Raw genomic sequence first — 57671 nt, forward strand, 5'->3', positions numbered from 1 at the left:
AACTTAATATTTGTTAAAAAAATCACTTTTATGGGATAATTTACTGTCTGTCAGTCATTTTTTTTTATTTTAGCCAATGAGAATAAATGGATGTTTATTAATGAAGGTTTTGAGGCAAAATAATTAAACTGTTGATTCACTGCAAAGGAGATCATGAGTATAAAGAAAAAATTCCGGAGAGATATTGATCAGATCATTTTGACACCGGATTCTTTAAAGATTATAGTCCTTAAAATCTCTCTTTTATAAATGATTTATTCAATTTTTAGCAAGGTGTTTGATAATGTTCTGATGAGAATTTTATATAGCAGACCTGTTTTTCAGACTCTGTTTTCAGAGGAAAGAAATAACAGATTATTGTTAAGTTCTCTATATCAGTATTGTATTGAAGGGTATGTAATGGTTTTAAATGTTGAAATGAAGATGAATTTACTTTCCATAACGAGGCTTTATTTATTTCTGTCTTTGGGACTGTTTGAAAAATATGAAGCTTGCGATGGTAAAGCTTTTGACCCCCTGTTGGATACAGTGTTTTCAGGTTGTTATAAAAAACAGGAACAGAAAACAGTAATCCACAAAAAGCCCAGCTTTGAATGTAAGCCTGTAAAGACACTTGCATATGGGATTTCTAAACTTATTTATTTGATAATCAAATGTAATGTTACTTTAAGTAAACTGCTGTTCCCCATTCTTTCAGCAGTTGAGAAAAAGGTTTTTAATAGTAAAAAGTTCCTTTCGCTCTATAATAAACTGTTAAAGCAAAATTGGTTTAGACCGGAGAAAATTCTTGTCAGACCGCTTGAAGAATGGAAAAAAATGAATAACCTGAAACAAATTTATACATCAAATTAAAGCACATGAAAGAAAGACTTTATGAGATCCTTAATGAGGAAAAAGTACATGAGATTATCCCCTTTCTAAAAGAGCTTAGTATTGAAGAGAGGAAAACACTGATACCATCTATCAAGAAAATGGACCGTGAGATCAGTAAAATTGTAATGACTAAAAACTCCTACCACACGGCGGGATCTGTGAGCCAGCATTCCATTATAGATATTGCTTCATTTGTCTGCATGGACAAAAAGAATTTTGGTAAAAACTATTGGAGTCTTTTCCGTAATGCGGAACAGACCGAGCAGATACTGGAATGGGGATGTCCGGATTGGTTTTCAGACTTTATCAATGAATCGGTTGAAGCTGAATTTACAGCATTTAATTATAAAGATATTTTAGGATGGACGGAGAAAGGATATGTGCAGCCCAAACCCGAATTATTGGGACATCATCTTAGCAATTACCCGGCAGATCTTGACCATTACCCCGAAACACTTACTACTCATTTTTGGTATTTGTGTGAATTCCCTTCCAGATCTTTGCCTTTCCGTAAAGAATGGTTTCCTATCGTTCAAAAGCTTATTGCTGAGAAGAAGATTGAAAGAAAAAGATTCCTGAGAGAGTGTCTTCTGGCCTCCAACAGAAATTTTAATAAAAATGTCACGGGCTGGTTTATGGATGCATTTACCTCATTAAAACCAACGGAAGAAGAATTGTCTGACCTGCAGGATGACCTGCTTGCTGGGCTTGTTTCTTCACAGTCAAAAGCGGTGAATACAATATTATCACATCTGAAAAAAATTGTTGGAACATCTGAATTTAAGAGTGACGAATTTTCACATTACCTTCCCAATTTACTAAGCTCAGAGGTAAAAACAGTAGTGGTTTCCAGTCTGGGACTTACAGAAAAAATATTTCAGAGAAAGAATGTGGATCCGGACATGCTTGGAATGGCATTAAGTACAGCATTTGTTAGTAAAGATGATGGTATACAGTCAAAAGCAGCAAAGATTATCCTTAAATATATTCCGGCTTCAGAAAATATGATAGAGGCTCTTTCTCATTATTCAGATAATATATTGACTAATGTGCGTCCTCTCTTGATAAGATATATTGAAGAGAAACAGCCGGAACTTGAGGTGATAGATTCTGAAAAGAGACTGCTGGCTGCAGATGAAAATGCAGTGCAGGTACTTCAGAATTTTGAAGATCTGATGTTCTATCTGCCTGTGGCAATGGATGATCCATACAGTTATCATTGTGATATTGCTTTGACAGGATTTATTCAATTTGCAGGAGATGTAGATGCTGAATCTGTGAAACTGATAGAACCTGTATTTTTGAAAGCCTGTAAAACTATAGCAAAATGGGAAGTTCCTTATCTGAATGTTTTATTATGCAATGCTATTATCAATTATGGACTTGTCTTAATGGAAAAATATCCTGTTCAGCTAAAGAATCTGGAAAAAATATATCAGAAAACCAAAGAGGAGGAAGCAGCAAGAGAATCTTACTCCAATTATCAGAAAAAATTGGGTCCGATAGAAGATGTTGGAGCAGATTGTCCCGCAAGACAGGCTTTTAAGGATATTGCGATATATGCTGTTGACAAAATAAAATCAGGGGATAAGATTCCTTTGTTGTTTCCCGTTACCCATTCCCCATGCTGGATTTCTCCTGTTACTCTTGTTGAGAGGTTGGAGAGTTATCAGAATAATAATACAGAGCCTCATCATCTGGATATTCAGCTTGCCCTGCAGCGTTGTGCTTTAGATGATACCTCAAAAGCAATTGAAGAAGTAGAGAAAAGATTAAAAGGTGAATATAAAGAATTACTGCTTTTCTTCTTTGGTAAAAATGTACAGCCGGAAGGGACGTTTATACATCCCTCATGGTGGATAACAGCTGGGATTACACGTTCCCCCGAGACTTTTTTTGAGCAGTTCAAAACTCTCGGATATAATAGTATTCCTGCAGAATTCTTTTCAGGTGCTTATAAGTGGAAAACTATTGACAATAAGAAAAACTCTTATTATCCGGTGGAGTTGAATATTACGATTCCAAAATATCATCTTGAAAAAAGAAAAGAACCTTTGTTCATGGAATATTTCGTTGCCGAACAGAAAGAGCTTAATGAAATTCCAGCACTGATGCTTTGTTTCCCCAATACACCTGCAAATGCTCTGGCGAAGGTAATTAAATACTGCCTTTTCTATTCAGGAATTGCAGAAGTATATGAAAGAAGTCTTGTTTTGAATACTGCGAATACGCTTTATCAGATCAAAAAACCTCTGGATGAAATTGGCTATTTGTTTCTTGGAACTATTTTCCTGGACAGTGATAAGACGATCCGGGGAACGGCTGCTGAAATATGGCTTGAACATGTTTCTTGCCAGATGATGGATAATGCAAGGCTGGGAAGAGTGATTGGTTTACACGAAAAATTAGAATGGGCCCCGGTGAAAAGATTAACCGATCTTATGCAGCACCACATGCTTAATGTAAGTAAAAACCATAATATTGCTCTTGAGGAATTGATTTCCAGTATTTTGCTTCAAATGGAAGAACCGGTTACCAACCTGAAAAGAATTCTGGAAATCTACCATGAAGTATTGGCTTTAAACCATTCATCGGTTCATAAAGAAGTCATGGAAAAATTAAACCGCTGGAAAGAAAACTCAAGTCTTAAAAAAATAGGGAATCTTCTTCTGAAAAAATAGATTATGGAAGATACGCTTTTTTACAACTATTCAGGAGCATCCGCTTTAGTTAAGAAAGGTGCTCTTGAAGAATTATTTCTCGCCAAGTACAGTGAGATACATAAAAACACTGATGCTCCCTGTTTTTTCTGGGGAAATGTTGGGCAGCCCTTTATTTTGGCCCGATGTCTGATCACGCTTTCCAATATTGTAAAATCCAGCTTTAACCTGTCTCCTTTTCAGATGGTACTTCTTAAAGATCCCATAGTGACGGCAGGAAATGAAAGATTAAGGTTGGAAGGTTTTTCTCATTGTGCGGGAGTGTATGCAAGAGTAGATGTGCTGCCAGAGGGATTGGATGGAGAGTTTCTTGAAAACGGAACAACGAATGTGGATTTCAATCAGCCTATGATAACTGCATTAGGAAGCATTCGTCCTAATGAAAAAATTATACTTTCTGTAGGACAAAAAGAAGTGGGCCTATACAAAGAGGAAAGTAAAATAACAGAAAGAAAAGTGCCTTTGCCTGTAAAATGGATCAAAGGACTGGGAACTGTTCAGGTGTATTTATCAGAATCAGAAAAGCTTCATACCTTCAATAAAATCCAGACACAGCAATTGTTTAGAGGAATGCCGAAAGGAGTGGTGAAGTCAGACTATTATTTAATTGTGAGAGGAAATAAACCTGTTTTCTCTCCGGTACAATCTGCGGATTCTGTTTGCATAGGAGGACTTCACAGGCTTCGTCTTTTAGAACCCCTTCTTCCTTATATTGATGGTATGCAGGTTTTTGCACATGTTAATATGCAGTCTACTACATGGCAACTCAGTATGGGAAATATCCGGTTTAGTTTTTCTTTATCGAGAGAATGCTGGAGAGGTTTTTCAGGTGAAGGAGCAGTGTTGGATAGTCTGATTTCAGATGTTCCTGATGAATGGATTGATGCATTGGATAAATATGCCTATGCCAATCAGTCTTTTAATCCCCGCAGACTTGCCTTGGAAGAGCATATCAGTTTTGATAAAGTTGAAAATATTACAGGCAGGTTTGCCGCAATGGGATTACTAGGTTATGATCTTAATGACAGAGAATTTTTCTATCGTAGACTTCCTTTTAAATTAAACCGTATTATTGGACTCAATCCTCGTATAAAAAATGCTCAGAAATTGATAGAGGACGGAAAAGTAGAAATCTTAAATAATAATAAAGAAAGAACAGAAGCCAGAGTAAAAGGAACCGGTGTACATCATATAGTAATCATTCAAGAAGAAAAAGAGCGTTGCACCTGCGAATGGTTCAGTAAATATCAGGGAGAAAGAGGTCCCTGTAAACATGTATTGGCGGTAAAAAGACTGGTTAATGTTTAAATAATGCTGATGCTCATTTTATCATTTTGTTGAGCAGCACAAAGGCGCAACATCTTGCGCCACTGTGTTGTATTAGTGTCTTATTAATTACCAGTCTGCTTCATCCATTCCTCATAGCTCAGTACTCCCAGTTCCGGTCTGCCTTCACCCTCCAGAATAGAAATAAACTCAAGCTGGTTTCCATCAGGATCATTAAAATAAATAGCCAGTGCAGGCATCCATGCAAATACCATAGGCTCTGTACTTCCGTTTTTCAGAAAATTGTAAGGTTTTAAATTCTTTTTTTCTAGAAACTCCACAGAATAATTCAAAATATCCTCCTTACTGCTGGAAAAAGCAAAATGTCTGGTCTGAAGATTTTCCTTTTGCTCCCATAATCCCAGCATAAATTCCTTTTCTTCTCCCACCCATAAAAAAGCAATAGGCCTGGTTTTATCCCTATGAGCTAGCTTTAGCCCTAATACTTCCGTATAAAACAGTATCGCATTTTCCAGATTGCTTACCTGAACATGGGTTTCATATATTCCTTTAATCATAGTTCAATTTTAATAAAAGCAAAGCTAGAAAACCTTTGCCGGAAAAAGTGGTATAGACGATTCCTTTCTTGAAAATGAATAATAGAAGGAGTTTATAATTAAGAATTAGATTCTTGTTGAATATCAATATTTTTTTAATGTTAATTCAATAGAGGTAGGCTTTAGAGCCAAAACTTAAAATCTGCTACAGTTATTCAATTATTATATCGAATTTAAATCTCCTTTCAATCACCTTTCAAAAATAAAAATTAAAAAAATCAAAGAAAAAATTACTACGCAAAAAGGTTGCGTAATATCGTTTTTACTTTGCATCAGAAATCAGAGAGGAAGTATTAATCCTTTCCATGTTTAACAATAAAAACAGTAACCATGAAATTTAATTTTTTAAGAAAAGAAAATAAAGTAGTACAGAACTATGAAGGTGCAAAAGCATATGCCATGACACCTGCAGAAGAGTTGTATAGTGCTGTTGTTACAACAGGACTGTCCGATGCCAATTATGAAAAAGGAAATGACAGATTGGTGAGAATCCAGTCTCTGATCAAAAAAAATGATCCTGAATTTGTGGCAAAACTGGCCGTATATGCTAGAAAAAATATGTACTTAAGATCCATTCCATTGGTTTTAACAACCGAATTGGCAAAGCGGACTTCCGGTACAGACCTTGTAAGCAAAACAGTAGACGGAGTCGTGCAGAGAGCAGATGAAATCACAGAATTGCTGGCATATTACCAGCTTGCCAACAAAAGATCAGATATCAAAAAACTGAACAAGCTTTCAAAGCAGATTCAGAAAGGTCTGGTGAAATCATTCAATAAATTTGATGAATACCAGTTTGCAAAATATAACAGAAAAGCGGAAGTAACCCTGAAAGACGCATTATTCCTGGTACACCCGAAAGCTAAAGATGAAAATCAGCAAACAGTTTTCAACAAAATTGCCAACAATACACTGGAAACACCTTATACCTGGGAAGTGGAGCTTTCCGTTCTGGGCCAAGCGAAATTTGCAGATGATGCAGAAAGAAAACTGGCTTTCAGAAACAAGTGGGAAGAATTGATCTTCAGCAACAAACTGGGTTATATGGCAACCATGAGAAACCTGAGGAATATCCTGGAAGCTGGAGTGTCTTCTGATGCCATGAAAAAAGTATGCGCCTATCTTTCCGATGAAAGAGCAGTATCCAATTCAAAACAGCTCCCATTCCGGTTTCTGGCGGCTTACAGAGAATTAAAAAATATCGATTCTCCTTATCTGTCCTCAGTATTGGAAGCATTGGAAAATGCTGTTGTAGTGAGTGCCAGAAATATCAAAGGTTTTGGTTTTGACACTTCAGTAGTGATCGCTGCGGATGTCTCGGGTTCTATGCAGAAAGCAGTTTCTGCCAAAAGTAAAATTTTACTCTATGATATCGGTTTGCTGATGTCTATGATCCTGCAGTCACAGTGTAAAAACGTGGTGACAGGTATCTTCGGCGACCGTTGGCTAAGAGTTCCTATGCCGAAAAATGGTATTTTGAGAAACGTAGATGCATTCTACAAGCGTGAAGGCGAAGTAGGATATTCTACCAATGGCTATCTGGTGATCGAAGACCTTATCAAAAGAAGAGAGCAGGTGGATAAAGTAATGCTTTTCACGGATACTCAGCTATGGGATAGCAGAGGAAACAGAAACTCCTTTGAAGACGTGTGGAAAAAGTACAAAGCCATCGTTCCTCATGCAAAGCTGTATATTTTTGACCTTGCTGGTTATGGTACACAGCCGCTTGATATCAGGAAGGATGATGTACACCTTATTGCAGGTTGGTCTGACAAAATTTTCGATGTACTGAATGCTTTGGAAGACAAAAAATCGGCAGTGAAAATGATTCAGAAAGTAGTGCTGTAACAGGCACTGCTTTTAAAATATAGAATAAAAACAATCAATATATTCAGGAGCTTAATCCCGCTTTTCACTCTATCTTTTTCGCCAAAGCCTTCTTCAAGCCCTTCAGAAAAAGGATGCCGTTGCAATCGGGGCTAGGAATAAAAAAATTCTAAATTAAGAATGGTGAATTCTTCTTGATCATGAAGTAATAGTTCTTTGTAAAATAGATCAGAATGTATATGAAAAATAATAATAAAAAGTTGAAATTTCCAGCGATGAGGACTATAAAAATATGACATAGGAAATGGAGGCGTTAAGAAAATAAGCTATACGAACGGTAAGAAAATTCTATTGTTTGAAGTGCGACACAGAAAGTGAAACGAAGAACTAATATAACATTTGCGCAAGTTTTAGAATTTTTAGAGAGTGCAGGTTGTTTTTAGCCGGAATTTCCAGGTCTTGAACTTTTGGTTCTTTTGGTTCTTTTGCTTCAAGGCAAAACGAACAAATAGGTAAATAAAAAATAAAACTGCTAAACAACAATGGGAAATTTATTGTACAGAATTGAACAGGATCTTAAAGAAGGCAGAAAGAAAAAGGCATGCGACAGATTGAGAAATATGATCAATCAGTTTCCTGATGATCTTTCCCTCAGAAAAAAGTTAGGATATATTTACTTTGAAGCAGGATTTCTTGATGAAGCAGGTAAATTCTGGATTCTGTCTGCACCGGAGAATAATGAAATGGAAAATGCAGTAGAGATTTACATAAAGTCTTTAAGCAATTCAGGAAATGCCATTTTAAAAGACATTGTTTTCAGAGGAGATAAAAATCTGCTTGATGAATATGCGTTGAAAGTAATCACTGAACTTGAACAGAATAGTCTTACAATCACAAAACAGATTCCTGTTTTCAAAACCAAAACAAGAGAGAAAGGAAACTATTCAGAAAATAAAACAGATTTTTTAAGTAAAATCGGAATCTTTTTATTGATCGGATTCATTATTTTACTTCCGATTTTAGGTGTTTTAAAACTTTTTGAAATGATTTCATCATTATTTTCTTATTAAAAATAAAACTGCGTAAAAAGATTGCGTACTTACAATATAATTTTGCAGTGTTAATATTACTGGTGCCGTTAGAAAGACTTACTTCGATTCCAAACTGACAAAGTCTTTCACCAGATTGCCCGGTAGCTAACCAATGCCGTTCATAAGAGTTTCATCGTCAACTTTCAATTGAACATTAACTACTCTTATGATTCATTGCTTGGTTTTTAATAAAAAATAACTGCGTAAAAAGAATGCGCAGTAAGAATATAATTTGTAGAAAGAAAACTAGTAACCATGAATAATTATAAACCAGATCTAAAAGAAGCACTGTATTGAGGTTAATACTCAATACTTATGAAAAAAGCTAAAGCGTTAAGAAAGAAATTCGGATTCAATGAATATGAATTGATTAACTTCCCAAAGAAAATTTCCGGTGTACAGATTTCCAGAATCTTATATGGAAATGAAATGGGTTGTTCGCGATGTTTTCCACACGGTTTTGAAGTGGTGAATGCAACGTATAAAAAGTTCCAGCGATGCTGGAAGAAATACAGAAAAACCCAATGGAAAAATTAAAATCAGGTGTCGTTTTGGAATCATACTTCGAGTCCCCCGTCAGATGCAGGTTCAATTCCTGCCATTCCTGTTGTAAACGGAATGTAGCTCAAATGGCAGAGTAGATGGTATAGAAAAGATTCAGCCGCTTTTACCCTGATGCTATAAAAGAGTGCCGTAGAGAAGGCTTACTTCGGTATAATATTGGTTCGACTCCATAACAGATCATGAAAATGATCTTGTAAAAGTCTTTTCGAATCTAGCCTCTTTTATTTAAATCACATCACTGAAAAAAAGTAATAAAAGTCGAAATTTCCAGCGATGAGAACTATGGAAATATGACATAGGAAATGGAGGCGTTAAGAAAATAAACTATACGAACGGTAAGAAAATTCTATTGTTTGAAGCGCGACACAGAAAGTGAAGCGAAGAACTAAAATAACATTCGCGCAAGTTTTAGAATTTTTAGAGAGTGTAGGTTATTTTTAGCCGGAGTTTCCAGGTCTTGAATTTTTGGTTCTTTTGCTTCAAGGCAAAACGAACAAATAGGTAAATAAAAATTTACACTACGTAAATAGATTGCGCAGTATCAATATAATTTTGTAAAAAGAAAACTAATAACTAAAAATAAAAATCAAGTGTCGTCTTAGAATCATACTTCGAGATTGAGTAAACATTGGGTCGCAGGTTCGAATCCTGCCTTCTCCCCCGAAAAGGAGAGGTAGCTCAGCAGGTAGAGCAAATGCATGGAAGATTCTGAAAAATATTACCTTGATTTGTAAAAGAGTGCCGTAGAAAAATGTTACTTCGCTCATCACGACGGGGTCACGGGTTCGAGTCCCGTCTCTTCCACAATAAAAAACACAGTCTATATAGGAAGAGTAGCTCAGCTGGTTAGAGCACGACTGCATTATTCGTTTTTTGCCTTGTTTTTACAATATACAAGAAGTCGGAAGTGGGACGTTGAAAGATCTTTGTATATAATTTTCTATAAAGTCAGATAGATCATCAGGCTTTAATCCCTTTCTTCTGCCCACTTCCAGCTTCTTTATATTCCATTTTGAAGTGTCGTCAGGAAAAATTCATCGTAACACAATTATGGGAGGAATAGCGAAGCCGGTCACTCCGGCAAGGTTATCCGGTTCGACTCCGGCCAATGGTTAGCCCGGTTTTTTCCTTACTATTACCTTTAAAAAAATGCAGGTAGATTATTGACCGGCAATTTTCATTGTATCATCAAGCTCTTTTTCAAACATTGCTTTCCATTTGGAAAGCGTTGTTCTGCTTATTTTATATTTTCTTGACATATAACTCGTGGAATGACCATGCTTTTTTTGATACTGAAGCAGTTTCAGCATAGTCTGCCTGTCATAGGTTTTGAGTTTTTGATTTTCTCTGGATTGCTTGAACAGCTTTTCATTGAACTTAAGTACATCATCACTGGTGTGAAGCTTTTCAAGAAGTTCTTTGATTTTCGGATCTTTCAGCCTTTCAGGATATTCCATCTTTAGCATATCCTGATAAATTCTTTTGTAATTTGGGCGCATGTCTTATCTGTTTATCAGTTTGCATTATTGCTCTTCTGAAGCCATCTGTGAAGCGTACTTTTCGGAATAGAATATTCTTTAATCACTTCACTTTGGGTCATCTCACCGGAAAGAATTCTTTTCATGATAAAGTCTTTGATTTCCTGAGTGTAAATATTTTTCCTGAAATAAGGTGTTTTTTCGGACTTCTGCTGGTTTTTGTTAATGGCGGAAGGAGGGGCGTATAAAATCAAATGTGAGCTGTAAAGTCTGAAAAAATCATATTCCAGTAATTTGCTCCATCTTAAAAGAAGATCCGTATCCATTGATTTACTGTCATACATCATTTCAACAGTCTCTTCATCTTTACTTAAAAATTTGCATATCCTCTCTACTGTAATTTCATTTTCATCAACTCTTTCCTTTATAAATTTCCCAATATGGATTTCTTTATATAACATTTTTACTGAATATTGTTCTTTTGTTTAAACTTATATATAAAAAAACGAGAATAGGTGTTGTATATATTATGCTTTGCAGGGAATAATTCGCAAAAATTTGAAATTGATGAACAATAAAAACAATGATTTAAGAATACTAAAATAGGTTTTTATAAGACTACTATTTATCTTATAAAAGTGGATATGTATTTTGCTAAATATCTTAATAACAGGCGGGTAGGAATCACCTTAATGTACTTGCAATATATTCTTTATTTTCAATGGTTTTCTCTTCTTCTCTTTCAAACTTCTTTTCCTGCCATTTGTGTCAAATAATATATAACCTATTAAGGTTTTATGCAATTCTATGAGTTCAAGCTGCAGATAAACTGATAAACAGCTTTTTACACATTGAATTTTAAATTAGTACCGAATAATTGCTTATTCTTTTTCAAATGTAGACAAAAATAAGAAGTAAAAAGAATCATAAATATAAAAATTATACATTATATGTTGATTTTAATTAAAATTAACATATTATAAGAGCTGATGTGGGAATTATTTAAATGGTGGATTTGTTTCTCAAAAAATGATAAAAAAGAAAAAATTGTATACCATCGGTACAGTCCATACCTTTGCCTATCAATGAAAAATACTATAAGCTTATTCGATTTTTCGAAAAAAATCAATTATAAAAATGAATTGCTGGCTGGCTTTACTGTAGCGATGACGATGATTCCTGAATCTCTTTCATTTGCTATCCTGACCGGTCTGTCTCCTCTTACAGGGCTTTATGCAGCTTTTATGATGGGATTGGTAACAGCTGTTTTAGGAGGACGTCCGGGGATGGTCTCCGGTGGAGCAGGGGCAACTATCGTTGTGCTGATTGCTTTAATACAATCTCATGGGATAGAATATCTTTTTGCCACCGTAGCACTTGCCGGAATCCTTCAGATGATGGTAGGAGTCTTTAAACTGGGCAAATTTGTAAGGCTGATTCCACAACCCGTTATGTACGGATTCCTGAACGGTTTGGCCATTATTATTTTCATGGCACAGGTAGAGCAGTTCAAAATCACGGATAGTAATGATGGGGTAAGCTGGCTGCAGGGAATGCCTTTGTATATCATGGCAGGCTTAACGGCTCTTACAATCGTAATTGTTTATTTTTTTCCGAAAATCACAAAAGTTGTCCCAGCCTCTCTTGTGGCAATTATAGTTGTCTTTGCAATTGTTCTCGGATTTAATATTCCGACAAAAACGGTAGCGGATATCGCTCATATCAGTGGAAATCTTCCCAATTTTCATATCCCGCAGATTCCTTTTTCGCTGGAAACTTTACAGATTATTTTCCCTTATGCTTTAATTATGGCCGGAGTAGGTCTTATTGAATCCCTTCTGACATTATCGATGGTAGATGAGATTACCAATACAAAAGGAAATGCAAATAAAGAATCCGTAGCTCAGGGGCTGGCTAATATTACCAATGGTTTCTTTGGTGGAATGGGTGGATGTGCAATGGTAGCGCAAACGCTGGTGAATCTTAACGCCGGTTCCAGAGCCAGATTATCCGGGATTATAGCATCATTATTAATTTTAATCATTATTCTGTGTGGAGCACCAGTCATAGAGAAAATTCCTATGGCAGCTTTGGTAGGAGTGATGATGATGGTGGCTATCAGTACTTTTCAGTGGGTATCGATCAGGATTGTGAATAAAATGCCGAAGTCTGATATCTTCGTCGGAGTTACTGTGGCATTGGTTACGGTGATTTTACATAACCTGGCTTTAGCAGTCTTGATTGGAGTGATCATTTCAGCATTGGTTTTTGCCTGGGATAATGCTAAAAGAATCAGAGCCAGAAAATATGAGGATGAAAATGGAGTGAAGTATTACGAAATATACGGACCTTTATTTTTCGGTTCAGTGACAGCGTTTACAGATAAATTTGATCCTATGAATGATCCTGATCAGGTGGTGGTTGATTTTAAAGAAAGCCGTATTGTAGATATGAGTGCCATTGATGCTCTGGACAAATTATCCAAACGGTATAGGCAATATCATAAAACCTTACACCTGCGTCATCTCAGCGAAGACTGCCGGAAAATACTTAAAAATGCAGAAGCCGTAGTCGAAATTAATATCCTTGAAGATCCTACCTATAAGGTAATGCTGGAAAAATAGGGAAGAAGGAAATGGGTGAATTTTGCTTCGCAAGTGAATGGTGAATTTTTGTAGTTTAGAAAAAATTGACAAGCGCAGCGAATTGACGATTGACTTTTAACTATAAAAACTCCTCATAACCAGACAAGGACTGTAAGAAAAAATCTACAGTCCTTGCTTGGTTAGGTGATCAATGTGTTGGCAATAAAATCAGGCACTAAAGCATAGTGTGATAATTTCATGCTGATAGAAGCGCGTCCGCTAGTCAGTGTTCTCAGGTCAGAGATGTACCCGAAAGTGGAAGCTAAAGGAACTTCTGCTGCAAAAATTTTTCTTCCTGATCTTTCATCAATAGAAGTGATCATTCCTCTTCTTCTGTTAATATCCGCAGTGACAGCACCTGTGTATTCCTCTATACTTTGGATCTCTACCTGCATGACAGGTTCCATCAGTTTAGGACCACATCCTTTTGCTGCCGTTTTGAATCCTTCTCTTGCAACAATTTCGAAATCAAATGCTGCAGAATCCTGAGCATGGAAAGAGCCGTCAAGAAGAGTGACTTTCATGTTTTCCAGAGGATATCCGTTCAAAGGTCCGTGTTCCATAGCTTCTCTGAAACCTTTTTCAACGGAAGGAATGAATTCAGTCGGAATAACTCCTCCTTTGATCAGGTTAACAAACTCCAATCCGTGTTCATGGTCATTTCCTGGTCCGATTTCAAAAGTAATATCAGCAAACTGACCGCTTCCTCCGTTTTGTTTGGAAAGCTTTTCTCTGTGAACTTTAGTTTCCGTTAAGATCTCACGATAAGAAACTTTAGGTTTTCCCTGATTGATTTCAATACCATGATTCAGACGGATTTTTTCCAAAGTGACTTCAAGATGAAGTTCACCCAATCCACTCAATAAAGTTTCCCCGGTCTGCGGATCTCTTTCAACCACTAAAGAAGGATCTTCTTCCTGAATTTTTGCCAGCACCAAACCGAAAGATTTCTCATCACCATTGGTTTTTGGCTCGATAGCAACTCTGATCACAGGAGTCGGAATTGTGATGGCTTCCAGTAATACCGGCTTGTGTACAGAAGATAAAGAATCTCCGGTTTTGGCATCTTTTATTCCTGTTAAGGCAACAATATCTCCAGCTTTAGCTTCTTCAAGAGATAACGTTTTGTCCGACTGCATTTGTAAAATCCTGGAAATCCTGAAACTTTCACCCGTTCTTACATTCAGTATCGTATCTCCGGATTGTATCCTTCCGGAATACATACGAAGCATAGCCAGTCTTCCCATATGTTTGTCAATCAATACTTTGAAAACAAGTCCTGAAAAAGCAGCAGATTCATTTCTTTCCAATGTTACTGTTTCTTCTGTTTGAGGATCTCTTCCCTGAAGGTCAGCGAGTTGATCCGGAGCAGGCAGATAAGTGACCACAGCATCAAGAAGAGGCTGGATTCCCTTATTCTTAAAAGCAGAGCCACATAAAACAGGTACGGCAGATCCTGATTTGCAGACACTTTGTATAGCTTCCGAGAGCATTTCAAGAGTGACTTTTTGTTCTGTATCCATAAAAATCTCAAAGAACATCTCATCATATTCTGCAAGAGTTTCCATTAGCTTCATTCTGTATTCATCAGCTTCAGCAATATAATGGTCGGGAATTTCCTTTTCCACAATGGTTTCTCCGTTTTCATCATTCCAGTATAACGCTTTCATTTTAACAAGATCGATTACTCCTTCAAAATGGTTTTCAGCGCCAATCGGAATCTGAAGGGCAAGAGGAACAGCATTCAGTTTGGTTTTTATCTCATGAAGAACCGCAAAGAAGTCTGCCCCAATTCTGTCCATTTTATTGATGAAACAGATTTTGGATGTTCCGTGTTTTTCAGCCTGGAACCAGACATTTTCAGTCTGTGGCTGAACTCCTGAAGAAGCACAGAAAACAGCGACTACACTATCTAAAACTCTTAATGAACGTTCCACTTCCACAGCAAAATCAATGTGGCCTGGTGTATCAATAATGTTGATGTTATACACTTTATCGTCTTTTTTCCATTGGGTAGAAACTGCAGCGGATGAAATGGTAATGCCTCTGTTTCTTTCCTGTATGTCTTTATCCATGGTGGTATTTCCGTCATCTACATTACCAATTTTATGAATAAGCCCGGTGTAATACAGAAGCCTTTCTGATAACGTTGTTTTTCCTGCGTCTACGTGTGCTATGATCCCTATATTTCGTGTGTTATATTTCATTTTGTTTGATTTAAATTGTTGATTTTTAGATCTGTATTTAGAAAAGGTTCTGAAAAAAATGAACGCAAAATACACTCCGGTCTTATAAAGCCGGTAAAAAAAATGTATTCTGTATCAAAGTGAAATTTTCAGAGATCTTAACAAATAACAGAAGTTTTTTGAATTGTTAAAGTCTGAAATCAGGGCAGCAAAAAAGACCTATCCGAATAGACAGGTCTTTAATATATTTTTGGGTATAAAAGATCTATAGAACTATTCAGATAAATATTCAGTGCTGCCAAAGAACACAGCTCTGACAGGATTGCTTAAGGTTATAATATTTATCATTTTTGTTGACATTGTTGATTTTTAATCGGTTGCGAAATTATAATTTTTTTTTGATTTTCAAAGAATTTTTTCAACTATTTTTTTGTGTGCGGATAGTAAACACTTCGTAAATCACCTTCCGTGTGACTGTCAAATTTCAGGAATTTCATAAAAATATCTTAAAACAGATAACGGACGTAATGCTTTTATGATAAATATTTTATCTTTGGGAAGAATAGTATTATAGACACTTTTTGCTGATAAAAAAATTGCATCTTTTTCAAAAAGCTAAATAAAAACTTTTAACTTAAAACCTATTGAAAACAGATATCGACATCCATAACCACCGTCATTTTTCCTTTGACCTGTGGCTCACTTTAATCAAATCTCATCCTGAATTTAAAACAAAAAGAGTTGAGCTGTTCTCCTCATTTTTTAATGTAGATAAACCGATAGAACAGGTTACGAAAACCGTAAAATATTACGATGATCTTTGCAATACTATTAATGAAGTGACGGGAGGAAATATAGACACTTTTGAGATCTATTTGATGATTCTCGGTTCGCTGGATGTAGATGTGAAACAGTTGAATAAAGAAAATCTCAATATGTTTTACAACAAAAGTGAAGAACTGTTCCTGGAATACAGGCCGATGGTGATTTTTGAGAATATTCACAATTTTTTTGAAGATATCAAAAATCAGGGTAAGACCATTAATATTCTGAGTAATACAGGCTTTATCAAAGGAAAAACAATGAGGAAATTTCTGATTCATGAAAACCTGGATCAGTATATAGACTTCCATATCTATTCTGATGAAATCAACTGTTCCAAACCAAATCCGCTTATTTTTCAGGAAGTGAAGAATAAGATCAAAGATCAGGATTTGCCGCTGCACCAGATCCTGCACATCGGAGATAATCCCGTAGCAGATTATCAGGGAGCAAAGAACTTTGGTTTCAGTGCGCATTTACTTAAACACTAACAATAAACATGAATACAAGATACAGCTTACACCACATTCATTCGGCGGATGAGTTTACTTTCTCCCCTGCGGAATACAGTTATTTTAAATATGGCGATAAGTCGTATGCTGAAAAATTTGCAAGAGAATTATTCGACGGATTTATTTCGGAAAATGAAGAACTCTTAAATACGGATAAAGAAATTGTTGTACTTCCAAGTCCGTACATGGCGATTCCTACAGCATCCAATTTTTTATGTTTTTACTTTAAAAAACATCTTGATTTTTATTTGTTTCAAAAAGGAAAAAAGTCAAGCATTTTATCTAAAATCAATCGTAATCATACTTACATCACAGATTACGGGAATCTTAATTTTGAAGACCGAAAAAATCTGATCGCCAATGATACTTATTATATCGATAAGGATTTTTTGAGAGGAAAACTTTGTATTTTTATAGACGATATCAAAATCACGGGAAGTCATGAATATACAGTCAATAGAATCCTGGACGAATATAGCGTGGAGGCTGACTTTATGTTTCTGTATTATGCAGAGCTGATGAATTTTGACCTTGACCCGAAAATTGAAAACTTTTTCAATTACTATGCTGTAAAAAATGTAAATCATGTTGCAGAAGTGATGAATAAAGAAAGCTTTCAGTTCAATACAAGGATTGTAAAATATATTTTAGGGTTGGATTCAGGTAATTTTGATTATCTTACGTCTAAAGTAAAAAAGAAACAGATGGACCTGCTTTTGGAGCTGGCGATCAGTAACAACTATCATTTAATAAAAGAATACGAAAACAATATCAATACTTTAACACAAACGGAATTATATTATGGCTATTAACTTACAAAAAGGACAAAGAGAAAACATTAACGCACCTAAATTTACTGTAGGTTTAGGATGGGATATCAATAATACTTCTACAGGAACAGCTTTCGACCTTGATGCTTCTTTATTTTTGCTTGGGGACGATAAAAAATTAGTTTCAGATAATCACTTTATTTTCTATAACAACCTTGAATCTCCGGACAAATCTGTAATTCATACAGGAGATAACCTTACAGGAGAAGGATCAGGTGATGATGAGCAGATCAAAATTGATCTTACAAAGATTGATGATGCTATCAAAGAAATTACAGTAGTAGTAACCATTCACGAAGCTGATTCGAGAAAACAAAACTTTGGACAGGTAAGAAATTCTTTCATCAGAATTTTCAATACAGATACGAATGAAGAGATCTTAAAATATGAATTAGACGAAGATTTCTCCATCGAAACCGCTGTAGAATTCGGAAGAATCTACAACAGAAACGGAGAATGGAAATTTGAGGCTGTAGGGGCAGGACAGAGAGACGGCCTTGAGAAATTTGTATCAATTTATCAGAAGTAATTATGGACAATCAGGAAAATCAACCCATAGATCCGCTAGGATCAATAGAACCTCTTAAAACCTTTGAACCGACTCCAATGGTTCCTCCAACTCCGGCTCAGCCTGTTCAGAATGCAGCGCCGGCAGTTCTTGTGGATAGAGAAGGAAATGTAAACCTTACTCAGCTGCAGTCAGAAGAACGTCAGAAATATGAAGTTCTTGCGAACTCTATTGACGAAGCCAACCCAGGTTCTATCGTGAATTTCGGGGCGGAACTTCAGAAAACATTAACCAATCAGAGTGACAGCTTCTTAGGAAATGTAAGAAGATCCAACTCCGGAGAAGTAGGAGGACTTATCAATGATCTTTTGGTAGAGCTTAATTATGTAGATGTAGAGGAGCTTCACGGAAATAAAGTAAAAAGCTTCCTGAGTAAATTACCATTCATGAAGAAGGTGATGACTCAGGTGGAAAATCTTTTTGCAAAATATGATAAGATCATCAATAATATCGAGCAGATCTCTTATAAAGTAAATGCAGGAATCATCACCTCTACAAAAGATAACGCTGTACTTCAGACTATTTTTGAGAGCAATGTGAATTCTATCAAACAGATTGAAGATCTTGTGATTGCAGGAAATATCAGAATGGAAAGAGCTGCCGTAGAGCTTGCTCAAATGGAAGCTGCTCCTCAGAATTTTCAGGATTATCAGATTGCGGATAAGAGAGATTTCATTGCAAGATTAGACAGAAGAATGGCTGATCTTAAAGTGGTGCGTGTAATTATGATGCAGTCGCTTCCGCAGATCAGACTGGTACAGAATAATAACGTTTCTATTGCTGAAAAAGCACAGACGATTCTTACCACCACACTTCCTGTATGGAAAAATCAGCTTTCATTGGCTGTAGCCATGTACAGACAGCAGCAGAATATTGAAATTCAGCAGAAAGTCTCTTCCACTACAGAAGAAATTTTAAGAAAGAATGCTGAACGTCTTGGCCAGAATTCAGTGAATGTTGCCAGAGCAAACGAACAGACTATTGTGTCTGTAGAAACATTGAGAGAAACAACATCAATGCTGATCAATACATTGAATGAAGTGAAACAAATCCAGAAACAGGGAGCAGATAACAGAAGAAAGCTGGATCAGGATCTTCAGACATTGGAGCATGAACTTAAAGCGAATGTCAGAGGTTAATTTATAGGATACTAAGGTGGGGGATGATGCAGCAACCATATTGTCGCAAAGCAAAAGAAGGTTAACAAAGCTTAAGCTTCTCGCTAATTTTTTTGAACATATTGACATCATATCAATTTACATCAAAACTGATATTATCCACAATCTGTTCCAGGAAAATACGGCTTTGGATTACAATAAACTGGAACTTTTCCACCTGCAGTATACGGACAGCCTCATAGAACTTCTGACTAAAATTAAAAAGCAGAAGGAAAATGACATGCTGGCGGTCATCAATGAAATTAACATCAACAGTAAATATATTTCAGGTTTTGAAGAAAGGCGCGTAGACAGTTTTGAGACCGACAGGAAAATATACAGCGGAGTATTTTCAAAGCATCTGAAAATGGTATATAAAGACCTTACGGAAGATAGCTTTACAGCCAATTGGGAAAATGTACTGTACTTTCATAAAAAATATGCTCAGGAATTTTACAGAACGGAAGCAGATGAAACGCTCCTGAAATCTGATTCTTTCCCTGCTTATCAGTATAAAGATTATTCCATTGAAAGAAAGCTTTTAGGAAGACTTAATATACAAGGATTTAAAGTCCGTTTCGTATGTGGCTATCTTGTTGGAATCCGTGATTATGAACTTTTTAAAATCTTTCAGTCTGATGATCATTTTATTTTCAGTGTAAACGAAAAGAAATTGTATCTTTTTGACAAAGAAATGGATAAACTGGATATTTCTGAAAATCAGTCTAACCAAAGTTCTATTATTGATCAGCTGAGAAACAAAAATGAACAGCTGGAACACAGCATGAACGAAAGAAAGCGTACGTTACCGGCAGAAGTAGAAGCAGTTTTAAAAGATTATATCAAAAACCTGGAAAATATGGATATTATGAGCAAAATATTTGACTTCGACGAAGAAACCAATATCTTGCGGGCAATGCTTAATCTGAATTTGAATAATAACTAAACGAAATTTGTAAAGCAAAGAAGATTCGCTTTTTTGCAGAAAAGTAAATAACAACTAAAGATAAAAAGATGGCTATCAACTTACAAAAAGGTCAGAGAATCAACCTTAAAAAAGAAAATGGAGCTGAGCTTTCCCAGGCTTGCGTAGGAATTAACTGGGGAGCAATTGAAAAGAAAGGTTTTTTTGGAACTAAAAAAGAAGCAGTAGACTTAGATGGAAGCTGTATTTTATATGATTCAAATAAAAACGTTACAGAAGTAATCTATTTCGGAAATCTTAAATCCAGAAACGGATCTGTAAGACACAGTGGAGACGATCTTACCGGTGACGTAAACGGAGATGACGGATTGGATAACGAAGTGATCACTGTAGATTTCAGCCAGCTGGAACCCAATGTAGAGCATGTGGCAATGGTTCTGAACAGCTACAGAGGTCAGGATTTCGGAACCATTCCTTTTGCTTCTATCCGTATTTATGAAGGAACTCCTACCAATGTGAGAGAAGTTTTTGCAAAATATGATATTGCGAATGATGCTTCTTTCAGCGGACACGTAGCAATGGTAATGGGTGTTTTCTACAAGAGAAACGGAGAATGGAAATTCAACGCAATCGGAGATCCTACAGCAGATAAAAAGCTGGAGCAGACGATCCAAACGGTACAAATGAATTATCTATAATCAATTGTAAATCAAAAGGTAAATAAATTAGCAATAGTTGTACTCTGTACATCTGTTGCTTTTATCATATAATAACATAACTCAAAGTGGAACATCAAAGTATTTTAGAACTGCACCCTGGTCTGGTGTGGGGATTTGCAGTAACGGTCGTTATCATGCTGCTCCTGGACTTAGGGGTATTTAACAAAAAAAGTCATGAAGTATCTTCCAAAGAAGCTACAATCTGGTCCATCGTATGGATCTCGCTTTCAATGGTTTTTTCAGGAGTGGTTTATTGGGTATTCAATACCGATGGAAGCCCTGAAAGCCACGCTTTGGCAGTAGAGAAATTTACACAGTATCAGGCTGCCTATTGGATTGAAAAAGCCTTGTCTGTGGATAACTTATTTGTATTTATTCTGGTTTTCGGCTTCTTTAAAGTTCCGAAATTTCTTCATCACAAAGTCCTTTTCTGGGGAATCATTGGAGCATTGATCTTCAGGGCTATATTCATCTTTGCAGGAGTAGGGTTAATTAACCTGACTTACCTTCCTGAAATGAATATCTTTGGTGAAGCGGTTAAAATCAACGTTGTGATGACCTTATTCGGATTATTCCTTGTCTATGCAGGAATCAAATCCTGGGGCGACGGTGATGATGATGATGACGAAGACTATAGCAATACGGCAGGAGCAAAACTGATCAAGAGTTTCTGGAAAGTTTCCGATAACTATGATGGTGATAAGTTCTTCACCATCCAGAACGGAATCAAAATGGCAACTCCTCTTTTAGTAGTAGTGGGTGTTATCGAGTTTACGGACGTTCTTTTTGCTGTAGACTCCATCCCAGCGATCTTTGCAATTTCAAATGACCCGTTCATCCTTTATACATCAAATATCTTTGCTATTTTAGGATTAAGATCATTATATTTCCTGTTGGCCAATTTTATTCACATGTTCAGCAAGCTTCCATACGGATTGGCAATTATCCTGTCTTTCATTGGAGTTAAAATGCTTATTGCTCCATGGATTCATATTCCGTCCCCGATTTCTTTGGGAATCGTAGGCGGTGTATTGGTGATCTCTGTTCTTTTATCCGTTATCTTCCCTGAAAAAGAAGAAGAGAAGAAAGAAGAACTGGAAGAATAATCATATTTAAAATAAACTGAAAGCCTCTGGAATTTATTTCCGGAGGCTTTTTTATTTGTATTTTCCAATCTTACTCCCCCAAAAATATTTTAAAAATAAAACAGACAGACTGGTCTGTATGTTGTTTTTTTTCCTACATTTGTTCCAGAAAAGAAAAGCATATGAAATCTCCAAGAGAAAGAATTGTAGAAACAACCTTTGAATTGTTTGCAAAACAAGGGTATAATTCTACAGGGATCAACCAGATTATTTCCGAAGCTGAAGTTGCCAAGGCAAGCTTTTATCAGCATTTTAAATCCAAAGAAGATCTGTGTGTAGAATTTCTGAGGGTGAGACATGAATATTGGTTTGGTGAACTCAATATTTTTTTAGCCAAAGAAAAAGAGTCAAAATCTAAAATCATCAAAGCTTTTGATTTTTTAGTTTATATGAATGAAAAGGAAAATTTCCGGGGATGCAGCTTCCTGAATATTCTATCGGAAATTCCAATGGATAATACTAAAATACTGAGCGTTATTCAGTCTCATAAATCAGATCTGAGAAACCTTTTTTTAGAATTGCTTAATAATGAGGAACTTTCTGATCATATCTATCTGCTTTTTGAAAGCAGTATTATAGAAAGCCAGCTTTTTAAATCCAATGAACTCATTGAAAAGTCAAAAAAAATAATTACCAATTTAATACAATAAGTTATGGAACAAAAACATCCGCTTCCGCCTTTCACTCTTGAAACGGCACTGGAAAAAATTCAACTGGCAGAAGATGCCTGGAACAGTCAGGATCCTGAAAAGGTTTCTAAAGCATATACCATCAACAGTGAATGGAGAAACAGGGATGCCTTCGTGAATGGAAGAGAAGAAATAGTAGTATTCCTTCAGAAGAAATGGGAAAAAGAACTGAATTATAAGCTTAAAAAAGAATATTGGGCACATACTGATAACCGTATTGCAGTTCGTTTTGAATATGAATATCAGACCAAGGATGGAAACTGGTTCAGAGCCTATGGAAATGAAAACTGGGAGTTTGATGAAAACGGTCTGATGGCGAAAAGATATGCAAGCATCAATGATCTGGCTATCCAAGAAAAAGACCGGAAATTATAAATAAAAGACTGTTATAATGACAGTCTTTTATTTATAATTTATCATTATTCTATGCTTATTTCCCATGCAGCAGCTTATTAATCTTTCTTCTGGTTTGCAAAGAAATTTTATAAGCTTCATCCCTCAGTTTCTGTATTTTTCCTACAGGCTGGAAGAATATTTTACTTTCAAAAGGATTGAATGAAAGAAGTTCATTCGTACAATTACGGGAGTCCAATAAGGAATCTTTATTGATTCTTACCTCACCAATTTTAATAAAAGGAGAGTTTTTCCATTCAACATTCAGTTTGTTGATAGGCTGATCTTTCAGATCATAACAGATCTGTATCAAAACATCTGCTGCAAAATCATTTGTCTGAAGATAGTTTTTTAACGAATCTTTGACCTTTTGCTTTCTGCCAATATTTTTATCTACAGACTTTGGGCATAATTTTATTTTGATAATCTGGTCTCCCAGACGGTAAGCGCCTACAGAATAATAATCAAACGACAGCATAAAATCATTTCTCTTTCCAATAAGCTTTAGCATGTTGCGGAACATATCCCCATTGAACAAAGAAGGAATCATTTTAACTATCTGAATAAACATAGGGAATAAACTTCTCCATTGTTTCATATAGATACGGTTAATTGCTGTAAAAAGCTTCAGAAAAGCAGAAACAGACTGAATTGGGAATAAAGGAAAATTGACCAACGGATAATTGGCAAGCAATACTCCGTTTTCATCCTTGATCTGCACAGCAAAGCCATAGGCCGGAATATCTTTTTTTGAATTTTTGATTTTCAGCTGAGCATTAGAAAAACGTATGGTCAAATCAAATTTTTCCTTATCAAAATAGGGTTGCAATGACTCAGGAATATCAGGTTCTATCCAGAAAGTACCTTTTGCTACCGCATAGGTTTTGGCATGGGCATTCCTGGTAGCATAATTGACATCACTGATAGAAGAAGACTGCTCAACAAAATCTGCTATTGTTTTTTTATTGATTTCCAGAAGCTTTTTTTCCTCCTCATTGAGTTCATCAAACTTCTTATTATATTTTAATGGATTTGGCATTTAGTTTTTAAAATTCAATTATAACGCCAAGTTTTGGAATCTGTGTTAAATAAGTATTACAATTATTTGAATTTTGTTGAAAATATCTTTGAAAATAAGAAATGTAAGATAATATGATTAATGAATATTGAATAATATGCTGTTTAACTTGTTGATTTTTAGTGTTTAGTTTTTTTAATAAGAATGTTTTAAGAACATTTCGTTTAGAAGGGAAATGCTTTGGAGTTTTAAACTTCCCTCACCAAGCTTCCATCTTGCAACCCTAAAAAGCCTTATCTTTGTAAAAAATTATAATATGGGAGTAGCAGATATGTTATTTAAACGTAAAAAAGAATTAGCAGAAAAGAACCTGAAAGACGGTAAAGAATATATGGAAGAGTATGGTAAAAGAGAAAGCGTTGTGCAGTTACCAAGCGGCTTGCAATATGAAATCATTACAGAAGGAGACGGTGCCAAACCAGGTCCTAAATCTACTGTTAAATGCCATTATCATGGAACTACCATTTCCGGAAAAGTATTCGACAGCTCTGTAAAAAGAGGTACACCTGCATCTTTCCCTTTAAACAGAGTGATTTCCGGATGGACGGAGGCGCTTCAGCTAATGTCTGTTGGAAGCAAATGGAGACTGATTATTCCTCCGCATTTAGCGTATGGAGATCAGGAGATCAGCAAAGAAATCGGACCCAACAGTACTCTTGTTTTCGAAGTTGAATTGCTGGATATTAAATAATACTACTTAAAAATAGATTAAAATTTACCTGATTTCAGGTAAATTTTTTTATTTGTACTATATTCGTATTGATAATTGTAAAGGTGAAGAAAATTATGAATCAGGTACAATTCATCAATCCTGCACAAAAAACGACTGAATGAAAAAACTTTTTTATCTTTTGATTGTTTTCGGGCTTCTTACATCCTGTGTTTCCAGGAAGAATCAGGCTATTCAGCAGAATATTCTCACACTGAAAGACAGCTACTGCAAAGCTCCGTTCAAATATAACTACAGCAATAAGCTTCCTTCTTACAATGCTGATTCTATTTTGGCAGCCAATAAAGAATTAAAAGAAGTTTTTTCCGATCAGAGTATCCTGATATTAAATGCACTGGATAATTTAGATGAAGTTCATAAAATTATTGATCTTAAAAAAGACTCATCCCTTGCTTCCCAAATTAAAGTTTTACAGTTAAAGACAAAAATAAATAGTAAAATAACGATTGCTCTTACAGAATTGGATGCGGTAGCTGCAGAGTTTGACTGTGAAGGAGAAAGAGTGGCACAGATAGGAAACTATGTGGATAACCTGAATTCGTCAAGAAATAATAAACTTATTTTATATTCAATCGTTGCAGGAGCAGCAGCTTCCATCGCAGGAGGAATTGTACAAGATCAGGGCTGGAGTAATGCTATCGATATAGGCGGAGGGGTGCTGGGAGCTGGTTTTGGTTTGGCAACCCTTAATCCTAAAGGAAAAAAAGTGGAGTTTATCCATCAGAGAAATCTTTTAAGAGATATATGGAGAGAAAAATTAGAATCTCCCAATTTTCCGCCTTTTATATGGTATATGTATACTGAGAAAAAGTTTTCCAACAAAGAAGAGCATTCCATTATTGGAAATATGAAAATGAGATGGCTGCATTATCAGTTTGATGACAGTAAGGAGACAGCGGATAAGTCTGTGATCTTCAGTGATGGCGGGTTTTACAGGGCTGATGATCTTCATAACCGCGCTGCTATGCTCAACCAGATGCAGTCGGCAACCCGTACCATTAATCAGAACATCAATTATCTGTTGCTGGATCTGGATAAATTAATCCTTTAAGAAAAATTTAACTGTAATAAATTTTGTTACATTTAAAAAATGTGTATCTTTGCCCTGTAATTACAATGAACAATACAAGATTTGCTACGGCAGTACATATTATGACACTATTGGCGAAAAGTCCTCAGGAGTGGCTTACTTCTGACTGGATGGCCGGCAGTATCAATGTAAATCCGGTGATTATCCGAAAAGAGATCAGCGTATTGAGAGAAGCTGGTCTGATTATCAGCAGACAAGGGAAAGAAGGAGGAAGCCAGCTTGCAAAGAATGCTGAAATGATCACTATTTCTGAGATCTATAAAGCAGTAAAAAATACCGAAGTATTAGGCAAAAAAAATCAGAATCCCAATCCGGCATGCAGTGTCGGAAAGGAGATCAACAATCATTTAAATACATTATTTGAAGAAACGGATCAATTGGTGGTAAACTTTTTAGGAGACAAGTCATTACAAAAATTCACAGACCAGTTTGAATAAAATTTTTTACCCTTAAATGTAACAAAATTTATTACAATTTAATTAAAAATAAAACATTATGAAAAAAGTAGCAGTAATCGGTGCAACAGGATTTGTAGGAGCACACGTAGTATCAGAATTAGCAGACAGAGGATATGCGGTGGATGCATTGGTAAGAGATGCGTCAAAAGTAAAAACACAGGAAAATGTAACCGCAAAAAGTGTTGATGTAAACAATGTAGATGAATTAGCTGAAGCATTGAAAGGAAGTGATGCGGTAATCAGCACATTCAATGCAGGATGGACGAATCCTAATCTTTACAACGATTTTTTAAATGGTTCAGAGAACATTGAAAAAGCAGTAGAACAGTCAGGAGTAAAAAGACTGATTGTAGTAGGTGGAGCAGGCAGCCTTTATACTCCGGATAATGTACAAATTGTAGATACGCCAGATTTTCCTGAAGCTTACAAACCAGGTGCAACAGCAGCAAGAGACTATTTAAACAAAATCAAAGAAAATAATACTCTGGATTGGACATTCTTCAGCCCTGCTATCGAAATGAACCAGACCAACGTAGGAGAAAGAACAGGAAAATACAGAACATCACTGGAAACTCCTGTATTTGATGACAACGGAAGAAGCCGTCTGTCTGTAGAAGATGTAGCGGTAGTTCTGGTAGATGAATTAGAGCAGAACAACCATATCCGTGAACGTTTTACAGCTGCTTACTAACATAAAAGAAAAGAGATGATACAAAAAAAATTATGGTCGTTATTAGCACTGTTGGGATTTATCAGCATATTCGCGGGAAATCTCAAAGTAAAAGTATATAATCCGGGAACCAAAGCTATATTTCCCATTACGTCTACCATTATTTATGGAGATAAAGATGCCATACTTGTGGATGCTCAGTTTCAGAAACAATATGCAGAACAGCTCGTTAAAGAAATAAAAGCAACAGGAAAAAACCTGAAAACAGTCTTCATTTCTCACAGTGATCCTGATTTTTATTTTGGATTGGATGTGATTAAAAAAGCTTTTCCTGATGCAAAAATTATTTCAACAGCACAGACCGCTTACCTTATATCAGCATCAAAAGATGATAAAATGGGAGTGTGGAAACCCCAGTTGAAAGCAGATGCGCCATCAGAAATTATAGTTCCTGAAGCAGCTGTTTCAATTCCTGATCTAGAAGGAAATAAAATTGAAATCAGACAAAATCCGGAAGATCCGGCACATAGCTTTCTTTGGATTCCTTCCATTAAAACCATTGTCGGTGGGATTTCAGTTTCGGTAGGGTCTCATCTTTGGATGGCAGATACTCAGAATGTTAAAGCAATCGATCAGTGGATAGAGCAGATTGATGCTATGAAAGGTTTGAAACGGGAAAAAGTTATTCCTTCTCATTTTGCAGAACTTTCCACATCACCACAATCTCTTGATTTTGTAAAAAGCTATCTGGAAAATTATAAACAGGCAGTTACTGAAAACAAAACTTCATCTGCTATTGTAGATTTCATGGTTAAAAAATACCCTGATCTGCCAGGAAAGGAAGAACTTGAAATGGGAGTAAAGGTTTATCTTAAAGAAATGGACTGGAATCTTAAATCACCATATCCGGCAATCGGGCATAAAGTGGAAGTGGATTTTGGAGCAGTAAAATTCATCCTGGATTTTAAAGATAACAAAACCATGACATTCACAGGAACAGCCGGAAGTTCAAAAAACAGTACAGACACTGTGGAATATACCGCTGTAGAAGTGGCAAAAAATATTTTTATGGTCTATTGGCATGAGCCACACCTTGGTTTCAATGTAACCCATATTCAGGATTATAATAAAAATATCATCTATTCGAATATTGCAGGTCCGGACGGTACATTTACCCATCCAAAAGGAACGCTTAAAATCTTAAAATAAAAAGACAGCTGCCAATGCAGCTGTCTTTTTTGTATCATAATAGTTAACAATAAAATATCACCAAAGCTCATCAAATCAGCTTGCTGATTCTAACTTTGCCTCCTTAGCCTCAAAAGAAAGCAAATTAAAAACTTTGCGTTAAAATAACTTTTCACAGATTTCACGATCTGGCAGCATGAGAATTATTCGTGATGCTTGTGCATCTATTTGTGCTCTTTTGTGTTTAAAAAAAATTATGAACTCCATTTTGAAGCCAAAAAACGGCCTCATGAGATACCGTTTTCTTTTATAGATTCATAAACAATTTCGGGTTAATCGGAGTATTGTTTTTGTGTACTTCATAATGAAGATGAGGACCTGTGGAACGCCCGGAATTTCCGGATTTGGCAATTACCTGGCCTACTTTCACTTTATCGTTCACCTTAGCAACCAGTTCAGATAAATGTCCGTATAGTGTGGCCAGTCCGTTTCCGTGAGAAACAATTACACAGTTTCCATAGCCTCCTTTTTGTCCGGAGAAAATGACTGTTCCGGCAGCGGCGGCTCTTACATCAGAACCATAGGCAACAGCAATATCCAGTCCTTTATGAAACTGCATCTGATCAGCTTCAGCAGGTGGATTGTTTTTTTCAGCAACAGCAGTTTTAGTTGAAGGAGCTCCGGAAGCAGCTTTTGTTGTCGTTGCAGGAGCAGAAGTTGCAGCTACAGGAGCCGCTTTTGGGGTAACCATCACTTTTACCTCTCTTTTATTTCCATAGCTGTCTGTAAGTTCTATAATTTTCTCAACAGGTTCAGCTTTTACTTCTGGCTTAGCTGCCGCTACTACTGTTGGTTTTGCCTCTGTTGCGGCACTTGATCTTACCGAAGCAAAAACAGTTTTGAACGGAATAGGATTTTTTCTTATCCCGAAATTAGATGAAATATATCCGTCAGTAGGCATTCCTAATGGAACCTGCATCAGTTTTTTCTGAAGATCCATCAGATATTGGCTGTATCGGTTAGCCTGCCTGGAAAGATAAATAGAATTTGAAATACTGTCCTGATTGAGCATCATTAGTTTTTCATTAGTGATGTCTTTGGCCTTCAGGAAGGAGTTGAGTTGAGCAACGGTCTGATCTACAAGAGTAAGATCACTTTTCATTTTTAAATAATCTACACTGTCTTTTTCAGTGTTTATTTTTACAAGGTTCACTTCGTAGGTTTTGTCGTCTCTTTCAGAAAAGAGCTTCGCAATGAATACACCTTGTGCAAAAACTACTAGTAAAAGTCCTCCCAGGAGAATGTTTACGTTCTTCTTGCTGCTTAGAAATTTTTTCATATTTCTTCTCTTAGTAAGTTAAAACGGTTTTGAAGATGCAAATTTAAGTAAAAATAAGTTTTGTGAGTTATTTTTATTTAAAATTCAGTTTTTTCTGTATTTAACGGCTAATTAGCTGTTTAATTGTGTGGAAGTGTTAATTTTTTCAGAAAATGGCTTTTATCATAGTTTCAAAGCCTGCGTTACGTCTTTGTTTTAATATCTTTGCATTTCACATTCCAATTATGGCTAAAAAGAAAATTATTTCAGAATCTTCGAATCCAAAAAAGAATAAAAAGGATATTTCTGTAGGAGTTGTAGGAAGCGGAAGTTTTGCAACCGCTATCGTAAAAATGCTTGTTGAAAACTGCAAAGTAGTACACTGGTGTGTAAGAAATGAATTTGTAAAAGGAGCTATTGAGCTTCGTGGACATAACCCCACTTATCTTACGGCTGCCCATTTTAATCTTAAAAGTTTAAAACTGACCACAGATATCAACGATCTGGTTGCTGCCTGTGATGTTATTGTTCTGGCAACACCGTCTATCTACCTGTCTGATACGTTGGATAAGATGACGTGTGATTATTCGGATAAGATTTTTATCTCTGCAATTAAAGGGATTATTCCTAAAGTAAATGACGTAGTAGCGCATTACCTGCGTGATGAATTTAAAATCGGTTTCAGAAACCAGGCTGTTATTGCAGGACCTTGCCATGCAGAAGAGGTGGCTATGGAAAGACTTTCCTATCTTACGATTGCGACAGTAGAAGATGAAACTGCAGAAAAACTTGAAGGAATCTTCAGTTCGGACTTTATCAAAGTTCATACAAGCAAAGACATTTTAGGAAATGAATACAGTGCCATTCTTAAAAACATATTTGCAATAGGAGCGGGAATTGCCAGTGGATTAGGATATGGAGACAACTTTACAGCCGTATTTGTTTCCAATGCGATCCGTGAAATGGAAACATTTCTTGAAGCGATTTATGAAGCACCAAGAGATGTGAATGAAAGTGCCTATCTGGGTGACCTTTTGGTAACGGCATATTCACTTTTCTCAAGAAACAGAAACCTTGGAAATCTGATTGGGAAAGGATATACCGTGAAGTCTGCCATTCAGTCTATGAACATGGTAGCAGAAGGATATTACGCTGCAGATTCCATTTATAAAACGGCGAAACAGAAAAATCTTAAACTCCCGATTATCGATACAGTATATGCTATTTTGTATGAAGGTAAAAATGCTGAAAAACAGTTTAAAAAACTGACTGCAAAATTGAATTAAAAAACAAAGGTGTATTGCTAAAACCTTGTTTGTGAAATAAAATTAATTGAACTTAGGCATTTCAATGCTTAAGTTTTTTTTGTTCATTTTGATGATCGTGGAGATGATAATGATATTACATTATCAATCCTTTCAATAATGTTTTATTGAAATTTTCCATGGTTTTTTGTTGCGTACTCAATAAGTGTTTTGAACGAAAAAATAACGTGCAAAATCGTTCCGGTTTTTAAAACTTTTCCCGAAATTTGAAGTAAAATTTTAAAATTATGTCACAATCGCTTACAAGCAGAACACCGAAACCTAAATACGACGTTGTACTGATAGGCGGCGGAATCATGAGCGCCACTTTAGCAACGCTGCTTCATGAATTTGATCCAACTCTTGAAATCGCTATCTTCGAAAGACTCGGAAGATTTGCCAAAGAAAGTACAGCTGCATGGAACAATGCGGGAACAGGACATTCCGCTTTTTGTGAGCTAAATTATACCCCTGAAAAGCCAGACGGATCTATTGATATTACCAAAGCTGAAAGTATTGCGGAGCAGTTTGAAATTTCAAAACAATTCTGGTCTTATCTGATTACCAAAGGATATATTCATGAACCCAAAGAATTCATCAATTCCTGTGCACACATGAGTCTGGTATTCGGAGAAAAGGATGCTGAATACCTTAGAAAACGCCACGATAAAATGGCTGAATCTGTCCTTTTTTCAGGAATGGAATTTTCTACAGATCACGAGAAACTGAAAGAATGGATTCCTTTGGTGATGAGCAAAAGAAATCAGTCTGAAGTAATGGCTGCAACAAAGATGGATATGGGAACCGATGTAAACTTCGGAACTCTGACGAGAAAGATGGGAAGACACCTTCTGGAAGATTCCAATGTTGAGGTTTTCTTATACCATGAAGTGAAAGATATCAGCCCGAGGGAAAGCGGTAAATGGGCAATGAAAGTGAAAGACAGAATCCATAGCCACAAACAGGAAGTGGTAGCAGATTTTGTATTCATCGGGGCAGGAGGCTATGCGCTTCCGCTACTGGACAGTTCAGATATTAAAGAAAGTGAAGGCTACGGAGGCTTCCCGGTTTCCGGCCAGTGGCTGGTAAGCCATAATCAGGAATTGGTAGAAAAACACCATGCTAAAGTATATACTCAGGCTACGGTAGATGCTCCGCCAATGTCTGTTCCACACCTGGATCTTAGAATCATTGATGGGAAAAAAGCACTTCTTTTCGGACCTTTTGCAGGATTTTCAACCAAATTTTTAAGAGAAGGAAGTTATCTTGATCTTCCTGAAAGTGTAAATACCAAAAACCTGAAATCCCTTTTCGGCGCATGGTGGCATAATATTCCATTAACGAAATATCTGATCCAGCAGGTTGCGATGACGAAGTCTCAGAGAATGCAACATTTGAGAGAATTTATCAAAGATGCTAAAGAAGAAGACTGGGAACTGAAAGTAGCAGGACAAAGAGTTCAGATCATCAAAAAAGATGAAAAAGAAGGCGGTAAACTGGAATTTGGAACTGAGGTGGTAGTGAACAAGAGCGGAACAATCGCTTCCCTGCTGGGCGCTTCACCGGGTGCTTCCACAGCAGTATATGCCATGTTGAATGTACTGGAAAAATGTTTCCCTGAAAAGTTACATGGAGAATGGAAAGCAAAACTGCTTGAAATGATTCCTTCTTACGGACAAAAACTAGCTGAAAACCCTGAGCTGACTAATGAAGTAAGAAATTACACCAAAGAAAAATTAGAATTAGAATATTAACATCCATAATGAGCAATGAGTAATAGTCTTTATTACTCATTGCTCATTATTTATTACATATAAAAAAGTTGGAAGAAGTAATTGTAAAACCAGTTATTGCAAAAGAAATCCTGGAATCTCTTCAGGCGAAAACAGAAGAGGAGAGACAGGTTATTGTACACTGTTGTTTTCCGGCATCACCGTTTCTGGGAAACCTGATCAGGATCTGGCATTCGACCTATCTTTTTGACAACCAGTCTGAGCATAGAAGCAAAATGATTCATGCGGAAAACATTTCAATTTCCCCGTATTGGACGCCGGTTCCTTTTATGAAAGACTTTTGGTTTACCCTGATATTTTCCGGGCTTCCGAAAGACTGTAAAAGTTTTGATCTGAAAGAAGTCATTCCTGAAGAAGGTGGCTTTTTTGTAGAATCAATTAAAAGAAATTCTTCTGACGTGTATCGTGTGAAAATTTCAGAGTCTTATTAATATGAAAGTGAGGGAATAAAAGCTGGAACGGATTATTCACTGGGCTGAAAACAATCCTGATATTCGTGCTGTTGTTCTTACCAGTTCATTGGTAAACCCTTACGCTCCCGTAGATGATTTTAGTGACCTTGACGTAGAACTTGTTTTTGAAAACAGAACATCTTATGAATCCGGAAATGAATGGATCAGACTCTTTGGTGAACCCATTTCCATGATTGAAGAAGATGATTATAGAGAACTCCAATTAAGGAGTTCTTTTCATTTTTACGGTTTTCCGTAAACTGATTACTTATAGAATATTTATTTTTATTCAGTAATTATCCTTAAACGAAACGGTGGAATAATTTATAAAGTTTTTATTAATTTTGTTCTCACAAAAAAAGTAAATGATGAAAAAAATATTGAGTATTATTATTGAAATAAAAAAATAGTCATTGACCAATTCGGAATAAGTTCTAATAATATAAAGATAGCTTCAAGAATACCAAAATTGATACTAGTGATTAATATTTAATCCTGGATATATTTATTATCCAACCTGAAATCATAAAACTAAAGAAAGAGAAAAGTTGTTAGTTCGTTATATACCTTTTGATATATTTAAGAAATTTGTATTATTTCCTTCTCATTATCCTAAATAATTTATATATTTACTTTGATTTTAAAACATTTAAGAATGAAAAATATTTTATTACCTATGATTGCTGTTTTTTTTAGTAACACAGTTTTTGCGCAGGTTGGAATTGGTACAACTACTCCAAATTCTACTTTAACTGTAGAAGGTTCTTTAGAAACGGGTTTTAAAGAAGTAACGGCTTCTTATGCACTAACAAGCCAAGATTATAATGTCTCTTATGTAGGTTCAGCAGCAGCTACAATTACCCTACCTGCAGTTCAGAGTGGATCCTTGTCATTTTCCGGAAGAACCTATAAGATAAAGAATCTATCTCCTGTAGCTATTACCTTGGCAGGTAATGGAACAGATAAGATTAGAAATATAGATACTATAGGAAGTTCGACATTTATCATTCCTGCGGGACATTTTATTGAAATTGTAAACAATACAAAAGTTTCTGGGGGTGGTACTTGGGATTTATCCTATATTGGATACCCTGCACCAGCTACTCTAACCTATACACTTGGAGATATTTATGATTACACTGCAACTGCACCTCAGTTAGTAAATGCTAATGGAAAAACCCCCTTGACTGGATTTTCACAAAGCATAATAATTCCGGCTAATAAAACAGCTAAAATTATTATATCATATAGTATTCCTGCTGGAGCCAATGTTGGAACTTCTCCAGCCGGATATTATGGTATCACTATGCTTAAAAATGGTTCAGAAGTTCAAGCAGGATCAAGAAAAAGTACACAAATTCCTAATCCACCAAATGCAGGTGCATCAATAACTGGGATTAATGGCTCATTTTCTGATAATATACCTCCTAGCGGAACAGAACAAACAATTACTTATTCTTTAAGTGCTTATTTGGAAGGCTCTAATTTTCCAATAAGTTTTGGGATGGCTTCCGCTACAGGTAATAATTTCAATTGGGGATATGGATATTGGTCTCTTACTGTCTTTTATAAATAAAATTTCTATTTAACAAAGAAACAGTAAGTTTTAAGTAAAAGCTAAGTGTTTAAACACTCTATTTTAATTGTATCTAAATAGTCATTCCTTAAAAAGTTAGTTTTTCACTTTGAAAATTATATTTGCATAAAAAGATTCGGAGAACAACTTCGAGCCAAAGAAGAATTTGTTGTTTAAGTTGGTTCAATCTCATCTTCAAATTGTAACCAATCCCGGCTAATAAGGCATTATTAATATCTCCTGCCACTCCTTTAAGGAAGTTTAATCCTAAGGAGTGGTTTCTTTTTAAATGTGAGATACAAGGCTCTATTGCTGCTCTTGCCCGAAATCTTAATCTTGCAACTTGCTGTCCATATCTTGTCTTTTCTTTTTTTGTGGGATACAAAATTTCGGTTCCTTTTACCTCTTTGATTCCTCTAAAACCTCGGTCTGTAGTAGCTTTCCCAGGTCTTGTTCCTCCGGCTGATTTTCGTACCCGTTCACTTTGCGCCAATGATTCTTCAAGGGTTTTACTATCGTGAGGGTTGGCTGAAAATCTTTTTACGGAACTGATAATGGCTGTTTTCCGACCTCTTACTACCGCTACTTTTGTCCCAAATTCGTAATTCTTCCCCGATTTTCCTTTCGCAATACAGGCAACCTGTGGTTCGTGCAAACTGTAAATCTTGTCTTTCGTGGTTTTCTCCTGAGTAAGGGCTTTGAGATAAACTGTAAACATTTCATGGTAATCTTTCAAAACGCTTTCGGGGAGCTTTCTTTCCAATTCCCGAAGCACTCTTTTGCCGATCGTCCTGAGTTTTTTCCTTGCCATTTTAGCCTTCTTCTGCCTTCTCGGGTGATGTCCAAAATAAGCATTCCTTAACAAGTGTTTGCTTACTCTTTTGTAGCTCTGTCTTTGTATAATACCTTCTTTCTCTGCTATTTTCCCACAATTATCAATCACTTTTTTTGCCAATTTAGCATCTGTAGGAAAAGTAATATTCTTCTCCTGAACGGTGGTGTCAACCTGAACTTCATCTTCTGTTTTAGCTTTTGGATGAAGGGCAACACTTTGCCCCAAAAGGAATTCCAACCCCTTCTCACCAATTCTCTTTCTAAAGTGTACAAAATTACTGGGATCAAACGGCTGTTCTGTCTGAAAAAAGGTTTCTCCTGTAAAATATTGCCAATAAGCATTCTCGATCCATCTTTCTACAACGCTCTCATCACTTTCTTTAAACATTTCTTTCAGTAAAAGCATTCCTGATATTTTACGAATCGCAATAGAGGGTCTTCCCCCTTCTGAAAACAAATTTGAGAACTCTTGCTCCATTTTATCCCAAGAAATCTCCTGAGCTAACTTCACTAACGGATGCTCCATATTAATAAGCTCGGTAAGTCTGGTCTTGAATAAATTTTGCTGTAAATCCGGAGTTATTTTTCCTAACATTTTGCCACTTTTTATACCCTAAAAATACAATTTATTGCAATTTTTTACAACGATTTTTTACGAAATTAAAATGTATCAAATTGAAAATCAAAATATTATTTGACTTTTAAGGAATGACTAACTAAATTACACACAGTAAATTTTGTAATTTTGGTAAATGATAGAAAAGACACCAGAATTTAATCAAGACCTTTACAGTTCCATTGCAAAAATTATTGTTGATGCCAAAGACCAAGTTTATAGAAACAGTAATACTATATTGCTGAAAATGTATTGGGAAATTGGGCAGCTTATTATTGAGGATGAACAAAATGGTGAACTTCGTGCGAAGTATGGAAAATCAGTCTTGAAGAATCTTGCTAATCATCTATCAGTGGAATTTGGAAAGGGATTTAATGAAAGAAATCTTAATAACATGCGAGCTTTTTTCATCGCATTTCCAATTTGGAACGCAGTGCGTACCGAATTGAGCTGGACTCACTACCGAATTATTAGTAGAATTGAAAATCCTGAACACCGAATACAGTATATAGAACATTCTATTGAAGGAAACTGGAATACAAGGACACTTCAAAGAAACATTGACAGCCAGTATTTAGGTAGATTATTAAAATTTCCGGAAGCAGAAAACAAAGAAATATCCAATTATATTAAAGACCCCTACATATTTGAATTCTTAGGACTTCCTTCAGATATTTCACAAACTGAAACTCAAATAGAATCAGCTTTAATTACGCACCTTCAGCAATTTTTAATGGAGTTAGGGAAAGGGTTTGCGTTTGTTGCCAGACAGCAGCATATCGGTACTGATACTTCAGATTTCTATATAGATCTGGTATTTTACAACTATTACCTTAAATGCTTTGTGCTTGTAGACCTTAAAACTCATAAGCTGACTCACGAAGCCATTGGGCAAATGGATATGTATGTAAGAATGTATAATGATCTGAAGAAAGGAGCTGATGACAATCCCACAATAGGAATTATTTTATGTACCGAAAAAGATGAAACGGTAGTGAAATACTCCGTAATGTCAGAAAATGAGAAGCTATTCGCAAGTAAATACAGAACATATCTTCCTGACGAAAAAGAACTGAAGAATTTGATAGAGGCAGACAGAGTGAAATTTGAGCTGGACAACCAAAAAGAATAAAAATACCCAACATAAATACCCGCTTAAAATCTCAAAAAACGATTTATTAGAAGTCTTTTTATTTAAAAATTTGGAAGTTTACTGGGGGTATTTTAAATTAATTTGAATAGTATAACTTTACAATGTTCTATAAAACTAAAAATTTTATATGAAGATCTAATCTTCTTATAATTAATGCAAATTGTAAATTTGTAATCTTAACTAAAATATGAATTTTGTAGTGATATATTCTTGATCTAATTAGAACTTACGTGCAAAAAAATTAGTAGTATAATAATAAATGAAAGTAAATGACTGATTTGTCCCAAATAAATAATTCCGAATACAGCCAATTTTTACATCAAGCTATTGATCATATAAAAACGGCAAGAACATTAATAGCAAAGCAGGTAAACAGCTCAGCAAATTCAGTATATTGGAACTTGGGAAAGTTGCTTTCTGAAAAACAATTAGAGGAAGGGTATGGTAGCAATGTTGTTAAACAGTTGTCTATTGATCTAAAAAATGAATTTCCCGACATGGGGCTTTCACCACGTAATTTGTGGAATATGAAACGCTTCTACGAGCGTTATTATCAGGCAGATGTAAAACTGCTACACTCTGTAGCAGTTTTACCATGGGGACATAACCTATTACTATTAGACAAAGTACAGTCCCTTCCTGCTGTTGCATTTTATGCAAACGAAGTAATAGAAAAAGGATGGTCAAGAGATCTTTTGCTTAATGCAATTAAAATGGACATCTATAATAGTAACGAAAACCAGGTAAAAGCAAATAATTTCAATTCTACTTTACCTCCCATAAGTGCAGAATATGCTAATGAAGTATTTAAAAGCTCATATAATCTGGGTTTTTTAGGAATTACAGAACCAGTAAAAGAATTGGAATTAGAAAAAAGGTTAATTTCAAAAATTGGAGCTTTTATTTTGGAATTAGGTAAAGGCTTTTCTTTCATTGGGAATCAATACCGTTTAGAATACAATAATAAAGAATACTTTGGAGATTTACTTTTCTTTCATAGAGGCTTACAATCATTGGTGGCTGTAGAATTAAAGATTGGAAGTTTTAAAGCTGAACATGTTGGTAAAATGAACCTTTATCTTTCTTTGCTTGACAGATTGGAAAGAGGTAAGAATGAAAATCCATCTATTGGTATAATTCTATGTGCTGATAAAGATCATGTAGATGTAGAAATAGCATTGCAAGATATCAATAAACCAATTAGTGTAGCGGAATATCAAATGCTATTACCAAAAGATGAGCTTGAAACTTTGATATTAAATGAAATTAACGCAAAAGAAATTCAAGAGGGACAAGAATATAATGAAATATAGAAAGGATTCTGTTTTTAAAGTCTCAAAATACGATAGATTCTATGAAAATACCACACAAATTGAAATTAATTTTATTTTTTTTACTACTGTCAACATCTTTTTTTTCACAAAAGTTTAGCTTTATTTATGAAGCTAAATATAGAACAAGTAAGGAAAAACCTGAAAATATTAATACTGAAAATATGATTTTGGATTTGGAGAATAATACTTCTATTTTTAGAGATTCCATGTCCAGAAATGCTGATTCCCTGAAGCTCATTAATAAAAATGGAGGCTATATAATGGGGGTTGAAAATCAATTTTATATTAAAAAAGATATCAGTAATAAAAAAATAGAGAAAATTATTACTTACTTAAAGGCAAATTATGTTTTACCGATTGATGAACAGCTAAATTGGAAAATCATACCGGAACAAAAAACTATTGGAAAATATAAATCGCAAAAAGCAGAAGTTAGTTATGGTGGTAGAAGCTGGATTGCTTGGTTTACGACGGAATTGCCTTTTAATGACGGTCCCTATATTTTCAATGGATTACCCGGTTTAATCATTTCCATTGAAGATACAGAACATGATTACTCATTCAATTTAATACAGGTAAAAAAAGGCAGCAATTGGTTTGATGTAAGGACAAAAACAATTAAAATCGACTGGACAGAATATGAGCAGCTCGGAAAATCATATTATAATGACCCTTGGAATACCAAAACCGCCAAAAAAGTTATATTTACAGATCCTCAGGGAAATGAAAAAGATATGAATGGAATGATCAGAGAAGCGCAAAAATCTATTCTTGAAGAAAATAATCCTTTAGAGTTGAATCACAAAATCAATTATAAATAAAAACTTCCGCGGAATGGTATCGCCATTTTGAAACTGCCAATGGTTTTATTAATTTGTAATGAAGATAAACTTTATTAGTTTTCTTTATTAGATACGGACTAATTGTTGCTAAATAATTTTAATAAACGATAGTTTTACTTATAATTTTAAATTTATGAAAAAATATATAATACTCTTTCTACTGCTTCCATTATGGGTTTTTTCTCAGAAAAAAATGTCAAAGGAAGAGAAAGAGGTAGAGAGGTTTCAGAAAGAACTGAATGCAGAATATCTTAGCCCAAAAGAGACTCCGTTAAGAGGTGATAATTTTAAAAATTTTAAAGGGCATCCCTTCTTTCCTTTTGATACTAAATACAGAGTGACAGCACAATTTGTCAAATCAAAAGATACAAAACCCTTCGATCTTCCTACGTCTTCAGGAAAAGCAAAGTCGTATCAGGAATATGGAAAAGCAACCTTTACGTTGGATGGTAAGCCTTATACTGTAACGCTTTACCAAAGTCTGGATTTGATCAAACAGGAAAAATATAAAGACTATCTATTCCTTCCGTTCCGTGATGCTACCAATGAAAAAGAAACCTATGGAGGAGGGAAATATATGGATCTTAAAATCCCGAAAGGAAATACTATCGTGCTTGATTTCAATCAGTCCTATCATCCTTTCTGTGCTTATAACGCTTATGATTATAATTGTCCCATTGTTCCTGAGGAAAATAAACTTCCTGTAGAAATCCGTGCAGGAGTAATGTATGAAGATATCTACCATCACTAATACTATGATACATTTAGAATTCTTTAGACCAGAAGATCTTTCCGGAGTCAGTTATGCTTTGGATGACAATCAGATGAGGTTTACAGCGACTGCTCAGCAGGTTTTACAAAGCATCAGTGAGCGGGATGATGATGACGCATTTCCAGTGACGATATTTCAAAATGATCTGCCTGTAGGTTTTTTTGTCCTTGATTTTGGGAAAGATAAATTAGATCTTACAGATAATGAGAATTCAGTTTTACTGCGTTCCCTTTCTGTGAATCCTCAGATGCAGGGAATGGGAATTGGAAAAGCTGCGATGCTGGACGTGGGTACTTTTGTCCAAAATCATTTCAAGACCTGCGATGAAATTGTACTGGCTGTAAACCAGAAAAATGAATCTGCTTACCATATTTATCTTCAGGCAGGATATATTTATGACGGTAAAACAAGAATTGGAAGAAGCGGGTCTCAATACCTAATGTACAAAAAACTTTAATAAAATTTTAAAATCATAATTTTTTATCTGCTGATATCTTTCCATAATTTTGAGTAACATCAAATTACAAAACATGGAAATATCACTTCAAAACCAGGTGGCAGTAGTTACAGGAGCTTCCAGCGGAATCGGTTCAGGAATTGCAAAATCATTGGCTGCAGCAAAGGCAACAGTGATCGTCAATCATTCCTCGGAAAGATCTACGGATGAAGCCAAAGCTGTTTTAAAAGAAATAACGGACGCCGGAGGAAAGGGAATGACCTACCAATGCGATGTTTCCAAGGAAGACCAGGTAGTCAGAATGTTTCAGGATGTCATTGCTGAATATCAGACTGTAGATATTCTGATTAATAATGCAGGCATTCAAAAGGATGCGGAATTCACTGAAATGACTTTGGATCAATGGAATGCTGTCATCGGAGTCAATCTGACGGGGCAATTTCTATGCGCCAGAGAAGCCATTAAAGAATTTCTGCGACGGGGAATAGATCCTTCTCGGTCTGTTGCCTGTGGAAAAATTATTCATATCAGTTCAGTGCACGAAATTATTCCGTGGGCGGGACATGCTAATTATGCTTCCAGTAAAGGTGCAGTCAGAATGCTGATGCAGACATTGGCTCAGGAATATGGTGCAGACAAAATACGTGTCAATTCCATTTGCCCGGGAGCTATTCAAACTCCCATTAATAAGACTGCCTGGGATACTCCGGAAGCTCTCAATTCTCTCCTTACTCTTATTCCTTATAACCGAATCGGTCAGCCACAGGATATCGGAAACTTAGCTGCATTCCTTGCCAGTGACCTTGCAGATTATATCACCGGAACCAGCATTTTCGTGGATGGTGGAATGACTACGTTTGAAAGTTTTTCTACGGGAGGATAGGAGAGTTCAAGATTTAAAGTTTACAGTTTTGAGATTGTTCTTAAAGTTTGAAACGAAATTAAATAGTACTCATTACTCATAATTATCGCTTATGTCGGAAAAACAGAGAATTTCAGATGTTTCATGGAAAAAATGGGGTTCCTATGTCAGTAACCGTGAATGGGGGCTTGTTCGTGAAGATTACAGTGAAAACGGAGATGCATGGAATTATACCAATCATGACACCGCAGAAGCCAAAACATACCGTTGGGGCGAAGAAGGAATATGCGGAATCTGTGACGATCTCCAGAAGCTTGTATTTTCTGTAGGGTTCTGGAATAAAAAGGATAAAATGGTCAAAGAGCGGTTCTTTGGACTCACCAATGGCCAGGGAAATCACGGTGAAGATGTGAAAGAATATTTTTACTATCTGGATTCCACCCCTACCCATTCTTACATGAAGATGCTGTATAAATATCCTCAAAATGCCTTCCCTTATGAACAGCTTGTAAAAACAAATGCAGCAAGAGGAAAAGAGGATGCTGAATATGAGTTGATTGATACCGGAATTTTTGATTACAATGAATACTTTGACATTTTTATTGAATACGCAAAAGAAAGTCAGAATGATATTCTTGTAAGGCTAACAATAGTCAATAAATCTGAAAAGGAAGCGTCTCTGGTAATTCTTCCGACTGTCTGGTTCAGGAATACCTGGAGCTGGGGATATGATGAATATAAACCTCAACTGTCTGCGGAAGATGCAGATCATATTAAAGTCATACATCAGGATATTGAGATTAAAAATGTCTATGCAAAACAATCTTTAAAGACCTTATTTTGTAATAACGAGACCAATAATGAAAGGCTTTACCAGTCTTCCAATGAGTCGAAATACTGTAAAGACGGGATCAATAATTTTGTAATGACGGGAAATTCTCAGACTGTGAATCCTCAAAATACAGGAACTAAAGCTTCTTTCTTTATTGATGAAGATTTTAAAGCAGGAGAATCAAAAATATTTGAATTCAGACTGTCAGATAAAGATCTAAGAGAACCTTTTAAAGATTTTGATATTCTTTTTGAACAAAGACAAAAAGAGGCAGACGAGTTTTATGCAGAAATCCAGAAAGGAATTGCTTCGGACGATGAAAAACTGGTTCAAAGACAGGCTTTTGCCGGAATGTTGTGGAATAAAATGTTTTATCACTACAATGTAGAAAAATGGCTGAAAGGTGATCCTGCGGAAATGCCTCCGCCAAAATCCCGGGAGACAATAAGAAACTTCGACTGGAAGCATCTGAACAATGAGCATATCATTTCAATGCCGGACAAATGGGAATATCCATGGTATGCAACATGGGATCTGGCATTTCACACCATCAGCTTTTCCCTGATAGATCCCGATTTTGCAAAACATCAGTTAAAACTCTTTCTGTTTGAATGGTATATGCATCCCAACGGACAGCTGCCAGCCTACGAATGGAACCTGAGTGATGTGAATCCTCCAGTGCATGCCTGGGCTGTTTTCAGAGTATTTAAAATTGATGAATATTTAAAAGATAAACCCGACCTGGAATTTCTGGAAAGTGCTTTCCAGAAACTATTGATGAATTTTACCTGGTGGGTTAATAAGAAAGACCTTAACGGTAATAATATCTTTGAAGGAGGATTCCTGGGGCTTGATAATATCGGTGTTTTTGACAGGAATTCTGTTTTGCCCAACGGAGAACAGCTGGAACAATCGGATGGAACAAGCTGGATGGCCATGTTTGCCCTGAATATGATGAGAATTGCCCTGGAACTGGCTCTTTACAATAAAGTGTATGAAGAAATGGCGATGAAATTCTTTGAACATTTCCTGTCGATTGCCCATTCACTGGATAATATGGGCGATGAGAATTTCAGTCTTTGGGATGAGCAGGATGAATTTTTCTATGATGCTATAGCTTCCAGTGACGGAACACATATGTATCTCAAGTTAAGAACCATTGTTGGATTAATTCCGATGTTTGCCGTTGAGGTCATCGATGATGAAATGATTGAAAACCTTCCCAATTTTAAGAAAAGAATGAAATGGGTACTGGATAACAAGCCTGAACTGGCTTCTCTGGTTTCAAGATGGGAAGTGAAAGGGCAGGATTCCAAACACCTTTTGTCTCTGCTTCGGGGACATCGCTTGAAAAGACTGTTAAACCGAATGTTGAATCCGGAAGAATTTCTCAGTGATTACGGAGTAAGAGCTTTATCCAAAGAATATGAAAACAATCCCTACACATTAACATTGAATGATACGGATTACAGTGTAAAATATACCCCTGCTGAAAGTGATAGCGGTCTTTTTGGAGGAAACAGCAACTGGCGCGGTCCGGTGTGGTTTCCTATCAATTTCCTTATTATTGACAGTCTTCAGCGTTTTTTCTTCTATTACAGCCCGGATTTTTTAGTGGAATATCCTACGGGAAGCGGTAATTATTCAAACCTGGATCAGATTGCAGATGCCTTAAACAAGAGACTCGCCAAGATATTTTTAAAGGATGAAAATGGGAAACGCCCGGTTCATGGGCAGTATGAAAAATTTCAGACCGATCCGGATTTTAAAGATTATATCCTGTTCTATGAATATTTTCACGGAGACAACGGCCGTGGAGTAGGAGCTTCCCATCAGACTGGCTGGACAGGACTTATTGCGAAGATCCTTCAACCCAGATTTTCCAAAAAAGAAATGGCAGCATCCGAAACGGAAATGCCGGAGGATATTGGAAAAACAACAGGCAAGTAAAAAGATAATCTGGTTTATTCAAATATCTGCTGAATAATTTCCAGTGAGGCCGGAGTTTTGAAATCTGTGATATGGTAATGATAATAGACCAAAAGACTGTCCAGGAAATCTTTTCTTAAAGAAGGATGGATTTTTGTGGCATAAAAATCTTCTGCACAAAGCGCTTCTTTCCACAGCATGGAAATTTCTTCATTGAAAAGTTGATGACTTATTCCCGGAGAAAAAGTTCCGGTCTCCGGATCTAAAAACCTGCCTTCACCCAGCAATGGAGCAACACCCTGAATTTTTAAAAAAGAAAGCAAAAACAGAAGATGTGCCTGATAGTTTTTATTCGTCAGCTCACTGATAAGATGATCAATACCGGAATAGATCGGAATATTTTTATTCTCATGCTTAAGAATATGGCTCAGAAAATCTGAGATGAAGAAAATGACGGTATTGACCTTTATGTCTGTATAAATATCATTGTTTTTTACCAGTTCAAACCTTGAAACAGACGGAATGCCGTTGCCCCGTGATGGATTTACAGAAAAATTGAGCTGACTCAACGGTTGAAGCAAGGCTTTCTTTTTATTCTTTTTGGAATAAATTCCCTTCAGAAAATAGCTCTGAAAACCTTCTTCTTCTGTAAAACAATGCAATACAGCATCATTTTCTCCATATTTTATAAATGAAAGTAAAAAACCGTTTTGTGAATTCATTAATTAGTTGACTACTCCTATTTTAGCGGTAGCTTTATCGGATCCGTCTTCATTCGTCATCAGAACAAAATAAATCCCTGAGGCTACTCTTGTTCCTTTCTGATTATTCATATCCCATTCATAATATCCTCCGCGTGCTACGGCTGAGTGCACTACATTTCCTGCAGCATCTACAATTCTTATATTGGTTTTTTCTGCAAGACCCTTAATGGTTACTTTTCCTTTGAAGTTAGAATAAACAACAGGATTAGGATACACTACAACATCCCCGAAATTGGAAGTTACATCTGCAACATCTCCCTGATAGGTTACGATACCATTATACGTTACAAAATAGACCTTGCCTGTTTTCTTATCAATCTTTATATCGGTAACACTATTCGTAGGAAGAGGTGAATTTTCTTTTGTAAAATGTTTTATGGTTCTCTGACCGTCGGCAGACAGATAATAAACACCACCACCATCAACAGATACCCACTTATAATCACCTGCATCTACCGCAACCTGAAGAATTGCTGACTCTCTGAAAAGCTCTTCCCCCAAACCATTCTGCTCTATAACTATAGGCGCCACTTTAGGCTGGGCGCTTTTTATTTCCGATGCTGCGTTAGACATAATCCTTAGACCTCCGTCTGTACCGATCCATGCATCGCCAGCCTTATCAAATGCTACGGATAAAATTCCTCCTGAACTGTTAAATCCATTAGACGTTCCCAGGATATAATCATTGTCATCAGAAAGATTAGTGGCATTTTTATAGTCATATACCCAGAAATTATTAGATCTCGGTAGAGGAGTCCATAGCATGTTTTCATGGTAAACAGTCTTTTGTATACCATCACTGGCAAGAACTATTTTCTTGATAAGAAAATCATCAGATGCTTTATCGTAGATTCCTATAGAAGGATTCCCATCGTTGAATCCAAAAGAAACAAAGAGATTATTTTGTGGATCTACAGCAAAACCTACAGGACGTCTGAGGTAAGGCTGTGCACCCAGATTATAATATTTTACCAGTTCAAAATCTTTGCTGGTAGCATTGTACTTCATTTTGTAAACCCCATTATCAAACATTGTATAATTGGTAAATAGTACTTCATTACTGTTATAAGGACTTATAATAGCATCCAATACGTTGATATAGATGGGACGATTGGGGTTATTTTTATTGAAAAATGAAGGATAAATCCACTCCGTACCATTGAAATAATAAAATCCCGGCTCTTGTGGCTGAATAAACGGATGGTTGTAGTTGTTGGCTCTGGCACCAGAGGAAACTAAAAGTTGGTTATTATCAAAAAGATTGATAGTATACGCAAAATTGAAGTAAGGGCCGGAAGGTTTAAAAGTATTGTTCCCTTCATCCTTAATCCCCGATAATACAGTTCCTCCTAGAATCTTTCCACCGGCTGTTAATGCAGTATTACATTCTTCACCAAGGCTTACTGCATTTTGTGATATTCCATTGATTCCATAGGTGTACACTCTGTTATCTGTAACTACAATACTATTGGAAGTCATAATAACATCCCTGATTTTTTCAAAAGTAGTAGGAAGTTGTGTTGGAGTACCGTTGTTATAAATATAAGCTGCTGTAGCCGTTGAGTAAACCAATTCTGATTCTGAATCTATATGTTTGAAAGCTCCCGGAGCTTCCGTTGTCCACGTAGAATATACGGGAAACGTAGTATTCATTTGATGGCTTTTCAATCCAGTATCCGTTACAGAATATACTTTATTTCCGAATATCGTGGCTTCATTACTTGCCTGATAAACACCACCGGAAAGGAAAAATGCAGAATCACCAAACTCTTTATTCTGAAGGTTAAATATGGAAACTCCATATCCAACAGAAATGACAGCCTGATCTCCTGTTATGGAAATGTGGTTAATTTTTTTGTTCCCGTTATATCCTGTAGCAATAGGAATATCAACAATATATTTTATTTCCTGTGGCGTAATGACGTCCATAGATCCGTTTTCATAACCGATAAGTCCTGTTTTAGTCTGCGGATTATAATCGAAAGCGGTAATTCCGATATTGTGCAGACCATTGGCTTTGGATAACTTCGTAATTTCTCCTGTTGATATTGTATAATAGAATATTCCGTTTTGAGTGGCTGCAATGATTTTTCCGTTGTCTTCTTTCATGGCTAAGACATTATTGTAGGAAAACAGATCTGCCCATTTTTTGGATGAAATAACCTGAGCTTTTGTCAGCTGCAGGGATGCTAAAATACCAAGAGAAATTATAGAAAGTTTTTTCATATTATGCGGTTATGCTGCTATCTATTACCTGATTGTTCCAGGAAATATGCTGTACGTTTTTGTTTGTATCAAAATAAAAATCTATCCTACCTAAAAGAAGGCCTGCCCATCCCACCTGGTTGACAAGAACATTTTTGCCCTGTCTGTTGGTAAAGTTCTGAGGTTCCGGTAAGAATGTATGAGTATGGCCTCCTAAGATAATATCAATATTTTCCGTATTGGCCGCTAAAATTTTATCACTTATTTTATCAGGTTCGTCTTTGTAGTCGTAGCCGATGTGTGAAAGACAGATCACCAGATCACATTTCTGATCTTTTTTCAGGAAATTTGAATAATGCTGTGCCACATCAATCGGGTTGGTATAAACGGTTTCTCCATATTGTTTTTTGCCTACAAGGCCATCCAGCTGAATTCCCACCCCGAAAATTCCCACTTTTATTCCATTCTTGCTGAAGATCTGATAAGGAGATGTTTTTCCGTCGAGAATGGTGTTTTTAAAGTCATAATTGGAACAGATAAAAGGAAACTTCGCATTGGGAAGCACTTTTAAAAATCCATCAAGTCCATTATCGAAATCATGATTTCCCATGGTAGAGGCGTCATATTTCATCATAGACATTAATTTGAATTCCAGTTCACCTCCGAAGAAATTAAAATAAGGAGTTCCCTGGAAAATATCTCCGGAATCAAGAAGAAGAACATTGCTTTCCTGACTCCTGATCTGTTGTATTAAGCTTGCCCTTCTTGCAAAACCTCCCTGATTGGGATTTTTTGTATAGCTTGCGTCAAAAGGCTCTATTCTGCTATGTTGGTCATTGGTATGTAGAATAGTCAGTTTATTTGCAGATTTTAAATTAAGAATTTTTAATTCCTCCGCCATCATCATATTAGGAGCTAAAGCCATTGCTAAAGATCCTCCGCCTATTGCTTTTAAAAAACTTTTTCTATCCATTATTACTTCCCGATAAAATTTAAACGAACATCCGAATTCACTACCACTTCAGGTGTTTTTTTAAAATAATCGATAAATAAATCTCTCATTTTAATTCCTGTAGCAATAGATTCTCCTTTAGCAAAGAATTTCATATTGTCTCCGCCCAGCGCAAGATAGTCTGATGTGGCAATATAATAATCTTTAGCCGGATCTACTGTGTAGCCGTTAATTAAGGATTTAATTACCTGTCCGTTTTTTGTTTCAATGTATAAATGAGAAACAGGATTGTTGACCTGCGTTTTTGCATAATACTCAAAAAGCCCCTGTAAATCTGCTCCTTTCATTTTTACAATGACCACTTCATTTTCGAAAGGCATTACTTCAAATACATTTTTAAGTAAGATATCTCCTTTTCCAATTGTGGTTCGGATTCCTCCGATATTAATCAGTGCAGCGTCTACGTTTTGCTTACGATGAGTTTTGATCCATTCATTACCTCCTTCAAACGTATAGTCAGCTAAAAGATTGCCCAGATTGCTGTTATCGCCCTGTTTGGTAAGATCCACATTGGTATGTGAAATCTTCTGGTTCATTTCTTTATCCAGTTTCTGCTTATACGGTTCGATAAATTTTACAAACTCCTCATCATTTTTTAGCTCATTATTAATAGAAATATTTTTCTGGGTCTTTACATTCACAAGCTGCGGCGCAGAAGCCGTTTTGCATGCAGTAAGCGACACCAGAGCAATTCCCAGTAACAAGAATTTATTTTTCATAATCTCTTTTAGTATATGCAAATATAACTATATGTATAATAAAACATTATTATTTATTACAAATTCTTACTGTAAATTATTAAATTTGGCAAAAATAATTCTAACAGATGAGCATTTTAAAAGGAGTAGGTGTTGCATTGGTAACGCCCTTTAATGAAGATTTATCCGTTGACTTCGACAGTTTAACAAAACTGGTGGAGTACAATATTGAAAACGGAACCAATTATTTAGTTGTATTGGGAACAACGGCAGAAGCCGCAACGCTTTCTGCGGAGGAGAAGAAACAGGTAATTGAGCATATCATTAAGGTGAATAATAAACGTCTTCCTTTAGTTTTGGGAATTGGCGGTAACGATACTCTTGACGTCAAGAAACAGATTGAAGAAGCAGATCTTTCTGCATTTGAAGCCGTACTTTCAGTATCTCCCTATTATAATAAACCGAACCAGGAAGGTCTTTATCAGCATTATAAGGCATTAGCTTCCACAGGTAAAAATATTATCATTTATAATGTTCCGTCAAGAACAGGGCAAAATGTAGAAGCTGAGACTACGCTTCGTCTTGCAAAGGAATTCCCGAATTTGTTTTTGATTAAAGAAGCGGCACCGAATATCCTGCAGTATTTTGATATCCTTAGAAAGAAACCAGAAGGATTTTCTTTAGTTTCCGGAGATGATGAATATACATTGCCGGTAACATTAGCCGGTGGAGATGGTGTAATTTCTGTAATCGGGCAGGCGTATCCTAAAGAATTCTCTACGATGGTACAGCTGGCTTTCGAAGGTAAGGTAAAAGAAGCTTATGAAATCCACAACAAACTTGTAGATATTACCCGTCTGATTTTTGCTGAAGGTAACCCTTGTGGTATTAAAGTAATACTTACAGAAAAAGGAATCATCAAAAATTATCTTAGACTTCCTTTGGTAAAAGCTTCGGAAGGTCTTCATGCAAAAATTAAGGCTGAAATGGCTAAAATTTAAATAATGATTATGGATGGTTATTGGAAATGAATAATGCTTTTCCGGTAACATTTTATCATTATAGTAAGCATATTAAGGTGAAAGGTGATATACTTTCACCTTTTTTATTTCCACATCTGATGGGATAAAAATTATTCGGTAAAAATTTTTATCAACTTTGCATTTGAAAATTAGAATAAAAAACAAATTTAGAATATGAAATTAATAGAAGCGAAAGAAAAAGATATTCCTTTAATCCAGGAATTGGCAAGAAGGTCGTGGGAGAATGCTTATGCAGGAATTATTTCAGATGAACAGATCAATTATATGTTAGGAGAGATGTATTCTAAAGAAGAAATTTCAAAACATCTCGATAATCCAAATTATCATTATTATTTAATCTTTGACGAAAATAATGCTTCTTTCGAAGGCTTTATTGGTTATGAGCATGGCTATGAACCGGATACTACAAAACTGCACCGCATTTATCTGGTTCCGGAAAGTAAAGGTAAAGGATTCGGAAAAGAAGCCATTGATTTCCTCAAGAAAAAACTTTCTGAAAGCAATGACATAAGAATCATTCTCAATGTAAACAAGGAAAATAGCGCAAGAGAATTCTACGAATCCCAGGAATTTAAAGTATATAATGAGATGGTTTTGGATATTGGAAATGGCTTTGTAATGGATGATTATCAAATGGAATATCTAATTCACAAATAAATGACTTAAAATTTTGTAACTTTATCCTGTAATTCTATAACAAGTGATTTCTTTTTTTGATTCATCTTTGCTTCAGAACCAAATCACTTATACAATACATTCATATGCTTGGTTTTGAGCTGAAAAGCTTTTTATCAGTATATTTTTTTCATCCTTAGTGTTTAAATTCCTGTATTCTAAAATACAGGAGTTTTTTCGTGTATAAAATGAAATATTAAAAATATGCATCTATTTCACGTTTAATTGAAATAAATTATTATATTTACTCAATAATACTGGCTTATTTATACTAGGATGAAAATGTATGTTAAATTTGATTTCAATACCCTTTGTAAAAAGGTATTGGACGAGAAACTTAAAGAACACGGGCTGAAGTACAGGTTACTGAACTTCGGTGAGGTAGAATTCTATGAGCCTCTTACACAAGAACAGCACAATCTTTTTAAGAAAAATCTTGAAGAGTATGGTATCGAGATCATAGAAAGCCAAAAAAACGCGCTGGTACAGAAAATAAAAGATGCTATTGTAGAGCTCGTTTTTTCTGATGAAATTATACAGGTAAAAGCCTCCATCTATATTTCTGAAAAACTGAATCACAGCTATGGATATCTTTCCAATCTTTTTTCGGAAGTTGCTTATACCTCTATTGAGAATTTTATTATTTTGCAAAAGATTGAGCATGCAAAGGCTTTGATCATAAGAAACAAACAAAGTCTTACAGAAATTGCCCATAAGCTGAACTATTCCAGTGTAGCCCATTTAAGTACCCAGTTCAAAAATACAACAGGAATTACACCATCCCAGTTTCAAAAAATTATAGGAAGGCGAAGAAGAGCCCAAAGCACGGTAATAAATCCTAAAATGCAGTATGAATAAAGAATTTCTGAACGTAATTGTAGCAGATAACGATCAAAATACTTTGATTTTTTTTAAAAATATTTTGAAAGAGTTAAAAATCTCTATAAAAGTTCAATGTTTTAGTAATGGGAACAATCTTATGGAATATCTGAATAATGACGATGCGGTAGTTCCGGAACTTGTTTTTATCAATTATATGATTCCCGGAAAAGAAAGCATGGAATGTCTGGAAGATATCAGTTCGAATTCAAAATTCAATAATATGGTGACGGCTATTTTTTCTGAGCCGATTCCGGAAAGTGAAATAGAAGATATTTTTGTAAAAGGAGCTCATATTTTTATGAAAAAACCGGAGTGTTTTGAGAAGCTTAAAAAGGTACTTTCGGAAGTGATTACTATCAACTGGCAGTATCATACTTCAGGATTGAATAAAGATAATCTCATCTTGAAAGTGTGATGAATAAAGGATTTATTAATTAAATGTTAATAATTTTTAAATCGTATTTATAGCATACTATTCACAGATAAGTGAAAATTTTATAACTAATAATTAAAATAATATAAAAGGCATCTGAATTAATATTCTGACATTTGTAAAAGTAAACTCAGACACAAATTTCATTATATAGTAGAAGATACAGATGAATGGGAAGTAATTGTTTCTTAAGAACAAAATTATATAAATCACGATGTTAGTTAAACAAAATGGATTATACTAATTTTCCAATTTTAAAGCACAGAAGATCTTTAAACAAAACGGTACAATCATGAAAACTCAATAAGTAGTTGGAGATATTTTTATTCGTTTCATTCCCTCATCTCCACCGAAACACAGTTAGTTTTTATAATAAGCAAGTTGGAAAAAATAATTCATTTTGTTTTTTTATAATTTATTTTAATAGTTATGGTTTTAGCTCATTATTATATTGTTATATAAATATTTTCACACCACATCACAAAATATTAAGCCTGAACTATTAAAATAAATTTTTTTTTTGGACACACCAAAAGTAATTTCTTCTAAATAACAGTTTTATAAGGGGGCCGCAGGAAGTTTTTTCTGCGGTTTTTTTATGATATTTTACTCCACTTATTTTTCCCTTTGTAGTATCTGATATAATAGTTTTTGATGATCAGATTGTCTGGTCTTGAAAGCATAGGATCTGCTTCAAGGATTTTTTCTACCGTATTTTTTGTTGTTTTGATGATCGCCGAATCATTAATAAGATCCAGCCTTTTAAAATCTACTACACCACTTTGCTGAGTACCCAGTATATCTCCGGGACCGCGAAGCTGCATATCCACCTCAGAAACTTTAAAACCGTCGTTGGTTTCAGTCATTGTTTTAATACGCGTTCGGCTTTCTTTTGATAATTTATCGGAAGTCATCAGAATACAGTAACTCTGTTCAGCACCTCTTCCCACACGGCCTCTGAGCTGGTGAAGCTGTGATAGTCCGAACCTTTCCGAGCTTTCAATTACCATTACTGAAGCATTCGGAACATTTACTCCTACTTCAATTACCGTAGTTGCAACCATTATTTCAGCTTTTCCGGAAGCAAAATAAGCCATAGCAGCATCTTTTTCGTCCGGTTTCATTTTTCCGTGAAGCATGGTCACATTGTATTCCGAGAAATAATCCATCACATGCTCCAGGCCTTCCATAAGATTTTTATAATCTAAAGTTTCAGATTCTTCAATCAAAGGATATACGAAATAAACCTGTCTGCCTTTTTTAATTTCATCTTTACAGAAATTATATACATACAATCTGTCTTTTTCCCTGCGGTGAGCTGTAATAATAGGTTTTCTTCCCACGGGCATCTCATCAATCACGGAAACATCCAGATCAGAATAAAAACTCATAGCCAGAGTTCTTGGAATAGGAGTGGCGGTCATCACCAGAATATGGGGAGGAATCTTATTTTTAGCCCAAAGTTTAGCCCTTTGGGCAACTCCGAATCTATGCTGCTCATCAATAATGGCTAATCCCAGATTTTTAAATTTAACCTTATCTTCAAGAACAGCATGAGTTCCTACCAAAATAGAAAGTGTCCCATTTTCCAGTTCCTCATGGATAATTCTTCTTTCAGCTGCTTTGGTAGAACCTGTAAGAAGGCGGATATTGATTCCTGTCTTTTCCAATAGCTCTTTAATACCATTGTAATGTTGTTGGGCAAGAATTTCCGTCGGAGCCATCAGGCAGCTCTGAAAACCATTATCCATCGCGATAAGCATGGTAAGAAGGGCAACCATCGTTTTTCCTGACCCTACATCTCCCTGCAAAAGCCTGTTCATCTGAATCGGCCTTTTCATGTCCATTCTTATTTCCTTCAAAACCCTTTTCTGTGCATTGGTAAGCTCAAAAGGAAGATGGTTTTCATAAAAATCATTAAAATGGTCTCCGATTATCGGGAAAGGATTACCATGAGACTGTGTTTTATGATGAAGCTTCTTTAAGCCATATCCTAACTGAAAAAAGAATGATTCTTCAAACTTCAATCTGTAGTCCGCTTTATCAAAATGTTCCTGATCCTTTGGAAAGTGAACATTCAGAAAAGCGTGCTGTCTTGACATGAACCTGAATGTTTTCATCAGATATTCCGGGAAATTTTCTTCAATAAGATTGGGAATCTCTCTGCAGATATTTCTTAATGCATTCTGAAAAAATCTTTGATTTAATCCTCTTTTGGTCAGTTTTTCAGAACTCGGATAAATAGGTTGAAGACGAGTGTCTCCTTCTTTTTTTTCTTCCGCTTCAATTTCCGGATGCGGCATAGAAAACTGACGGTTGAAAACATTGATCTTTCCGAAAATATAAACTTCCCTGTTGATGGGAAGCTGTTCTTTCAGCCACTTGGAATATTGAAACCAAACCAGATCCATACTCCCTGTTTCATCATTGAATTTTGCAGATAATCTTTTGGTTTTACCCGTCTGAATTTCCTGTACCTGAGTAATTCTTCCCTTCAGCTGAATTTCCTGACTGGTCTCTTCTCTGAGCTGAGAAACAGTATAGATTTTACTTTTGTCCAGGTAACGGATAGGGTAGAAATTCAACATGTCTTCTACAGTAGATAAGCCCAACACACTTTTGATGAGTTTGGCTCTTTCCGGACCTATTCCTTTTACATATTCTATGGAGGTTTCGAGATTCATTGTCTGGTTTCAGGATGCTGTTTTTCGAATTTTATGATCCTTATTTCGGATCATAAAAATAAAGGTCCGAATTTCGGCAAAATAAAAAAGACTTCCAAAAAATTGGAAGCCTCTATAGTGATTTTTTAGCATTGAAACTGAAAATCTATGTTTCAAAGTTCTGAATTAATCTTTGATCTTAGATTTGAATTTTTTCTGGTAATCCTCCCATTGTTCTCTGGTCTTGATCTTTTTAAACAAATCTTTGGAGATCAGTTCCAGATAGGATTCCAGTTCTTTGGCAGACAATTCTCCTTGAAGAATGGTGATAGGGTTACCATGTTCATCCAGAAATACTGTACTTGGAACAGCTCCTACATTCATATATTGGGTAAACTCATGCAGCGGATTTTCCCCTTTTTTATGTTCAGTATTGGGATTTGAAAATGTTCTTCCGAAAATTTCAATACTCTTTTTTTCTTCCGCATTAAACTTTACAGGATAATAATTCTCATTTAAAATCTGAGCCAGTACAGGGTGGCCGTACGTTTTTTTATCCATGATTTTGCATGGACCACACCAGTCTGCATAGAAATCAATCAATATTTTTTTGGGACTTTCTTTTTGAGCTTTTAAAGCTTCCTCAATAGTCATCCACTTTACCTGTGCAAAACTGAAATTTAATAGAAGTAAGAGAACTATACTTAAAATTTTCTTCATATTGTGATATTTAGGTAAAAATAAGCATAATTACTTATTTTTTATTTTACATCTTGCATTAATTTTTTCACGTACGGAGATATCAAAATTAATACCACTCCGGCAATTACCGCATACAATCCCAATTGTTTATATCCATCAGTATAAGTGATTAATTCATCATAGTTGGTAGAACCTTTTTTTGCCGTAGCAAGACTGGCTCCGATTATACCGGCAACATACTGTCCGTAAGCCGAAGCAAGGAACCACATTCCCATCATCATTCCCTGAAGATTCTTGGTAGAAAGTTTTGTCATGATAGATAATCCGATAGGAGAGAGGCATAATTCTCCAAGTGTAATGATAAGCAGTGCCAGTGTGAAGAAGTTCAGTGAAGTGATTCCCTGCAGGTCTGCAAAAAGGCGTGTTGCAAATAAAACATAATATCCCAATCCCAGGAAAATAAATCCTAATCCGAATTTGATAATCGTATTGGGCTCAATTTTTCTTTTATTCAGCCAGATCCAAAGAAGCCCGATCAGTGGAGCAAGGAAGATGATAAAGAAAGCTCCTCCTGAGTTATTCACCCCATTGGGGTCTAATCCTAAAAGATCCTTATTCAGGTTTTTAGCCGCAAAAATGCTTAAAGACCCTCCACTTTGTTCATAGATTCCCCAGAATATGATTGAAAATATAATGAACACTAAAGCTGCCCAAAGTTTTTTACGCTCTGAAGCGGTTACTTTTGACATTTCATAGAATAGATAGATTAAAGTTAATGGCCCGATGGTCCACATAAAATAATCTGTATATTCTGTTTTTGCTACCATAGTCATGATGATGGGTACAAAAACCAATGACAAGATATATACTCCATATTCTTTCCATTTTGGTATTGGAGCTGATTTTTCTTCTGCTAAAGGATGTCCAGGCTGTAAACCGATAGTCCCTAATGTTCTTTGCGTAAATACAAAGTTAATTAAGCTTATCACCATTACTATTGAAGCCAATCCGAAAGCAATATGCCATCTCATTTCTTCTGCAATGATGTTGCTTAAAAATTCTCCTTTACCAATAGCAATACATAAATAACCTCCTAATAATGCCCCAAGATTAATTCCTGCATAAAAAAGTGAAAAGCCTGCATCCGCTCTTGAGTCATTAGGTTTATAAAGCTGTCCTACCATAGATGAAATATTAGGTTTGAAGAAACCTGTCCCTACTACAGTGAATGCTATTCCTAAGAAAAAGAATTTGTGGGGATCGGTAGCAAGAATTAAACTTCCTATGATCATCATCAGACCGCCCCAGAAAAGGGATTTTCGGAATCCTAAAATTTTATCGGCAAAAAGACCTCCTACGAAAGTAAAGGCGTACACGAAGGCCTGGGTGGCACCATATTGAAGGTTGGCTTCTTTTTCATGGAAATTAAGCTGAGAGATCATAAAGAAAACCAGCATTCCACGCATTCCGTAGAAACAGAAACGTTCCCACATTTCAGAGAAAAACAGGCTCCAGATTTGTCTGGGATATTTTCCTTTGAAATTTTGTATTTCATCTAAAGTTAAGCTCATAATGATATATGATTAAGTTCTAATTAAGGGTTTTTATTATCCTGATCCAGTTCAAAACGGATTCTGTCCTGGTTAATAATTTGTTTTAATTCTTCTTCTTTTGGGAGGTACAGCAGGTATTTGCTGGCAAATAAATTGTTTTTATCATTTTGAGTTGGAAAAATATGTAATAAGTCCAACTCAATTCGTGACGCAATGCGTCACATATTGGAAATACTGTGTAAAACTTCCGCATATTGGATAGATTGGTGTAATCAAACCCTTTTCCAAATTCTAAGGTAAGTTTCTGAGAAAGTTTTTTCAGCGTATACTTTCCGTATTCTGCACGTTCCTTTCCCTGCTGTTCATCTTCAATAATCAATTTTCCAATCTGCCAGTAGGTAAGCAGTAGAGTAGAGTTCGCTATCCGAAAAACTTTTTCGCGCGAATGCCTAACAATTTCCTTTACGGATTGGAATAAAGAATCTTCGGAAATTTCCATCGTACGAAAATAAAAAAAACCTCTGACTTAGCAGAGGTTTTATGATATTTTGTTGATACAATTAGTTTACACCGTGCATCATTTTCTTTAAGATAGGTGAAATTAAACCTAAAATCACAGAAGCAATACCACAAAGTACTACGAATACCATGAAGAATTCAAATAGATTGTGGATTTCGAATCCTACAAAAGTAGGGTTGTGTAATGGAAGCTGAGCTTTATCAAAA

Annotated in this window: 52 protein-coding genes and 1 pseudogene (1 of these 53 only partly in view); 37 read left to right on the forward strand and 16 right to left on the reverse strand. The window is 35.7% G+C overall.

Features of this window, described 5'->3' with window-relative positions; genetic code table 11:
* Nucleotides 1-423: 423 nt before the first annotated feature.
* Genes ACODR7_RS10895 through ACODR7_RS10905 form a run of 3 tightly spaced genes read left to right on the forward strand, consistent with a single transcriptional unit; the run spans nt 424 to nt 4901 of the window.
* Entirely contained in the window at nt 424-852 is a 429-nt protein-coding gene (locus tag ACODR7_RS10895; RefSeq protein ID WP_488839032.1) for a DUF7825 domain-containing protein, read from the forward strand.
* 5 nt (nt 853-857) lie between these two features.
* On the forward strand, nt 858-3554 hold the full coding sequence (locus tag ACODR7_RS10900; RefSeq protein WP_488839033.1) for a DUF6493 family protein: 2697 nt from the start codon (nt 858-860) through the stop codon (nt 3552-3554).
* Nucleotides 3555-3557: 3 nt separating this feature from the next.
* Nucleotides 3558-4901: an SWIM zinc finger family protein gene (locus tag ACODR7_RS10905; RefSeq protein ID WP_488839034.1), complete on the forward strand. Its 1344-nt coding sequence runs from the start codon at nt 3558-3560 to the stop codon at nt 4899-4901.
* Nucleotides 4902-4984: 83 nt separating this feature from the next.
* Here ACODR7_RS10905 and ACODR7_RS10910 read toward each other — a convergent pair whose 3' ends face one another.
* Nucleotides 4985-5437 carry a VOC family protein gene (locus ACODR7_RS10910; RefSeq protein ID WP_076596643.1) on the reverse strand — a complete coding sequence of 151 codons (453 nt, stop codon included), beginning with the start codon at nt 5435-5437 and terminating at the stop codon, nt 4985-4987.
* 369 nt (nt 5438-5806) lie between these two features.
* Here ACODR7_RS10910 and ACODR7_RS10915 point away from each other — a divergent pair, with 369 nt between their 5' ends.
* The 3 genes from ACODR7_RS10915 (at nt 5807) to ACODR7_RS10925 (ending at nt 8931) form a co-directional block, all read left to right on the forward strand.
* Nucleotides 5807-7324 (forward strand): TROVE domain-containing protein, encoded by a 1518-nt coding sequence (locus tag ACODR7_RS10915; RefSeq protein WP_488839035.1) that lies wholly within the window; start codon nt 5807-5809, stop codon nt 7322-7324.
* A 521-nt stretch (nt 7325-7845) separates the two neighbouring features.
* On the forward strand, nt 7846-8373 hold the full coding sequence (locus tag ACODR7_RS10920; protein WP_488839036.1) for a DUF6584 family protein: 528 nt from the start codon (nt 7846-7848) through the stop codon (nt 8371-8373).
* 336 nt (nt 8374-8709) lie between these two features.
* On the forward strand, nt 8710-8931 hold the full coding sequence (locus ACODR7_RS10925) for a phosphate ABC transporter substrate-binding protein (RefSeq protein ID WP_488839037.1): 222 nt from the start codon (nt 8710-8712) through the stop codon (nt 8929-8931).
* A 1187-nt stretch (nt 8932-10118) separates the two neighbouring features.
* On the opposite strand, the gene ACODR7_RS10930 is transcribed toward ACODR7_RS10925, so the two are convergent.
* Both ACODR7_RS10930 and ACODR7_RS10935 read right to left on the reverse strand, forming a co-directional pair.
* Nucleotides 10119-10457, reverse strand: coding sequence for a helix-turn-helix domain-containing protein (locus ACODR7_RS10930; RefSeq protein WP_488839038.1), 339 nt, complete (start codon nt 10455-10457; stop codon nt 10119-10121).
* Nucleotides 10458-10471: 14 nt separating this feature from the next.
* A complete protein-coding gene (locus tag ACODR7_RS10935) occupies nt 10472-10897 on the reverse strand; it encodes a helix-turn-helix domain-containing protein (RefSeq protein WP_488839039.1) in 426 nt (141 codons plus the stop codon).
* Between the two features lie 624 nt (nt 10898-11521).
* Between ACODR7_RS10935 and ACODR7_RS10940 the strand changes: the two genes are divergently transcribed.
* A complete protein-coding gene (locus ACODR7_RS10940; protein WP_488839040.1) occupies nt 11522-13060 on the forward strand; it encodes a SulP family inorganic anion transporter in 1539 nt (512 codons plus the stop codon).
* A 161-nt stretch (nt 13061-13221) separates the two neighbouring features.
* Here ACODR7_RS10940 and fusA read toward each other — a convergent pair whose 3' ends face one another.
* The gene (gene fusA / locus ACODR7_RS10945; RefSeq protein ID WP_488839041.1) at nt 13222-15288 is read right to left on the reverse strand and encodes an elongation factor G; all 2067 of its coding nucleotides are present in this window, start codon (nt 15286-15288) and stop codon (nt 13222-13224) included.
* Nucleotides 15289-15911: 623 nt separating this feature from the next.
* Here fusA and ACODR7_RS10950 point away from each other — a divergent pair.
* The 9 genes from ACODR7_RS10950 (at nt 15912) to ACODR7_RS10990 (ending at nt 23009) form a co-directional block, all read left to right on the forward strand.
* On the forward strand, nt 15912-16580 hold the full coding sequence (locus ACODR7_RS10950) for an HAD family hydrolase (RefSeq protein ID WP_488839042.1): 669 nt from the start codon (nt 15912-15914) through the stop codon (nt 16578-16580).
* Nucleotides 16581-16588: 8 nt separating this feature from the next.
* The gene (locus ACODR7_RS10955) at nt 16589-17413 is read left to right on the forward strand and encodes a phosphoribosyltransferase family protein (protein ID WP_488839043.1); all 825 of its coding nucleotides are present in this window, start codon (nt 16589-16591) and stop codon (nt 17411-17413) included.
* Nucleotides 17403-17960, forward strand: coding sequence for a TerD family protein (locus tag ACODR7_RS10960; protein WP_047428250.1), 558 nt, complete (start codon nt 17403-17405; stop codon nt 17958-17960). The genes ACODR7_RS10955 and ACODR7_RS10960 overlap by 11 nt, the downstream gene beginning before the upstream one ends.
* A 2-nt stretch (nt 17961-17962) precedes the next feature.
* Nucleotides 17963-19138, forward strand: coding sequence for a toxic anion resistance protein (locus ACODR7_RS10965; RefSeq protein WP_181416165.1), 1176 nt, complete (start codon nt 17963-17965; stop codon nt 19136-19138).
* 166 nt (nt 19139-19304) lie between these two features.
* Complete coding sequence (locus ACODR7_RS10970; RefSeq protein ID WP_488839044.1) at nt 19305-20102, forward strand: hypothetical protein; 798 nt, start codon at nt 19305-19307, stop codon at nt 20100-20102.
* A 68-nt stretch (nt 20103-20170) separates the two neighbouring features.
* Nucleotides 20171-20779, forward strand: coding sequence for a TerD family protein (locus ACODR7_RS10975; RefSeq protein WP_076596653.1), 609 nt, complete (start codon nt 20171-20173; stop codon nt 20777-20779).
* Nucleotides 20780-20865: 86 nt separating this feature from the next.
* Complete coding sequence (locus ACODR7_RS10980) at nt 20866-21906, forward strand: TerC/Alx family metal homeostasis membrane protein (protein ID WP_488839045.1); 1041 nt, start codon at nt 20866-20868, stop codon at nt 21904-21906.
* 161 nt (nt 21907-22067) lie between these two features.
* A complete protein-coding gene (locus tag ACODR7_RS10985) occupies nt 22068-22595 on the forward strand; it encodes a TetR/AcrR family transcriptional regulator (protein ID WP_488839046.1) in 528 nt (175 codons plus the stop codon).
* A gap of 3 nt (nt 22596-22598) precedes the next feature.
* Nucleotides 22599-23009, forward strand: coding sequence for a DUF1348 family protein (locus tag ACODR7_RS10990; protein WP_488839047.1), 411 nt, complete (start codon nt 22599-22601; stop codon nt 23007-23009).
* A gap of 55 nt (nt 23010-23064) precedes the next feature.
* Here the strand turns inward: ACODR7_RS10990 and ACODR7_RS10995 are convergent, their stop codons facing one another.
* The gene (locus tag ACODR7_RS10995) at nt 23065-24066 is read right to left on the reverse strand and encodes a catalase family protein (protein ID WP_488839048.1); all 1002 of its coding nucleotides are present in this window, start codon (nt 24064-24066) and stop codon (nt 23065-23067) included.
* A 295-nt stretch (nt 24067-24361) separates the two neighbouring features.
* Between ACODR7_RS10995 and bamJ the strand changes: the two genes are divergently transcribed.
* The 5 genes from bamJ (at nt 24362) to ACODR7_RS11020 (ending at nt 28262) form a co-directional block, all read left to right on the forward strand.
* Nucleotides 24362-24796, forward strand: a complete 435-nt coding sequence (gene bamJ, locus ACODR7_RS11000) for a BamJ family beta-barrel-assembly machinery protein (RefSeq protein WP_229047129.1) — start codon at nt 24362-24364, stop codon at nt 24794-24796.
* 139 nt (nt 24797-24935) lie between these two features.
* Nucleotides 24936-25886 (forward strand): hypothetical protein, encoded by a 951-nt coding sequence (locus ACODR7_RS11005; protein WP_110368264.1) that lies wholly within the window; start codon nt 24936-24938, stop codon nt 25884-25886.
* Between the two features lie 65 nt (nt 25887-25951).
* Nucleotides 25952-26362 carry an Rrf2 family transcriptional regulator gene (locus tag ACODR7_RS11010; RefSeq protein WP_047428234.1) on the forward strand — a complete coding sequence of 137 codons (411 nt, stop codon included), beginning with the start codon at nt 25952-25954 and terminating at the stop codon, nt 26360-26362.
* Between the two features lie 58 nt (nt 26363-26420).
* The gene (locus ACODR7_RS11015; protein WP_488839049.1) at nt 26421-27074 is read left to right on the forward strand and encodes an NAD(P)-dependent oxidoreductase; all 654 of its coding nucleotides are present in this window, start codon (nt 26421-26423) and stop codon (nt 27072-27074) included.
* Nucleotides 27075-27089: 15 nt separating this feature from the next.
* On the forward strand, nt 27090-28262 hold the full coding sequence (locus ACODR7_RS11020) for a MoaF-related domain-containing protein (RefSeq protein WP_488839050.1): 1173 nt from the start codon (nt 27090-27092) through the stop codon (nt 28260-28262).
* A gap of 286 nt (nt 28263-28548) precedes the next feature.
* Here the strand turns inward: ACODR7_RS11020 and ACODR7_RS11025 are convergent, their stop codons facing one another.
* Nucleotides 28549-29580, reverse strand: a complete 1032-nt coding sequence (locus ACODR7_RS11025; protein ID WP_488839051.1) for a M23 family metallopeptidase — start codon at nt 29578-29580, stop codon at nt 28549-28551.
* Between the two features lie 224 nt (nt 29581-29804).
* Between ACODR7_RS11025 and ACODR7_RS11030 the strand changes: the two genes are divergently transcribed.
* From ACODR7_RS11030 to ACODR7_RS11050, 5 genes and pseudogenes are all read left to right on the forward strand, one after another.
* Nucleotides 29805-30845: an NAD(P)H-dependent glycerol-3-phosphate dehydrogenase gene (locus ACODR7_RS11030; protein WP_136522552.1), complete on the forward strand. Its 1041-nt coding sequence runs from the start codon at nt 29805-29807 to the stop codon at nt 30843-30845.
* Between the two features lie 266 nt (nt 30846-31111).
* Nucleotides 31112-32617: a malate dehydrogenase (quinone) gene (mqo, locus tag ACODR7_RS11035; protein ID WP_488839052.1), complete on the forward strand. Its 1506-nt coding sequence runs from the start codon at nt 31112-31114 to the stop codon at nt 32615-32617.
* Nucleotides 32618-32685: 68 nt separating this feature from the next.
* A complete protein-coding gene (locus tag ACODR7_RS11040) occupies nt 32686-33087 on the forward strand; it encodes a hypothetical protein (protein WP_034693615.1) in 402 nt (133 codons plus the stop codon).
* A 22-nt stretch (nt 33088-33109) separates the two neighbouring features.
* A pseudogene (locus ACODR7_RS11045) lies at nt 33110-33316 on the forward strand (aminoglycoside 6-adenylyltransferase); the annotation flags it as partial.
* A 447-nt stretch (nt 33317-33763) separates the two neighbouring features.
* On the forward strand, nt 33764-34684 hold the full coding sequence (locus tag ACODR7_RS11050; protein ID WP_488839053.1) for a hypothetical protein: 921 nt from the start codon (nt 33764-33766) through the stop codon (nt 34682-34684).
* 88 nt (nt 34685-34772) lie between these two features.
* Here the strand turns inward: ACODR7_RS11050 and ACODR7_RS11055 are convergent, their stop codons facing one another.
* Nucleotides 34773-36113 carry an IS5 family transposase gene (locus tag ACODR7_RS11055; protein WP_488839054.1) on the reverse strand — a complete coding sequence of 447 codons (1341 nt, stop codon included), beginning with the start codon at nt 36111-36113 and terminating at the stop codon, nt 34773-34775.
* A gap of 157 nt (nt 36114-36270) precedes the next feature.
* Here ACODR7_RS11055 and ACODR7_RS11060 point away from each other — a divergent pair, with 157 nt between their 5' ends.
* The 7 genes from ACODR7_RS11060 to ACODR7_RS11090 all read left to right on the forward strand — a co-directional run bounded on the left by ACODR7_RS11060 (nt 36271) and on the right by ACODR7_RS11090 (nt 44336).
* A complete protein-coding gene (locus tag ACODR7_RS11060; RefSeq protein ID WP_488839055.1) occupies nt 36271-37266 on the forward strand; it encodes a PDDEXK nuclease domain-containing protein in 996 nt (331 codons plus the stop codon).
* Between the two features lie 290 nt (nt 37267-37556).
* Complete coding sequence (locus ACODR7_RS11065) at nt 37557-38600, forward strand: PDDEXK nuclease domain-containing protein (RefSeq protein ID WP_488839056.1); 1044 nt, start codon at nt 37557-37559, stop codon at nt 38598-38600.
* 41 nt (nt 38601-38641) lie between these two features.
* Nucleotides 38642-39442: a GLPGLI family protein gene (locus tag ACODR7_RS11070; RefSeq protein ID WP_488839057.1), complete on the forward strand. Its 801-nt coding sequence runs from the start codon at nt 38642-38644 to the stop codon at nt 39440-39442.
* A gap of 214 nt (nt 39443-39656) precedes the next feature.
* On the forward strand, nt 39657-40214 hold the full coding sequence (locus ACODR7_RS11075) for a DUF1684 domain-containing protein (RefSeq protein WP_488839058.1): 558 nt from the start codon (nt 39657-39659) through the stop codon (nt 40212-40214).
* Nucleotides 40215-40218: 4 nt separating this feature from the next.
* Entirely contained in the window at nt 40219-40692 is a 474-nt protein-coding gene (locus ACODR7_RS11080; protein ID WP_488839059.1) for a GNAT family N-acetyltransferase, read from the forward strand.
* A 73-nt stretch (nt 40693-40765) separates the two neighbouring features.
* Nucleotides 40766-41575, forward strand: a complete 810-nt coding sequence (locus ACODR7_RS11085) for a glucose 1-dehydrogenase (RefSeq protein WP_488839060.1) — start codon at nt 40766-40768, stop codon at nt 41573-41575.
* Between the two features lie 91 nt (nt 41576-41666).
* Nucleotides 41667-44336: an MGH1-like glycoside hydrolase domain-containing protein gene (locus tag ACODR7_RS11090; RefSeq protein ID WP_488839061.1), complete on the forward strand. Its 2670-nt coding sequence runs from the start codon at nt 41667-41669 to the stop codon at nt 44334-44336.
* A gap of 14 nt (nt 44337-44350) precedes the next feature.
* Here the strand turns inward: ACODR7_RS11090 and recO are convergent, their stop codons facing one another.
* The 4 genes from recO to ACODR7_RS11110 are packed head-to-tail and all read right to left on the reverse strand — an operon-like array spanning nt 44351 to nt 49015.
* Nucleotides 44351-45037, reverse strand: coding sequence for a DNA repair protein RecO (recO, locus tag ACODR7_RS11095; RefSeq protein ID WP_488839062.1), 687 nt, complete (start codon nt 45035-45037; stop codon nt 44351-44353).
* A gap of 3 nt (nt 45038-45040) precedes the next feature.
* The gene (gene porZ, locus ACODR7_RS11100; RefSeq protein WP_488839063.1) at nt 45041-47305 is read right to left on the reverse strand and encodes a type IX secretion system anionic LPS delivery protein PorZ; all 2265 of its coding nucleotides are present in this window, start codon (nt 47303-47305) and stop codon (nt 45041-45043) included.
* Nucleotide 47306: 1 nt separating this feature from the next.
* Entirely contained in the window at nt 47307-48257 is a 951-nt protein-coding gene (locus ACODR7_RS11105) for a bifunctional metallophosphatase/5'-nucleotidase (protein WP_488839064.1), read from the reverse strand.
* A 2-nt stretch (nt 48258-48259) separates the two neighbouring features.
* The gene (locus tag ACODR7_RS11110; protein ID WP_488839065.1) at nt 48260-49015 is read right to left on the reverse strand and encodes a 5'-nucleotidase C-terminal domain-containing protein; all 756 of its coding nucleotides are present in this window, start codon (nt 49013-49015) and stop codon (nt 48260-48262) included.
* Nucleotides 49016-49122: 107 nt separating this feature from the next.
* Between ACODR7_RS11110 and dapA the strand changes: the two genes are divergently transcribed.
* From dapA to ACODR7_RS11130, 4 genes are all read left to right on the forward strand, one after another.
* Nucleotides 49123-49995 carry a 4-hydroxy-tetrahydrodipicolinate synthase gene (gene dapA, locus ACODR7_RS11115; protein WP_488839066.1) on the forward strand — a complete coding sequence of 291 codons (873 nt, stop codon included), beginning with the start codon at nt 49123-49125 and terminating at the stop codon, nt 49993-49995.
* Nucleotides 49996-50190: 195 nt separating this feature from the next.
* The gene (locus ACODR7_RS11120; protein ID WP_488839067.1) at nt 50191-50694 is read left to right on the forward strand and encodes a GNAT family N-acetyltransferase; all 504 of its coding nucleotides are present in this window, start codon (nt 50191-50193) and stop codon (nt 50692-50694) included.
* Between the two features lie 294 nt (nt 50695-50988).
* Complete coding sequence (locus ACODR7_RS11125) at nt 50989-51570, forward strand: helix-turn-helix domain-containing protein (protein ID WP_488839068.1); 582 nt, start codon at nt 50989-50991, stop codon at nt 51568-51570.
* The gene (locus tag ACODR7_RS11130; protein WP_076596692.1) at nt 51563-52009 is read left to right on the forward strand and encodes a response regulator; all 447 of its coding nucleotides are present in this window, start codon (nt 51563-51565) and stop codon (nt 52007-52009) included. The genes ACODR7_RS11125 and ACODR7_RS11130 overlap by 8 nt, the downstream gene beginning before the upstream one ends.
* Nucleotides 52010-52623: 614 nt before the next feature.
* Here the strand turns inward: ACODR7_RS11130 and recG are convergent.
* The 5 genes from recG to ACODR7_RS11155 form a co-directional block, all read right to left on the reverse strand.
* On the reverse strand, nt 52624-54711 hold the full coding sequence (gene recG / locus ACODR7_RS11135) for an ATP-dependent DNA helicase RecG (RefSeq protein ID WP_488839069.1): 2088 nt from the start codon (nt 54709-54711) through the stop codon (nt 52624-52626).
* Between the two features lie 165 nt (nt 54712-54876).
* The gene (locus tag ACODR7_RS11140) at nt 54877-55410 is read right to left on the reverse strand and encodes a thioredoxin family protein (protein WP_488839070.1); all 534 of its coding nucleotides are present in this window, start codon (nt 55408-55410) and stop codon (nt 54877-54879) included.
* Nucleotides 55411-55451: 41 nt separating this feature from the next.
* The gene (locus ACODR7_RS11145) at nt 55452-56963 is read right to left on the reverse strand and encodes a peptide MFS transporter (protein WP_488839071.1); all 1512 of its coding nucleotides are present in this window, start codon (nt 56961-56963) and stop codon (nt 55452-55454) included.
* Between the two features lie 85 nt (nt 56964-57048).
* Nucleotides 57049-57444 (reverse strand): DUF1016 N-terminal domain-containing protein, encoded by a 396-nt coding sequence (locus ACODR7_RS11150; RefSeq protein WP_488839072.1) that lies wholly within the window; start codon nt 57442-57444, stop codon nt 57049-57051.
* A 61-nt stretch (nt 57445-57505) separates the two neighbouring features.
* A protein-coding gene (locus tag ACODR7_RS11155; protein WP_488839073.1) for a peptide MFS transporter crosses the window boundary here: on the reverse strand, nt 57506-57671 show its 3' end. Its footprint extends 1589 nt past the window's final position; 166 of the gene's 1755 nt are visible here — the last part of the coding sequence; the start codon falls outside the window, past its right edge — the gene reads right to left on this strand; the stop codon is at nt 57506-57508.

This window comes from Chryseobacterium sp. FG46, from assembly GCF_057809135.1.

Bases quoted from the DNA above. Each gene is read 5' to 3' on its own strand.
- ACODR7_RS11120 (WP_488839067.1), top strand. From the start codon at position 50,191: ATGAAATTAATAGAAGCGAAAGAAAAAGATATTCCTTTAATCCAGGAA.
- ACODR7_RS11065 (WP_488839056.1), top strand. From the start codon at position 37,557: ATGACTGATTTGTCCCAAATAAATAATTCCGAATACAGCCAATTTTTA.
- ACODR7_RS11140 (WP_488839070.1), bottom strand. From the start codon at position 55,410: ATGAAGAAAATTTTAAGTATAGTTCTCTTACTTCTATTAAATTTCAGT.
- ACODR7_RS11030 (WP_136522552.1), top strand. From the start codon at position 29,805: ATGGCTAAAAAGAAAATTATTTCAGAATCTTCGAATCCAAAAAAGAAT.
- ACODR7_RS10900 (WP_488839033.1), top strand. From the start codon at position 858: ATGAAAGAAAGACTTTATGAGATCCTTAATGAGGAAAAAGTACATGAG.
- ACODR7_RS11105 (WP_488839064.1), bottom strand. From the start codon at position 48,257: ATGGATAGAAAAAGTTTTTTAAAAGCAATAGGCGGAGGATCTTTAGCA.
- ACODR7_RS10895 (WP_488839032.1), top strand. From the start codon at position 424: ATGAATTTACTTTCCATAACGAGGCTTTATTTATTTCTGTCTTTGGGA.
- ACODR7_RS11015 (WP_488839049.1), top strand. From the start codon at position 26,421: ATGAAAAAAGTAGCAGTAATCGGTGCAACAGGATTTGTAGGAGCACAC.
- mqo (WP_488839052.1), top strand. From the start codon at position 31,112: ATGTCACAATCGCTTACAAGCAGAACACCGAAACCTAAATACGACGTT.
- ACODR7_RS10920 (WP_488839036.1), top strand. From the start codon at position 7,846: ATGGGAAATTTATTGTACAGAATTGAACAGGATCTTAAAGAAGGCAGA.
- ACODR7_RS10960 (WP_047428250.1), top strand. From the start codon at position 17,403: ATGGCTATTAACTTACAAAAAGGACAAAGAGAAAACATTAACGCACCT.
- recO (WP_488839062.1), bottom strand. From the start codon at position 45,037: ATGAATTCACAAAACGGTTTTTTACTTTCATTTATAAAATATGGAGAA.
- ACODR7_RS11130 (WP_076596692.1), top strand. From the start codon at position 51,563: ATGAATAAAGAATTTCTGAACGTAATTGTAGCAGATAACGATCAAAAT.
- ACODR7_RS11005 (WP_110368264.1), top strand. From the start codon at position 24,936: ATGAAAAAACTTTTTTATCTTTTGATTGTTTTCGGGCTTCTTACATCC.
- ACODR7_RS11010 (WP_047428234.1), top strand. From the start codon at position 25,952: ATGAACAATACAAGATTTGCTACGGCAGTACATATTATGACACTATTG.
- ACODR7_RS11055 (WP_488839054.1), bottom strand. From the start codon at position 36,113: ATGTTAGGAAAAATAACTCCGGATTTACAGCAAAATTTATTCAAGACC.
- ACODR7_RS11125 (WP_488839068.1), top strand. From the start codon at position 50,989: ATGAAAATGTATGTTAAATTTGATTTCAATACCCTTTGTAAAAAGGTA.
- ACODR7_RS11075 (WP_488839058.1), top strand. From the start codon at position 39,657: ATGTCAAAGGAAGAGAAAGAGGTAGAGAGGTTTCAGAAAGAACTGAAT.
- ACODR7_RS11110 (WP_488839065.1), bottom strand. From the start codon at position 49,015: ATGAAAAATAAATTCTTGTTACTGGGAATTGCTCTGGTGTCGCTTACT.
- ACODR7_RS11020 (WP_488839050.1), top strand. From the start codon at position 27,090: ATGATACAAAAAAAATTATGGTCGTTATTAGCACTGTTGGGATTTATC.
- ACODR7_RS11145 (WP_488839071.1), bottom strand. From the start codon at position 56,963: ATGAGCTTAACTTTAGATGAAATACAAAATTTCAAAGGAAAATATCCC.
- ACODR7_RS10965 (WP_181416165.1), top strand. From the start codon at position 17,963: ATGGACAATCAGGAAAATCAACCCATAGATCCGCTAGGATCAATAGAA.
- ACODR7_RS10910 (WP_076596643.1), bottom strand. From the start codon at position 5,437: ATGATTAAAGGAATATATGAAACCCATGTTCAGGTAAGCAATCTGGAA.
- ACODR7_RS11060 (WP_488839055.1), top strand. From the start codon at position 36,271: ATGATAGAAAAGACACCAGAATTTAATCAAGACCTTTACAGTTCCATT.
- ACODR7_RS10905 (WP_488839034.1), top strand. From the start codon at position 3,558: ATGGAAGATACGCTTTTTTACAACTATTCAGGAGCATCCGCTTTAGTT.
- bamJ (WP_229047129.1), top strand. From the start codon at position 24,362: ATGGGAGTAGCAGATATGTTATTTAAACGTAAAAAAGAATTAGCAGAA.
- ACODR7_RS10935 (WP_488839039.1), bottom strand. From the start codon at position 10,897: ATGTTATATAAAGAAATCCATATTGGGAAATTTATAAAGGAAAGAGTT.
- ACODR7_RS11150 (WP_488839072.1), bottom strand. From the start codon at position 57,444: ATGGAAATTTCCGAAGATTCTTTATTCCAATCCGTAAAGGAAATTGTT.
- ACODR7_RS10975 (WP_076596653.1), top strand. From the start codon at position 20,171: ATGGCTATCAACTTACAAAAAGGTCAGAGAATCAACCTTAAAAAAGAA.
- recG (WP_488839069.1), bottom strand. From the start codon at position 54,711: ATGAATCTCGAAACCTCCATAGAATATGTAAAAGGAATAGGTCCGGAA.
- ACODR7_RS10940 (WP_488839040.1), top strand. From the start codon at position 11,522: ATGAAAAATACTATAAGCTTATTCGATTTTTCGAAAAAAATCAATTAT.
- ACODR7_RS10995 (WP_488839048.1), bottom strand. From the start codon at position 24,066: ATGCCAAATCCATTAAAATATAATAAGAAGTTTGATGAACTCAATGAG.
- ACODR7_RS10955 (WP_488839043.1), top strand. From the start codon at position 16,589: ATGAATACAAGATACAGCTTACACCACATTCATTCGGCGGATGAGTTT.
- dapA (WP_488839066.1), top strand. From the start codon at position 49,123: ATGAGCATTTTAAAAGGAGTAGGTGTTGCATTGGTAACGCCCTTTAAT.
- fusA (WP_488839041.1), bottom strand. From the start codon at position 15,288: ATGAAATATAACACACGAAATATAGGGATCATAGCACACGTAGACGCA.
- ACODR7_RS11090 (WP_488839061.1), top strand. From the start codon at position 41,667: ATGTCGGAAAAACAGAGAATTTCAGATGTTTCATGGAAAAAATGGGGT.
- ACODR7_RS11025 (WP_488839051.1), bottom strand. From the start codon at position 29,580: ATGAAAAAATTTCTAAGCAGCAAGAAGAACGTAAACATTCTCCTGGGA.
- porZ (WP_488839063.1), bottom strand. From the start codon at position 47,305: ATGAAAAAACTTTCTATAATTTCTCTTGGTATTTTAGCATCCCTGCAG.
- ACODR7_RS10990 (WP_488839047.1), top strand. From the start codon at position 22,599: ATGGAACAAAAACATCCGCTTCCGCCTTTCACTCTTGAAACGGCACTG.
- ACODR7_RS11070 (WP_488839057.1), top strand. From the start codon at position 38,642: ATGAAAATACCACACAAATTGAAATTAATTTTATTTTTTTTACTACTG.
- ACODR7_RS10925 (WP_488839037.1), top strand. From the start codon at position 8,710: ATGAAAAAAGCTAAAGCGTTAAGAAAGAAATTCGGATTCAATGAATAT.
- ACODR7_RS11085 (WP_488839060.1), top strand. From the start codon at position 40,766: ATGGAAATATCACTTCAAAACCAGGTGGCAGTAGTTACAGGAGCTTCC.
- ACODR7_RS10985 (WP_488839046.1), top strand. From the start codon at position 22,068: ATGAAATCTCCAAGAGAAAGAATTGTAGAAACAACCTTTGAATTGTTT.
- ACODR7_RS11080 (WP_488839059.1), top strand. From the start codon at position 40,219: ATGATACATTTAGAATTCTTTAGACCAGAAGATCTTTCCGGAGTCAGT.
- ACODR7_RS11050 (WP_488839053.1), top strand. From the start codon at position 33,764: ATGAAAAATATTTTATTACCTATGATTGCTGTTTTTTTTAGTAACACA.
- ACODR7_RS10915 (WP_488839035.1), top strand. From the start codon at position 5,807: ATGAAATTTAATTTTTTAAGAAAAGAAAATAAAGTAGTACAGAACTAT.
- ACODR7_RS10930 (WP_488839038.1), bottom strand. From the start codon at position 10,457: ATGCGCCCAAATTACAAAAGAATTTATCAGGATATGCTAAAGATGGAA.